This is a genomic window from Sphingobium phenoxybenzoativorans (assembly GCF_001757355.1).
Lineage (GTDB): Bacteria > Pseudomonadota > Alphaproteobacteria > Sphingomonadales > Sphingomonadaceae > Sphingobium > Sphingobium phenoxybenzoativorans.
In genome coordinates this window covers 1-57671 of sequence record NZ_MINO01000018.1, presented here as the reverse complement: position 1 = coordinate 57671, position 57671 = coordinate 1, and the positions used below count along the sequence as shown (strand labels likewise).

Here is a 57671-nt window from a genome sequence, read left to right as displayed (position 1 = left end):
CATGCTGACATCCCGCGGGTCGTAACCATGCATAGCAGGACGGACCGACCTTTTCCGTATCGAATTCATACCCTCGGCCCGATGGCCCACTATGGCACATGGCGGACTATGGAGGAAATTGGTTGAGATATCATTAAGCTATCGAAATCTTTGAAAACATCTCGCATCTGCGGTATAGCTTTTCTTCTGTTCAGATTATGATCTGGATATATAGAGAAAAAAATTTTCATCTCTTGCGATATTACTTTCTTTATATTCTGAGATGAAGAACATTCTTTTATCTGCTTTTTTGTTTATTTATGTGCCGTGCAGCAATTTCTCTCGTCACCTAAACTTTGCTGTGATGTTTGCGGCGGGGCGATAGGGTGCGCTCTAACGAGAGGGGCGTCGTCCAGGGGAGGGGGCGCATGCATCAAGCAACCGTCCATCGGCTTCTCATATTCGCAAAAATCTTTCAGCGACTCGGATTCGCCGATTCGGCCTATCGACGAAAAGAATCGGTTCGTCGCGAGCGAAATTAACTATTATGACACAAGGATTTGCTGGCCATTCTTGCAAATCAAGCCACAATTAGCACGACTCAACGCCGAATCTTACCTGTTCCAGATTGGAACAGTCGCATTCGGGTTGACCCGTTCGAGACTCCTGACTTACCAAAAATGCCCTTTGGCAAAGTCCGGCCGAGCGCCGCCTGCTGACAGCTGCGGATGCGCCAAAGGAACAAAGGAATGGGTCGCTATGGTTTCCAAGCTTGATGACAGCATCACCGCCCGGATTGCGGGAAGGAGCGCGGTCGAAACAGCAGCTTCTACACATGCAATATCCCATACCGCGCGGCAGTCCAGCGGAGAATTCCAGCGATGACCATGGTTCAGACGCCTTTGCGCATCGGCAAGCATGCGCTGAAGCTTGAAGCGCCTCTTACAGCCCCGAAACGTCGGGTCGCTGCGCCTGCAAGAAAGAGCGCGGCGCTGGCGGACACACTGTTTGGCATAGAAGTGCTGAGGCCGCAGGGCTGGGTGCCGCTGACGGTTCGTCTTGGGCGCCGGGTGCGGACATTCGGATCGATGGCGGAAGCGATGGACGCTTGCATCCTGCATTGGCGCAGGACGGGGCACGGCGCACGGCCTTTCCGGATGCTCGACCGCTAAGCGACAGTGATAGCGGAATTATAACTGGCGCTGGTCACCGCCCGGTACTGAATAATGATCAAATAAAAAAGGCCCCGCCGGTTGTTCGGCGGGGCCTTTTTCCTTGTCCTTTCGGACCGAGTTTATTCCATATCCTCGGTCGTGAAGTCCTCGCCCTGGACCGCGCCAAGCGGATCGTCGCCGATCGCCGCTTCCGGGCCTTGGGCCAGTTCCGCCGCATGCTCGGCCGCCGCGCTGGCAGGCGCGATCAGATCAGCCTGGAACGTGCGGAGCTGGGCGCGCATGGCTGCGTCGCGGCTGGAAGCGACGACGCGCAGGCGGTTCATGCCCGCGCCAGTGCCCGCCGGGATCAGGCGGCCGACGATGACATTCTCCTTCAGGCCGACGAGCGTGTCCTTCTTGCCCTGGACCGCCGCCTCGGTGAGGACGCGGGTGGTTTCCTGGAAAGATGCCGCCGAGATGAAGCTGCGGGTCTGCAGCGACGCCTTGGTGATGCCGAGAAGGACCGGCTTGCCCTGCGCCGGCTGCTGGCCGGGCGCGAGCTTCGCGTTGATCTCGTGCATCTCCTCCGCGTCGACCTGTTCGCCGGCAAGCAGCGTGGTCTCGCCGCCATCGGTGATCTCAACCTTCTGCAGCATCTGACGAACGATCGTCTCAATGTGCTTGTCGTTGATCTTCACGCCCTGCAGCCGATAGACTTCCTGGATTTCGCTGACCAGATATTCGGCCAGCGGCTCGATGCCGAGGACTTCCAGAATGTCATGCGGGTCGGGCGATCCGCCGATCAGGTTGTCACCGCGCTTCACGAAGTCGCCTTCCTGAACGTCGATCACCTTGCTCTTGGGGATCAGATACTCGACCGGATCGCTGCCATCCTCAGGCACAATGGCGATCTTGCGCTTCGCCTTATAGTCCTTGAGGAACTGCACGCGGCCGGAGATCTTCGCGATGATCGCGTTGTCCTTCGGCTTGCGGGCCTCGAACAGCTCCGCCACGCGCGGCAGACCGCCCGTGATGTCGCGGGTCTTGGCCGCTTCGCGGCTGACACGGGCCAGGACGTCGCCGGCCTGCACCTGCTGACCGTCCTCGACCGAGAGCGTGGCGCCGATGGCGAGCATGTAGCGCGCCGCTTCGCCGCTGCTGTCGTCGAGCAGGGTGAGGCGGGGGCGCAGATCCTCCTTGGTGCGCGCTGCGCCGCGATGCTCGGTAACGACGCGCTGGGCGATACCCGTCGCTTCGTCCGTCTGCTCCGCCAGCGTCTTGCCGTCGATCAGGTCGACATATTTCACGATACCCGGCTTTTCCGTGATCACTGGCATGGTGAACGGATCCCACTCAGCGATGCGATCGCCCAGCTTCACCTTGGCGTTGTTTTCGAACAGGATCGTCGCGCCATAGGGCAGACGATGGACCGCTCGCTCGCGGCCTTCCTGATCGATGATCGCCAGTTCACCGTTGCGGGCAAGCGACAGGCGGCGGCCACGGCTGTCCGTGATCGTCGGCATGTCGCGCAGTTCCAGCGTACCGTCCGCAACCGCTTCCAGGTTCGACGTTTCGTTGAGCTGCGCCGCGCCGCCGATGTGGAAGGTGCGCATGGTGAGCTGCGTACCCGGCTCACCGATCGACTGCGCGGCGATGACGCCGACAGCCTCACCGATGTTCACCGGCGTACCGCGGGCAAGGTCACGGCCGTAGCACTTGCCGCAGACGCCCATCTTGCTCTCGCAGATCAGCGGGCTGCGGATCTTGACGGCCTGCGTGCCGATACCCTCGATCTTGGTGATCAGGGCTTCGTCAAGCAGCGTGCCTTCAGGAATGGCGACGCTGTTATCCTTCGGATCGATGATATCCTCTGCCGTGGTGCGGCCCAGAATACGCTCACCGAGCGACGCGATAACGGAACCGCCCTGAACGATCGCCTTCATCTCCAGAGCGCGGTCAGTGCCGCAATCTTCCTCGACGATGGTGCAGTCCTGCGACACGTCGACCAGACGGCGGGTCAGATATCCTGAGTTTGCCGTCTTGAGCGCGGTGTCGGCCAGACCCTTACGGGCGCCGTGGGTGGAGTTGAAATATTCAAGAACGGTCAGACCTTCCTTGAAGTTCGAGATGATCGGCGTTTCGATGATCTCGCCCGACGGCTTGGCCATAAGGCCGCGCATACCGGCAAGCTGCTTCATCTGAGCCTGCGAACCACGAGCGCCCGAATGCGCCATCATGTAGATGGAGTTGATCGGGGCCATGCGGCCAGTCTGCGGATCCTTGGGCTGAGCGCGGATTTCGTCCATCATGGCGTTTGCGACCTGGTCGCCGCAACGGCTCCAGGCGTCGATCACCTTGTTATACTTTTCCTGCTGCGTGATCAGGCCGTCCTGATACTGCTGCTCGTAATCCGCGACCATCGCCTTGGTCTCGTCGACGGTGGCTTCCTTCGAGTCCGGGATCACCATGTCGTCCTTGCCGAACGAAATGCCGGCCTGGAACGCGTGGCGGAAGCCCAGCGCCATGATGGCGTCGGCGAACAGCACCGTGTCCTTCTGACCGGTGTGGCGATACACCTCGTCGATCACGTCGCCCACATCCTTCTTGGTGAGGAGGCGGTTGACGGTGTCGAAGGGCACCTTGTGGCTTTGCGGCAGGCATTCACCGATCAGCATGCGGCCCGGCGTGGTTTCGAACCGCTTCATGTAACGATTACCGTTCTCGTCGGTCTGCGGCACACGGCTGATGATCTTCGAATGCAGTGTCACCGACTTGGTGAACAGCGCCTGATGCACTTCCTGCAGATCGGCCAGCATCATGCCTTCGCCTGGTTCGCCTTCGCGCTCCATCGACAGGTAATAGATGCCCAGGACCATGTCCTGCGAAGGCACAATGATCGGCTTGCCGTTAGCGGGCGACAGGATGTTGTTGGTCGACATCATCAGGACGCGCGCTTCCAACTGGGCCTCAAGGCTCAGCGGAACGTGCACGGCCATCTGGTCGCCATCAAAGTCGGCGTTGAAGGCCGAGCAGACTAGCGGGTGAAGCTGGATCGCCTTGCCCTCGATCAGAACCGGCTCGAACGCCTGGATGCCAAGACGGTGAAGCGTCGGCGCGCGGTTCAGGAGAACCGGATGCTCACGGATCACCTCGTCCAGGATGTCCCAGACTTCCTTGCGCTCCTTCTCAACCCACTTCTTCGCCTGCTTCAGGGTCATGGACAGACCCTTGGCGTCGAGACGGGCGTAGATGAACGGCTTGAACAGTTCGAGCGCCATCTTCTTGGGCAGGCCGCACTGATGCAGCTTGAGTTCCGGACCGGTCACGATGACCGAACGGCCCGAATAGTCGACGCGCTTGCCGAGCAGGTTCTGACGGAAGCGGCCCTGCTTGCCCTTCAGCATGTCAGACAGCGACTTCAGCGGACGTTTGTTGGCGCCCGTGATTATGCGGCCGCGGCGGCCATTGTCGAACAGGGCGTCGACAGCCTCCTGCAGCATGCGCTTTTCGTTGCGGACGATGATGTCCGGCGCGCGCAGCTCCATCAGGCGCTTCAGGCGGTTGTTGCGGTTGATGACGCGGCGATACAGGTCGTTAAGGTCCGAAGTCGCGAAACGGCCGCCATCCAGCGGCACCAGCGGGCGCAGTTCTGGCGGAATGACCGGAACGACGTCCAGGATCATCCACTCCGGGCGATTGCCGGAGTCGATGAAGCTCTCGACGACCTTAAGCCGCTTGATGATCTTCTTGGGCTTCAGCTCGGACTTGGTTTCGGCCAGATCCTTGAGCAGGATTTCTTTCTCGCCTTCCAGGTCGAGGTCCATCAGCATCTGCTTGACGGCTTCTGCGCCGATGGCGGCCGAGAACGCATCCTCGCCATACTCGTCCTGCGCGTCGATCAGTTCGTCTTCATTGAGAAGCTGATACTTCTCTAGCGGGGTCAGGCCCGGCTCGATGACGATATAGCTCTCGAAATAGAGGACGCGCTCAAGCTGCTTGAGCTGCATGTCGAGCAGCAGGCCGATGCGTGAGGGCAGGGACTTCAGGAACCAGATATGCGCGACGGGCGCGGCCAGTTCGATATGGCCCATGCGCTCACGGCGGACCTTTGACACCGTGACTTCGACACCGCATTTTTCGCAGACGATGCCCTTATATTTCATTCGCTTATACTTGCCGCACAGGCATTCATAATCCTTGATCGGACCAAAGATGCGCGCGCAGAACAGACCGTCACGTTCTGGCTTGAACGTGCGGTAGTTGATCGTCTCGGGCTTCTTGATCTCGCCGAAGGACCAGGACCGGATGCGCTCTGGCGAGGCAAGGCCGATCTGAATCTGGTCGAAGGTTTCCGGCTTGGCGACCGGGTTGGCGAAGTTGGTCAGTTCGTTCATGTTTCAATCCCCATTGAGGGCAAATCTTCGGGCGGAGCGGTTGGAAGGGACGCCGCCTCTGCAGGGCAGCGTCCCAATTCCGGTTATTCCGCAGCCTCTGGCAGTTCGTCCGGTCCGCTCATGTCTTCCAGCGCAGCCAGTTCGACGTTCAGACCCAGCGAGCGCATTTCCTTCACGAGCACGTTGAAGCTCTCCGGGATGCCGGCCTCGAACGTGTCGTCGCCCTTGACGATGGCTTCGTAGACCTTGGTGCGGCCGACTACGTCGTCCGACTTCACCGTCAGCATTTCCTGCAGCGTGTAGGCGGCACCGTAAGCCTGGAGCGCCCAGACCTCCATTTCACCAAAGCGCTGGCCACCGAACTGCGCCTTACCGCCCAGCGGTTGCTGGGTGACGAGCGAGTAGGGGCCGATGGAACGGGCGTGGATCTTGTCGTCGACAAGGTGGTGGAGCTTCAACATGTAGATGATGCCCACGGTCACCTTGCGGTCGAACTTGTCGCCCGTGCGTCCGTCATACAGGTCCGACTGGCCGGACGAGTGGAGACCCGCCAGTTCCAGCATCGCCGACACGTCGCCTTCACGCGCGCCGTCAAATACCGGCGTACCCATCGGAACGCCGCTGGTCAGATTTTCGGCCAGTTCAACGATCTGCTTGGCATCGCGCGCCTCGATCTCCGCCACATAATGGTCGCCATAGACCGTCTTGAGGCGATCCTTGACCGCTTCCGGCATCGCGCCACCGGCGCCGTCCGGATTGGCCTCACGCCAATCTTCGAGCGCATGCTTGATCTGCTGGCCAAGGCCGCGCGCGGCCCAGCCCAGATGCGTCTCGAAGATCTGCCCGACGTTCATGCGCGACGGCACGCCCAGCGGGTTCAGCACGATGTCGACATGGGTGCCATCCTCAAGGAACGGCATGTCCTCGATCGGCAGGATGCGCGAGATGACGCCCTTGTTGCCGTGACGGCCAGCCATCTTGTCGCCCGGCTGCAGCTTGCGCTTCACCGCGACGAAAACCTTGACCATCTTGAGCACGCCCGGAGGCAGCTCGTCGCCGCGCTGCAGCTTGTCGACGCGATCCTCGAACTTCTCGACGATGGACTTCACCGCCTCGTCATACTGCGCCTTGACGGCTTCGATCGCCGACTGGCGGCTGTCATCCGCAACCGCGAACTTCCACCATTCGTAACGCTCGACTTCCTCAAGCAGGGCCTCGTCGATCTCGACACCCTTCTTGACGCCCTTGGGGGCAGCAGTGGCCGTCTGGCCAAGCAGCATGTCCTTCAGGCGGTTGAAGGTCGCACGGTTCAGAATGCCGCGCTCATCCTCACGGTCCTTCGCGAGACGGTCGATTTCCTCGCGCTCGATCGCCATCGCGCGCTCGTCCTTGTCGATGCCGTGGCGGTTGAACACGCGGACCTCGACAACCGTACCGGCCACGCCCGGCGGCAGGCGGAGCGAGGTGTCGCGCACGTCGCTGGCCTTTTCGCCGAAGATGGCGCGGAGCAGCTTTTCTTCCGGCGTCATCGGGCTTTCGCCCTTCGGCGTGATCTTGCCGACCAGGATGTCGCCCGGCTCAACCTCTGCGCCGATATAGACGATGCCCGCCTCGTCGAGGTTGCGCAGGGCCTCCTCGCCGACGTTCGGGATGTCGCGGGTGATGTCTTCCGGCCCAAGCTTGGTATCGCGGGCCATGACCTCAAACTCCTCGATATGGATCGAGGTGAAGACGTCATCCTTCACGATCCGCTCGGAGATCAGGATGGAGTCCTCATAGTTGTAGCCGTTCCAGGGCATGAACGCGACGAGCGTGTTGCGGCCCAGCGCCAGCTCGCCGAACTCGGTCGACGGGCCGTCGGCGATGACGTCGCCTGCGTTGACCAGTTCACCGACCTTCACCAGCGGACGCTGGTTGATGCAGGTGTCCTGGTTCGACCGCTGGAACTTCATCAGCGTGTAGATGTCGACGCCCGACTTGCCGGGTTCGACGTCGCCGGTGGCGCGGATAACGATACGGGTCGCGTCGACCTGATCGACGATGCCCGAACGCTTGGCCGAAATGGCGGCGCCGGAATCGCGTGCAACCGTCTCCTCCATGCCGGTGCCGACGAACGGCGCCTCGGCCCGGACAAGCGGAACCGCCTGACGCTGCATGTTCGATCCCATGAGCGCGCGGTTGGCGTCGTCATTCTCCAGGAAGGGAATGAGCGATGCAGCAACCGACACGAGCTGCTTGGGACTGACGTCCATCAGCGTGATGTGGTCCTTCGGCGCCATCAGGAATTCGCCGGCCTCACGCGCGGATATCAGGTCCTCGACGAAGCTGTTGTCCGCATTGAGTTCCGCGTTCGCCTGCGCGATCGTGTGCTTGGCTTCTTCCATAGCCGACAGGTAGACGACCTCGCTAGTCACCTTGCCGTCGATCACCTTGCGATACGGCGTTTCGATGAAGCCGTACTTGTTCACCCGGCTGAAGCTGGCGAGCGAGTTGATCAGACCGATGTTCGGACCTTCCGGCGTTTCAATCGGGCAGATGCGGCCATAATGGGTCGGGTGAACGTCGCGGACTTCGAAACCGGCGCGCTCGCGGGTCAGACCGCCCGGCCCAAGGGCCGAAACACGGCGCTTGTGGGTGACTTCCGAGAGCGGGTTGGTCTGGTCCATGAACTGCGAAAGCTGCGAGGAGCCGAAGAATTCACGCACGGCGGCCACGGCGGGCTTCGCGTTGATCAGATCGTTCGGCATCACGGTCGACACGTCGACCGACGACATGCGCTCCTTCACGGCGCGCTCCATGCGGAGCAAGCCGACGCGATACTGGTTCTCCAGAAGCTCGCCGACCGAACGGACGCGGCGGTTGCCGAGATTGTCGATGTCGTCGATTTCGCCCTTGCCGTCCTTCAGGTTCACCAGCTCCTTGACGACGGCAAGGATGTCCTCGCGGCGCAGGGTGGTGACCGTATCCTCGGCATCAAGGTCGAGGCGCATGTTGAGCTTTACGCGGCCCACGGCCGACAGATCGTAGCGCTCCGGATCGAAGAACAGGCCGTCGAACAGCGCTTCGGCGGTTTCGCGCGTCGGCGGTTCGCCAGGGCGCATGACGCGATAGATGTCCGACAGGGCCTGGTCGCGATCCTCGGCCTTGTCGGCCTTCAGCGTGTTGCGGATCCAGGGGCCGGTGGTGACATGATCGATGTCGAGCAGTTCGAGGCGATCGATGCCAGCCTTGTCCAGCTTTTCCAGATTTTCGGGAGAAACCTCGTCGCCAGCCTCGATATAGATCTCGCCAGTCTTTTCGTTGATGAGGTCGTAAGCCGAGTAACGGCCGAAAATTTCCTCGGTCGGGATCAGCAATGTCTCGAGGCCGTCCTTGCCCGCCTTATTGGCGGCGCGGGGCGAAATCTTCTGACCCGCCGGGAACACGACTTCGCCGGACTTGGCGTCAACAATGTCGAATGCCGGCTTCTGGCCGCGCCATGCCTCGACGGCGAACGGGATCTGCCAGCCGCCTTCGCCACGCAGGAAAGTGACCTTGTTGTAGAAATAGCCAAGGATGTCCTCGGCATTCAGGCCAAGCGCGAACAGCAGCGCAGTGACCGGCAGCTTGCGCTTGCGGTCGATGCGGACGTTCACAATGTCCTTGGCGTCAAATTCGAAGTCCAGCCAGGAACCGCGATAGGGAATAACGCGGGCGGCAAAGAGATATTTGCCCGACGAGTGGGTCTTGCCACGGTCATGGTCGAACAGGACGCCCGGCGACCGGTGCATCTGCGACACGATGACGCGCTCGGTGCCGTTGATGATGAAGGTGCCGTTGCCGGTCATGAGCGGCATGTCGCCCATGTAGACGTCCTGCTCCTTGATATCGAGCACGGAGCGGCTGTCGGTGTCCTGATCCACCTCGAACACGATGAGGCGCAGGGTTACGCGCATCGGCGCGGCGTAGGTGATGCCACGCTGGCGGCATTCCTCGGTATCGTATTTCGGGTCTTCCAGCTCGTAATGAACGAAGTCCATTTCGGCGGTGCCGGCGAAATCGCGGATCGGGAACACCGACCGGAGCGTCTTTTCCAGGCCGGATACATAGCCGATGGAAGGGTCGGAACGAAGGAACTGCTCGTAGGATTCGCGCTGCACTTCAATCAGGTTCGGCATCTGAACCACTTCGTGGATGTCGCCGAAGACCTTGCGGATGCGCTTTTTTGCGGTCTGGGGGAGAGCTGCCTTGGTCGCCATGTATTTTCCTGTCGCTTTGGTCGCAATTTTTTTCGCATCGCAGCGAAATTTCAGCCTGATTCGTTAGCCTTAGCCACGAAAAAAAGTGCGGGTCGGGACTGTCCGAACCGCACTGCCAGCGTCTTGTAGAACCTCCACTTGCACCCCATTCGTCTCGGTTCGTGCGCAAATCGAACCTTGGCCCGGGTGAGGGGAGGGTGACCGTTTCCGTACCATTATGGCACAGGGCCGATCGACCTTCGGAAGCGCATATAGGGATATTGTTGGACTTTGAAAAGCCCCCCGAAGGAGGTTTTCCGTCAGTTCCGCAAAATGCCAACGGCGACAGGCCCAAGCAGAAAGACCATGACGATGATGGACGCAGCGATCAACCAGTGGCGCATTGCCGGGCTGGATATTTCCGGGATCTTGTCGTCCGGTTTCAGGCGCACGGGCTGAATCCCATCAGCCTTTCAGGGCGTCCGTAACCCGGCGAACCTCCTGCGCCTTGCCGCGCGGGAGGATGAGGATGTCGGCACCGGAGACGACGACGATCAAATCCTCGACATCGACCAGCGCAACGCGCGGCCCATCCGTATGCACAAGGCATCGCGAGGCGCCGAGGGCAAGTACGTCACCACGAACCGTGTTGCCTGCCGCATCGGGCGCGGAAATGGCGTGAAGCGAGTCCCAGCTACCGACGTCCGACCATCCCATCGCCACCGGTACGCAGGCGACCTTCTCCGCCCGTTCCATGATGGCATAGTCAATGGAATCGGAAGGGCTGGCCGCAAAGGCCTCCGCATCAGGGAACAGGCGGCTGCCCTCCCGCACGGCGCCATCGACGGAAGCCTGAATGGCGGTGAGCATGTCGGGCTGGAATTGCGCCAGCGCCGCCAGAAACGCGTCGGCCCGGAACAGGAAGATGCCTGCATTCCAGGCATAGCCGCCCTCGGCAAGCATGGCTGCGGCGCGATCGGCATTGGGCTTTTCGACGAAGCTTGCGACCTTGTTGACGCCGGCGGCGAGGGCGTCGCCCATGCGGATATAGCCATAGCCGGTCTCCGGGGCGTCGGGTTCTATACCGAATGTCACCAGCCAGCCATCGGACACCAGGGGCAGAGCCTTGGCAATGGCTGCGTGGAAGGCAGGAAGATCAGTGATCACATGGTCGCTTGGCATGACGAGCAGCGCGGCGGCGGGATCATTGGCGGCGATGGCGGCGAGCGCGATGGCGGGCGCCGTGTTACGGCCGAACGGCTCCAGCACGATCAGCCCATCGGGCAGACCGACGGCGGAAAGCTGTTCCTCTATCATGGCCGCATGCGCCGTATTGGCGACGATGATCGGCCGGCCCGACCCGACAATGCCCTCCATGCGGAGAGCCGTGAGCTGCAGCATTGTCTCCTCGCCCGTGAGTGCGAGCAACTGCTTGGGGCGTTCGGGGCGGGACACCGGCCAAAGCCGCGTTCCCGATCCGCCGGACAGAATGACCGGCACGATCGCGGGGGTCGTGGACGGTTGTTCTATCGCTGGCATCGAATCGCTCCTGTACTCATGCTGGTACGACATGACCTGCTATTCTTAAGATTAGACTCACCTTGCCGCGATGATTTGAGATCATCTACATTTCACTGGACGCATCAACGCCGCCAACCCGGAACAACTTAAATCCCGCTGCAGCCGCCTCGGCCGCGGGATAGATGTTGCGGAGGTCGACCAGAACGGGTGCGGTCATGAGGCCGGCGATCTTCTTTAGGTCGAGCGCGCGGAAGATGTCCCACTCGGTCACCAGGACCAGAACGTCCGCGCCCTCGGCCGCGTCATAGGGGTCGGACATCATCTTCACGCGCGGCATCAGCGAAGCGGCAGCCTCCATGCCTTCGGGATCATAGGCGCAGATATCCGCCCCTGAATCCTCGAGCGCCTGGACGATGGCAAGCGACGGCGCGTCGCGCATGTCGTCGGTATTCGGCTTGAAGGTCAGGCCAAGGATGGCGACCTTCTTGCCGCGGGCGTCGCCGCCCAGCGCCTTGATGACCTTACGGCCCATGGCGCGCTTGCGGGTGTCGTTCACCTGCGCCACCGCTTCCACGATGCGGATCGGCGAATCGAAATCCTGGCCGGTCTTGATGAGCGCCAGCGTGTCCTTCGGGAAGCAGGAGCCGCCATAGCCGGGGCCAGCATGCAGGAATTTGGAGCCGATGCGGTTGTCTAGACCGATTCCGCGCGCGACATCCTTCACTTCCGCGCCCACCGCTTCGCAAAGGTCGGCAATCTCGTTGATGAAGGTGATCTTGGTCGCGAGGAAGGCATTGGCGGCATATTTGATCAGCTCTGCCGTCCGGCGGCCAGTGAAGATCAACGGCGCTTCTCCGAGATAGAGCGGGCGGTAGATCTGACGCATGACGGCCGTGGCGCGGGGATCGTCCGTGCCGACGACGATGCGGTCCGGGCGCTTGAAATCGCCGATCGCCGCGCCCTCGCGCAGAAATTCCGGGTTAGACACGGCCGCGACCTCCAGGTCGGGACGCGCCTCGCGCATGATGCGCTCCACTTCGTCGCCCGTGCCGACCGGGACCGTCGATTTGGTCACGATGACTGCCGGACCGTCCAGAGCCTCCGCGATTTCCTTCGCCGCGGCGTAGACATAGGTCAGGTCCGCATGGCCGTCGCCGCGGCGGGAGGGGGTTCCGACGGCGATGAAGATCGCGTCTGCGCCCTTGACGCCTTCGGCTAGGTCGGTTGTGAAATCCAGCCGCTTGGCTGCGACATTGCTGGCCACGAGCGCGTCGAGGCCCGGTTCATAAATCGGCATTTTCCCGCCGCGAATGGCGGCAATCTTGCTCTCATCCTTATCGACGCAGGTCACGGTGTGACCGAAATCGGCAAAGCATGCACCCGATACAAGCCCGACATAGCCGGTGCCAATCATCGTGATTTTCATGAAGCTCCTTAGCGATTCTGCTGATGACCCGCGGCCGCACCTAGCATAGCCGTTCGCACCTGCGAAAGGCGGAGGAGATCATTTCGTCAGCGTTTAGAGGCTGTATACCATTTTTTGCGAAAGGACGTCCCGATGCGCCGGGCGCGCGAAGCGGGGAATCCGGCATGAAAGTGATCATCGTTTTTGGCACGCGGCCCGAAGCCATCAAGCTGTTTCCCGTGATTCACGCGCTAAAGGCGCGGCCGCAAATCGATACACGGGTCTGCGTCACGGCCCAGCATCGCGGGCTGCTTGATCAGGTGCTGGAGATGAGCGGCATCGTGCCGGACATCGACCTGGATATCATGCAAGAGAATCAGACGCTGGACGGGCTGACCGCGCGCCTGATCGTGGAACTGGGCAAAGTTTTTGACAGCGAACAGCCCGACCGGGTGGTTGTCCATGGCGATACGCTGACGACCATGGTCGCCAGCCTGGCCGCCTATTACCGCAAGATTCCCGTCGCTCATGTCGAGGCCGGACTGCGCAGCGGCGACATCCACCATCCCTGGCCGGAGGAAGTGAACCGGCGGGTGGTCGCCTGTATCGCAGACATGAACTTCGCGCCCACCCAGGGCGCCGCAGACGCCTTGCTGGCGGAGGGGCGCGACCCGGCGGGCATATATGTGACCGGAAATACGGTTATCGACGCCTTGCTCGCCACCAAGCGGCGCATAGATGCTGAACCCTCCCTTGCCGCAGGGCTGGCGCCGCTCGCCGCCCGCTTTTCGGGCAAGCGCATCATCGCCGTGACCAGCCACAGGCGGGAAAATTTCGGCGGCGGCATGGAGAATATCGCCAAGGCGGTGAAAGACATCGCAGCGCGCCCGGACGTCGCCATAATCTTCCCCGTGCATCCCAACCCGAATGTGCGGGCGGTGATGGATGTCGAACTTGCCGGCCTCGATAATGTCGCGATGATCGATCCGCTCGACTACCCCCATTTCGTCAAATTGCTCGACATGTGCGAGATCGCGTTGACCGACAGCGGCGGCGTGCAGGAAGAGGCTCCATCCCTGGGCAAGCCTGTGCTGGTGATGCGCGAGACCACAGAGCGGCCGGAAGGCGTGGCCGCCGGAACCGCCAGGCTGGTGGGGACTGACCGGGGCAAAATCGTGGCTGAGTTGTTCCGGCTGCTCGACGATGCGGATGCCTATGCCGAGATGTCCCGCGCTCATAATCCTTTTGGCGATGGCAAAGGCAGCGACCGGATCGCCGAGATCATGGCCGGGGCGGTTAAAGGCTGAAAAAACTCAGCGTTTGGCGAATGTCGTGCCGCCAGCGAGCACCCGCTCCGCGGCTGGCTCCTTCGCATGGGCGGGACCGGTCAGGAAACCCGCGCCATACCACAGGCCGATGGCGCCCGCCGCGCCAACGATGCCATCAATCGCATAATGCCAGTTCAGATAGACTGACCCCAGCCAGATCAGCGCTGCAAACGCGCTCATGCACAGGCCGAACACGCGATTGAAGCGATAGCCGACCAGCGCGAACAGCACCGCCATCGCATTGTGAATGGACGGGATGGCGGAGATGCCGCCGCCGATGCTGAGATCGGGGTCGTTGAAGCGGTCGAGGAGCATGTCGCGCACCTCGATCGTGAACAGGAAATCCGCAGCGCGCGCCGCCCGGTCGGCGACCAGCGCGTCATTAACCGCCTCGAACGGGCCATTGCCGATGGGACCGACCAAAACGCCGTAGAAGCATGGTCCTGCTGCGGGCAACAGATAGGCCAGGATCGATCCGAGGCCGATCCATGTCATGGTGAAGGCCGTCATATACTGCATGCGCGTGCGCGCGTCCGTGCAGAGCGCCACAATGCCGACGCCCACCGACATGGGCAGGAACCAGGCGTGGTACACGCCATCAAGGAAATAGGTGAGCAGCGGCGAACCGATACTCTTGTGAAGCCATAAGCCCAGATCCACGCCGAATATGCTGCGGTCTATCGCGGCGAGGGCGGGATCAAAATGGAAACCGGCATGGGGCAGAATGCGCTGCTTGAACGCGCTGAAGCTCGACATGACGATCGCAAAAAGAAGGACTGGCCATAGCAATGTGACAAACCGGTCCGACCGCCACCGGTCCTGCAGCGCGCCGAGCATGCCCGGCCCGCGCGCGTTGAGCAGGGCAAAACCGAGCAGCGACAGAGCGCTCAGCGGGATGGTCAAAAGCAGGAATGTGCCGATCAGCCGCAGAAATTCCCATGTGGGCACCGCTGGCTGCGCAACAACAAACAGGGCAAAGGCGAGGGCGATGATCAGATTGAGCCTGACGATGGCGTGTTCGCGCTTCGATACGCGCTCAAACAAGGTCATGGTTTCATTGGTCCACCGCGGCTTCTGGCCGACACCTATGAAAAATATGGGCGAAGCGCAAAGGTGAAATGGTTGCGAATAGGCAACGGTTGCGATGCTCGCCGGTCCGCGCAATTCGCTCTTGCCAGCGCCCTCCAATCTTTCCAAAGCGGCGGCGGAACGTCCGCAGCGGAACCGTCCGCGCTACAGAAAGTCCTCCTTTGGAAAATATATTGGCGGGCGTTACGCTGTTCATCACCGAGCATCGCGCATGGGCGGGCCCGCTGATAGGCCTGATCATATTCGCGGAGTCGCTGGCCATTATCGGCCTGTTTTTCCCTGCGACGCCCATCATGTTCGCTATCGGCGGCATGTTGGGTGCGGGCACGCTGGAGCCGGTTCCCGTCCTGATCTGCGGGCTGCTGGGCGCGGTGGCGGGCGATGCGCTGTCATATGCGATTGGCAGGCATATCGGCCCGTCCATTTATTACCGCGCGCCCTTCAACCGGCACCGGGGGATGTTCGCCAAGGCGCGGCTGTTTTTCCAGCGTTATGGCTTCGCCGCCATATTCTTCGGCCGGTTCATGGGGCCGTTCCGCACCACTGTCCCATTGGTATCGGGCGTGGCTTTCATGGAGGCGCGCACCTTTCAGGCCGCGAACATCCTGTCCGCGCTGCTCTGGGTGCCGGCGAGTTTTGCGCCGGGCTATCTGGTCGTGAGAGGAGTGGGCGCGGCTGCGTTGATGAGCCAATCCGATCTGATTGCGATTGGCGGAGTTATAGCCCTGTTGTCGATCATGATGACGGTTGCCGGGTCCATTTTCATCGCTCGCAGGCGGTCGAACCGGCGGCAGAAATAGCTGGCTACAGCGGATAGCTCCAGATTGGTTGTTTAAATCGCTCGACTATCGGTACGGGATTATGCAGACGGCGACGTGTTCCGGATACAAGAGGGCTGGAACAGTTCACCGGGAATGAATAGTCATCGCCATCCGATTCTTCAGTTGCCCTCCAAACAGGGAGTGGCAGTTGCACGTTCGGGGCATGAAGTGGGCCTGGGGACCGAGATTTTGTCTGTATTGCGCACGGTTCTGGGGTTGCCATTATGGGCTATTCAGATTGTTTCGGGTGCGAAATCTTTTGCAGATAATCCAGTCATCGGGTCGAAACGTCTAAACCGGCTTGGTCTACATGTAGGAAGAGTGCGCATCGCGCACCAACTGGCCCGATGGCGCAGGTCGAGGTTGGGCCGTCATGTTCCCGCGGCGTATCGCGCAGAGTTTGCTGCAAATGGCTTCATAAGAATTGATAATTATCTTCCTGGCGATGAGTTCGCGGCTTTGAGGGATGCTGTCCTGTCAACGCGTGCCCCGGCGCGCGAAATGTTGCAGGGCGATACAATAACAAGGCGGATTGCGATCGATCCTGAATATCTGGAGAGTGTGCCGCAGTTGCGGGCGTTGACGTCGGCCAGTCGCTGGCGGAGCCTGGTTCGCTATGTTGCCAGCTCAGCATCCGAACCTTTATATTACATCCAGACGATATTGACGCATCGGGCCAAAGCCGACCCTGACCCCCAAACCACATTCCATGCCGATACCTTTCATCCCACGATGAAGGCCTGGTATTTTCTTGAGGATGTGGCGGAGGATGCGGGGGCTTTCCGCTATGTGCCGGGGTCTCATAAATTGACGGCTGAGCGACTTGCCTGGGAACAGGCGCGCAGCATCGCTGCTCCGGAGGGTGTTGATCGCCTGTCTGCCAGAGGGTCCATGCGCATACTGGAATCGGAATTGGCCGGGCTTAAATTGCCGGAGCCAAAGACCCTGGGGGTCAAGGCGAACACTCTGGTTATTGCCGATACTTTCGGCTTTCATGCGCGTGGCCATGCATCAAAACCGACACGAAGAGTCGAGATCTGGGCGTACAGCCGGCGCAATCCTTTTTACCCCTGGACAGGGTTTGATCCTCTTTCCTCACGGGGCATAGCGGAGAGGCGCATTCCTTGGATATGGGCTGCGAAGGACCAGTTTCCAAAAATATTCGGTGCCCCCTGGCACGATGCAGGATCGAAAGTGCCGGGAAGTGAATGAAGAATATTTTACTCCGGAGTTAAAGCGTGCGAGCTGTCCGGTAAATAGAAAATATAGTTAACGACATACTCGACAAATTGCGCTTCAAGCTTGTAAAGGTTTTCTAGAGACCGTCGAGTTTCTTCAGGGTTCACAGTAGCAGTGGTTTTTCAATATGCTAATGACTAATATTTCCCAGACAAAAGATCATGGTTTGGCGGTAATTCGCCAGGAGGCTGAAGGGCTGCTTCAGTTGGCGGATCAGCTGGATGATGATTTTAGCCGTGCGGTTTCGAAAATTGTCAGTACGCAGGGACGTGTCATCGTCTCCGGGATGGGTAAGTCCGGGCATATTGGCCGAAAGATAGCGGCGACCCTGTCAGCTACGGGTTCGCCAGCATTCTTTGTGCATCCTGCGGAGGCGTCGCATGGAGATCTCGGCCTCCTGAAGCCGACCGATACCATGCTGATCCTGTCAAACTCTGGCGCAACATCGGAACTTCGGCCCCTTATTGCCTATGTGAAGAACCTCAACGCCCCGATGATCGGAATTGCCTCCGACGCAGATTCCCTTTTGATGCGGGAAGCGGACTTCCGAATTCTTCTGCCGAAAATTCCAGAGGCTTGCCCCGAACTTATAGCGCCAACCACTTCTACCACGATGATGCTGGCGGTTGGTGATGCCTTGGCCATCGCTGCCATGCGTGAGCGTGGCATATCTAGGACGGAATTGATGCAGTGGCATCCCGGGGGGTCGATTGGGTGGAGACTGCTACCGGTTGATTCCATGCTTCGCAAAACCGGAACGCTGCCGCTGGTCACGCCCACCACAGGTATGCGTGATGTCGTTCTGGAGATGACCTCGACGGGGAAAGGAGTTGCGGGCGTCGTGGATGGTGAAGGCAATCTGGTCGGGATCATTACGGATGGCGATTTGCGCCGTTCATTCGATAAGATGCTGATCGCCACCGCTGGCGAGATTATGACCGCTTCTCCCAAAACCGTGGCAAGCGGTACAAGAATAGAGGAAACACTTGCCTTGATGTCCGAGGCGAAAATAACGGTGGTATTCGTGATGCGGGCGGATGATCCGCGTAAACCGGCCGGAGTTATCCATATCCATGACATAGCTTCGATTTGATCGCTGGGCTGCTGACAATATGCGCGAGCAAAATTTCGCCGGTGTGGCGATCGTCATTCCGGCGCGGTACAAGTCGTCGCGTTATCCAGGGAAACCGCTTGCCGAAATCAAGGGCGTAACGGGTGTTGCGAAGCCATTGATCCAACGCAGCTTTGAGGCTGCGAGTGGTATAGCACCCGGATTGCCGGTCTATGTGGCGACCGATGACGACCGTATCGCAGAGGCGGCAACAGTCTTCGGCGGTCGGGTGATCATGACACCGGAGTCATGTGCGAACGGCACCGAGCGTGTCGCAGCCGCGATTGCCGATATTCCGGCTGAACATGATGTTGTCATAAATTTTCAGGGAGACGCATTGCTGACGCCGCCTGAACTGGTCAGGGCGTTGATTGAGCATATGACGGCAAATCCTAGATGTCAGGTTGCTACAGTGGCAGTCCGCTGTTCTCCCAGTGCTTATCAGCATCTTTTGACCGATCAGGCCGCGGGACGGAGTGGCGGCACCACAGTCGTTGTTAATGCGCAGAGCGAAGCCCTTTATTTCTCGAAGCGGGTCATTCCGCATATCCTGCCTGGGAGCGACGCGGAAAATAAGCCGCCGATCCTGATGCATTTGGGGCTTTACGCATATCGGCGGCCGGCTCTGGAACGTTATGTAAATTCGCCCTCCACGTTGCTTGAAGAACTGGAAGGGCTGGAGCAGCTGCGCTTTCTCCATGCGGGCATCCCCGTCGCGGTGGTGCAATGCGATCCGCCAAGCTGGGATGCGATAGAGTTGAACAATCCCAGCGATCTGGAACCGATCGAGACCATTCTAGCGGCCCGGAAAATAAAATAAGCCTCCGCTATGCTTGGAGAGGGAAATTCAATAGAACCGCGCTGGAGGCTGTTATCTGGAAGCTGGCGTAATGGCGACTGAAACGCTGAATTTCCAAGCTTCAGGACAGGGTATCGCGCCAATTTTACGCGCGCCGCCATTTCCCGGCGCAGCCAATGCGGTAGTGAGCCGGCTATCCCCAGATGCCGGTTCGCAAGAATGTGCCGACATCGACATCCGAGACAGCATGGACGCCCTGCGTGAGGCGCGGGTTGGCGGTACTTTCTGGGGGGCTCACCCCCAACTGGAGATCCCGAATCCCTTCATTGTGCGGCCAGCTACGACCGATCAGGCGGTCAAGATGTTGGAGCGGATGGAGCGTGACGGTCATCTGCATAGGCTGGTGTTATGGCTGCCTCCGCATTTGGCAGCGTGGGCAAGCGAAGTGGCTTCACCGGCTGTTGTCCTCACAGAATGCTGTGATCCATGGCACTTGTTTGCGCAGGCCGGGCAAATGTTGTTCGATCCCGCAGATGAAAATCTGTTGCTGGCGCGTATCGCCGGGGTCCGGGCATCCACCTTTTCGGGTGATGGAGATTCAATCAATCAAGAGCGCTTAGCTGAATTCTTCAGGACGGCCGTGCGTCGTAGAGTCGCGGATATCGATTATATCGATCCGTTTACCGGAGCGCCCAGCGATTTTCTGTCTACAATAGAATTACTCAAATTCTGGCGGGGCTTGATCGATTCCAATCGGTCGATCGGCGCTGCTGCCGGGTTTGCGCACTGGAAAAAAACCGTGGTCGAACCTCTGTTATGGGGAGGCTCGGAACCCGTTCGTTTCATGGGGGGCAGCGAGTCGGCGACGAAGTCCATTCCGCGGGGCAAGTCGATCGCCATCTGGAAATCGAGGGTTTCGAAGCGCTTCCTCGATGAGGTTGAGCAGCAGGGCTGTGATTTACATGAAGTGGAGGACGGGTTCATCCGGTCTGCCGGGCTGGGTGCAGACTGCGTGCCGCCTCTTTCCATTGTGGTGGACAAGGTCGGAGTGCATTTTGATCCGGCACAGCCAAGTGATCTGGAAAATCTGTTGCAGGCCGGAAACTTTCCGCCAGCGATTCTGGACAGGGCGGAGGCTTTGCGCCGGCAGATCGTCGAATCCGGTGTCAGCAAATATGGCGCTGGTGGTCAATCGATAGCCCGGCCGGCGGGTGAACGGCGGCATGTTCTGGTAACGGGGCAAGTCGAGGATGATCGCTCGGTCATATGCGGCGGCGGGGAGGTGGCTGGCAATCTTGACCTGTTGAAGCGTGCCCGTGCGCAGGAACCCGATGCCTATATCATTTACAAGCCCCATCCCGATGTAGAGGCAGGGCATCGCAAGGGGTATGTGGCCGATGAACAGATATTGTCGTTCGCGGACGATATCGTTCGAGACGCCTCCATCTCAGCGCTGCTGGACATGGTCGATGGCGTTCACGTCATCACCTCCCTGGCCGGATTTGAAGCTCTGATCCGGGGCAAAGATGTCGTGACGCATGGCATGCCCTTCTATGCTGGCTGGGGACTTACGACCGATCTGGGCGTTATTCCCACACGGAGAACGGCTCACCGCAACGTCGTCGAGTTAGTGGCGGCGGTGTTGTTGCTATATCCGCGATATCTGGACCCTATAACTTCGTTGCCATGCCCACCAGAAGTGCTTGTGAAAAGGTTGGCAGCCGGAGTACGCAAGGAAAATTGGGCAATCGTCTCGTTAAGACGTTTGCAAGGAAGCGCGAGGCAGAAACTGTCCAAAATGGGAATAACTATATGAAGCCCGGCCTGCTCCGCCAGCGTAATTTCCTTTTTCTTCAGGGTCCTGCAGGACCTGTTTTCTGGATGTTAGGGCAAGAATTACTTGCGCTGGGCTGTGGTGTGCACCGCATTAATCTGAACGGGGGGGACAAGAAGGATTGGCCTGGTGAGGCGATTGACTATCGCGGACTGCCCTCACGCTGGTCCTTGTTCATCGATCGCTATCTGCGAGATAATGAGATTACGGACCTGATCCTTTTCGGCGACTGCCGACCGATGCATATCACGGCACGGGGAATGGCAAAGCTTCGTGGCCTCAACATCCATGTTCTTGAGGAAGGCTATATACGTCCTGACTGGATGACGTTCGAGCCGGATGGTGTGAACGGTCATTCCACACTTTCCCGCGATGCTCGCTGGTTCATGACTCAGGCGCGTAGCCTTCCGCCATTGCCCAAGCTGCCACCCGTTACAGCGAGTTTTCAGAGGCGTGCCAGGGATGGGCTGCATTATTATACCAATGTTGCTCTGGGGCGTTTCCGCTTCCTGACCTATAAGTCCCATCGGCCGGAATCGCCGATCGTCGAGGGGGTTGGCTGGCTTAAGCGTTTTGCCTTGCAGAGACGCCGCGCGCGACAAACGGCAGCTTCATTGGCCCAGATTCAAGGCAAACCCTATTTTATCCTGCCGTTGCAACTGAGCGCGGATTATCAGATTCGCATCCATTCCCCTTTCGACACGATGCAGGCGGCGGCGGAATATATCATGGTCAGCTTTGCGCGCTATGCGCCCAAGGATGCTTTTCTCGTCGTCAAGGAGCATCCACTCGACAGCAGCTTCTTCAACTGGCGCGGTTTCGTGCTAGCCAAGGCGCGTGCATTAGGCATGTCAGAACGGATTTTGCATGTCGACGTGTGCGATCTGGCGGAACTTTCTTCAAAATCGCGAGGCATGGTATGTGTGAACAGCACATCGGGAACCCTGGCGCTGGCGTCGGGAACGCCGGTTTTGGTATTGGGTGACGCTATCTACAATGTCCCCGGCATTACGCACGAAGGCCATATCGACCGATTCTGGATAGCGCCCCAACGGCCCAACGCGGACGTTTATGACGCGTTCAAGCGGGTGCTTTATGCCCGTTGCCTGATACGCGGAGGAGTGGCCAGCCAGTCAGCGGTTGATGCTCTGGTGGATGGCGTCATTGACCGGCTTTTCCACGATCCACTGCATTCGCTGCGAAAGGTTGAGTTACAGGAAGTCGCCTAAAGCTCTCGGCGTTATTTTCATAAGCGACTTAGCCAGTTGTCAACTTTGGCAAAATGCTGATTCCAGGTTGGCATTGCATATCCCGTCATTCGGGAAAGCTGGGCCGATCGTTCGGCGCTGCTTGGTCGCGAATATTGCTCGATGATCGATTGCCATCCCATCATGTCATCGGGTGCAAGATATTCGGGGATATCGCCGGCAAGTTCATGAAATACGGCAAGATTGCTAGCGATTACGGGTGTGCCTACACCGAGTGCCTCAACGAGGGGCATTCCGTAACCTTCTGCGAATGAAGGGAAGAGCAGTGCCCTCGCATCTCGCAGATAATGCGCGAGTTCAGTATCGGTGCATCGGGGGAGTTCGATAACGTGACCGCGTAGCGCCTCATCGGAATCGAGCAGGGCGCATGCCGCATCATTTTCCCATCCGCGCTGGCCTATCACAACAAGGCTTGGCGTAGACGGGCCATGCTTGGCTATCAATGTCCGCCACAGCTTCAGCAGGATTAAGTGGTTCTTGCGGCCTTCAATGGTACCTAATGTAACGAAGAACGGTTTGGCTGCTTCCGGCGGCTTCTTGTCAGAAGCCGATAAAGGAGTCGCGCCCAGCCAGGCGTTGAGCATGGGGGGCAGTGGCAATCCGCGATGCAGGGCGTAATTGGCTATCTCATCCAGCGTCGCCTGCGAATTCCCTATAATTCCCGCGCCGGACCGCAGCATCGTATCAACGCGTTTCTCATGCTTTTTCGCGCTACCGGGGCGGCAATATTCGGGGTGCGTGATCGGGATCAGGTCGTGGATCATGAAGATGGGGCGGACGTCCGTTTTTGCTACCCATTCCATCAGGGCCGGCTGATCCAATCCTGAATGGCCAATGTTGAGGTAAAGTCGGCCGTTGCCGGATTGTGGTTGGATCAAATACGGGAAATGCCGAGCGGCGAGCTTGGCCAGTTCGATGCGAAGATTTCGTGTTTCCGTCAGCAATAGTGTGAAAAGTTCAGCGGACGTTTTTGGAGGCAAAATGCGACGTGCCGCTTTCCACTGCACAACTGCTTGGGCACACTCAGCGTAATGTTCAGCGTAGGCGAGGCACACTCTGTCGATACCTGTAGGCAGGCGCCCTCGCGAAGCGCGCCATATCAGTCGGCTCAGGTCAAGCAGGATGTCGGGTCGGGCAACTGCTCCCGATATCGTAAACATGGAGATAATAGAATTCCTGCTGTAGCGATGGGCCCATAAGTTTAACCCAACATCAGAGAGCGGTGTTTTTTGCCGTTGCAGCGCGGGCGATGCAAGATAATTCCCTGGGTATGGTCGGCTTGTTCTGATGCGCCAGGCGTACTACCGCTAGAAAGCCATCATTTAACGTGCATCTCCCGCTGAGCAGTATATTAGGGTTAACGGAACGGTTTAAGACGACGCATATCGTCTTTGTTCCGGTTGTCGGGGCATATGTTTGAGCGGTTGAGGCGGGCTTAATGGCTAGTTGAATCATTGGCCTGGTTGACGGGCCATCGCGCGCTATGTGCCAGTATGAGGCCGAGCAATCGAATTAAGATGTCAGTATACTTGGTTGTCTTCCGGTTATATTTTATCACAATCAAATCCTGACATTATAATATGAAGTGTAGGAATAGCATGATTTCGACGATCATTGGTAAAATAAAGAATCTGAGCAAACTTTTTATTGCTATCGTGATCGTCCCAACATTTCTGGCAATGTTGTATTTCGGTCTTTTTGCTTCGGATGTTTACATTTCGGAGTCGCAGTTTGTTGTCCGCAGCCCGGATAAGCCATCATCGACGGGATTGGGCATTTTGCTGAAAAGTGCCGGATTCACTAATGCTGGTGATGAGATATTTGCAACCCAAGCCTACGCGGCCTCTAGGGATGCACTTGCGGACTTAAATAAAAATGGGCTTGTGAGCCGCGCCTACAGCAGGGATGATATATCGATATTCGATCGTTTTGATCCATTTGGAGTGGATCATTCCTTTGAATCTCTCTTCAAATATTATGTTGGTAAAGTTTTGGTCGAGCATGAAACAACGTCGTCGATAACGACGATGACTGTGCGTGCATATTCGGCTCGTGATGCTTACGACATCAATAAGCTCTTGCTCGAACGGTCCGAAGCGATGGTCAATCGTCTTAACCAGCGCGGCCGCGCCGATCTGATTCAGTATGCAAATACCGAGGTGGGCAACGCAAAGAAGCGATCTGAGGTTGCCTCGGTCGCCTTGGCCGATTTTCGTAGCCGGGAAGGCGTGGTCGATCCGGAAAAGCAGGCAGCGGTTCAGCTACAGATGATTTCGAAGATTCAGGACGAACTGATCACCACCCGTGCGGAACTGTCTCAGTTTCTTCATTTTACTCCTCAAAATCCCCAGATTCCGGTTTTGCAGGCGCGTATCGGCAGCTTGCAACACGAAATTGACAAGGAGCTTGGCAAGGTTGTCGGGGATCGAAAGTCTTTGACAGCCAGTGCTGGGCAATATCAGCGGCTTTTGCTCGAGAGCCAATTTGCTGACAAGCAACTTGCTTCTGCAATGGCATCATTAGAGGAGGCTAACAATGAAGCCCGCAGAAAGCAGGCCTATGTAGAACGAGTGGTTCAGCCAAATTATCCCGACGAGCCGCTAGAACCGCGAAGGATGAGGGGTGTATTGGGCACGTTTGCTTTAGGGCTCGTGTTGTGGGGAATCCTGAAGATGCTGTTTGCGGGTATCAAAGAACATGGAGAGTGAATCTCGCGGTCTGGCGGAATGGCGAAATCTCTCGAGAAGTTGGCGAGTGCAGCAGCGGGTGATTGGTGCCTTGCTGATGCGGGAAGTTATCACGCGGTACGGGCGTAATAATATCGGATTCCTTTGGCTGTTCGTTGAACCTATGCTGTTCACTCTGGCAATCACCGCGCTATGGACAGCAACTCGATCGGTCCATGGATCTGACATCCCTATCGTTGCCTTTGCTCTGACCGGCTATTCGTCAGTGCTGGTTTGGCGTAACATGCCTGGACGGTGTATTAAGGCGTTGCGACCGAACGCTTCGTTACTCTTCCATCGGCAAGTCAAGATTATCGACGTCTATTTGGCGCGTATCTTGATGGAGAATATCGCGGCTTCGACGAGCTTTGTTGTTTTGGGCGTATTGTTCTGGACGATCGACTGGCTTTTGCCTCCTGAAGATGCGCTTCAGGTGCTGGGCGGCTGGCTTCTGCTGGGGTGGTTCGGGGCATCCTTGGCTATGTTTCTAGGCGCGCTATCGGAGTCATTCGATGTGGTCGAGAAGCTGTGGGCACCATTTTCCTATCTGATTTTCCCTTTATCTGGGGCGGCGTTCATTGCCGATGCTCTGCCTGAGCGCATGCGGGAAATAGTTCTCTATCTACCCATGCTGAACGCCATCGAATATTTGCGTGAAGGGTATTTCGGATCAAAAATGCATGCGCATTACGATATGGGCTATTTACTCCTATTTAACATCATCCTGACGTTTCTTGCAATTAATCAAGCCCGCCAGGTGGGAGATCCTGTTAGCGAGGAATGACGACCCCTAACGCTGGGCATGGATAATTTTTGCAACGATGATCGTAGAGGGGAGTGTGCGATTTGCACATGATGTTGTGGAATGTTAGATTTGCGGTACGACATAGCCAGACAGGATGCGATTTAGATGATTGATTGGCAACGGCTTGATACTAGTCTCGCCGAATATCGAGAGCAGTTTAGCACCAGTAAGCCATTCCGTTATGTGGTGATGGAAAATTTTCTTGAACCGGAGTTCACAAAGTTGATCGAAGGGGGATTTGAAATCGCTCTTTCTCACAAGGATCATACGACGACCAAATCTCACCGGAATGTTCTGAAAAAAACGGGAACTCCAAATCTAAATGTGATGACTGCTGAGCAGGTCGAATTTTTTAATCAGATTAACTCCGAGCGCTTCATAGCCTATCTTTCGGCACTCACTGATATTATGCCGGTACTGGCTGATCATGAACTGAAGGGAGGCGGTTTGCACAGTTCGGTTGCCGGAGGTTTTCTCAATATCCATACGGATTTTAATTTCCATCCCAAGGACGATACCCATCGGCGGCTCAATCTCATTTTCTACGTTAATAGTGAGTGGAAGGATGAGTGGGAGGGTGGCTTAGAACTATGGAATAATGATGTAAGCGCTTGTGAAGCAAAAATATTCCCGAAATTTAATCGTGCGGTATTATTCGAGACTAGTGAAATTTCTTTTCACGGACATCCAATACCTCTGGCTTGTCCCGAGGGAGTTTCTCGAAAAAGCATTGCTGTCTATTATTACAGCAAATGGCCTGAAGGCTTGGAAAGACGAGAAAAAACCAATTATATACTCACTCCATCGCAAAAAGATGTTCTAAGACAGCGTGTTAGAGAGGCTATCGACGCTGGCGCTGAGAATTTTGAAGCGGCATCAGCATTAATTCCGGATTTTCAACCGGCGCACGTCAAGCGCATTTTTGCGGAAGTAAAGAATGGCAGCCGTTGACGAATGTGAGGGCGCAGAGGTCGCTTTGCTCACTTTTGGTTCGAGAACTAATGCCAATCGTACTGAGCCATCCTACGCATTTATGAATACTATTTTGCGCATGAAACGGATGCGGAATGTGCCATGTTCTGTTTATTATTTCAAGGCGAAGAAGAATGACTGGTATTTTGGAGGAGTAGAGGGGCAAGATGATTTTGATTCATCTGTGCAATATATTCAATCGATATCCAAGAAGTTCCGGAAGACGATTTTCCTTGGAAACTCCATGGGTGGATATGCGGCGCTGATATTTGGACTACTCTCAGAAGGGTCTTCTATCTTAGCCTTTAGTGCTCAAACGCGCTTCGACGCACAATTTTGTGACGAAATTCGCGAAAAACGCTGGCAAGACGAGTATGCGGCCATGCGAGAGGCAAGAGACGTAAAATCTATGGCTGTTCTGGAGTATATGAAAAACAATCCAGAAGCAGACGTTAATTTATTTACAGGAGCGAAAAACTCTCAGGATTTGGCTTACTGCAGTGAGATTGCACATTATCCTAACGTCAGGCTCTTTCGTTTCGAAGAGAGTGATCATGACCTTGTTCATGATCTCCGTTCTTCTGGCAAGCTGGAAGAGATTATTTACGATCATGTTGACGGTAAACTGTCTTCTTAGCACAAAAAATACTTAGTTCCTGTAGTAAAGATCATCCTTCATACGGCAGATTACACGTAAGAAATCCCTTTCATATATTTTTTGCGCGCAGGACAGCCGAGAATTCTTTTCCGTGATCCTGGATTTGATCGATCAAAAAGCGCTTTTCTAGATGCTCAGTCCAAAAAGCTTCGCCCTCGACGATAAGGTGGGCATTCCGCCCGTCGGCCAGGAATTTGGCGGCGGGTCGGGTGGAAATTACAGCGAACAGCACGGATTTGGTCAAATCTCTTAGATGATCGAGCACATCGTCTAAGCATACTGGCTCGATATGTTCCAGAACGTCGGTACAAACGACCATGTCCGCAGGCTCTGGAAGCGCAGATTTTTCTGGAATGGCTGGATCATATTCGCTGATGTCTCGATTAAGCGCTTTTCCGAGAGCGCCCTGGCCACATCCATAATCCAGGATCGTTGTCGGCTCGAAGCAATCAATAAGCTCGGAAACCTTGGCGGTCCACTTGTCGCCTTTCCGGCCATAGGAACCGCCAGCGTGCAAACTAGAGTTTAGAGTGCGATACTCGTCGGAGATCAGCATTTTAATTCTCCATTGTCAGTTGGAACTGCAATTCCCGATATCTCTTCCCTGATCAACCCGAATAATGCGCTTGACGCTTCCTTCAGCACGGCTGGCCATGGACGGCCTTTTTGCCGGACGACGGCGAGATTTGGATAGAAAGGGGTGGATGAGCCTTCCGTAGGCCAGGTGAGATGGTTCATGTCATCCACGGCAACTGCACATGGTATGCCTAGCATACCGGCCATGTGGGCGGTGGTATTGCTGATTGTGAATACGCCCGCAGTTCTTGCAACCTGGCGAGAAAAATCATCTATATTTGTCATTTGATCGATAGGCATAGACGGTGCGATCTCGCGGCCAATCCGCTTTGACAGTTCCGCAATCCCCGCGGAATCTTCATCATATTGCAGGGATACAAGCCTTGCGTCCGTATGCGCGAACACTTCAGACCATTCGGTAATCGTCGGTTGCGGCTTTCGCGTGCTTTTGGAGAACCAGGATATACCAATACAGTGATCGTCCACCCAAGGCGTGGGACCGGGTGCTGGTATCAATGGTGTAAAGCTGTGTCTAATTTCTCCAGCAGTCCGTCCGAAATATTCCGCCATACGTTCATAGGAGGCTTCATAGTCGGCATCCATCCATGCTTCCAGAGTGGCAAGGTCGACCACACGGAGAGACGGAAAGCTGCGGCGAAATAAGGAGACTAGCCTATTTTCGGTAGCGATTGTAACATCGACACCGCTTTCTGATGCTCTATTCGCAAACCGCGCCATGCGCAGCTCAGCTCCCAGATGACGGAGCTTACGCCTGACAACCAGGCGCTTGCCTTTCAACGGCTGTCCTGTCCACAGCGGTAGCTTGGAAGGCCGGAGCAAATCTGTTCCATCGGCCAGCAGTTTCCAAGCAGCATCATAGATGCATCGGCGTTCATACTCGCCGCCCAATTCGATCATCCGTGAACCGTTCGCTGACGATACTGAAAGCTCGACAGCGGCAGCAAGATCCGTTTCCGACAGTTCAGATAGATCAGCCATGGAACTCCATTAAGTTGGTAAGCGCTCTCCTCAACCCATAAGATTGCGTTCTTTCAACTCCGCATTCGCCTTGTCCAGATAATCCTGCGGTATGGGCTGACTGGCAACCCACTCGCAAAATCTCTTCAGACCTGCTTCCAGCGATATTGCCGGCGTGAAGAGGAGGTTTTTCTCGAGATTTCCTATATCGGCATAGTTGTGCCGGATGTCGCCTACACGATATTGCGCGGTGACATGTGGCTCGATCGGTGAATCCATCGATTGGCAAAGCAAACGCGCGACCTCCATTATTGGCGTCGGGTTGCCCATTCCCACGTTCATGGTGCCGCTTACGAAACTCTCCTGCTCGGCGCTGCGCAATACCGCTTTCGCCACATCCTCGACATGAACGAAATCTCTCGTTTCGGCTCCATCCTCGAAAATGGGAAGTGGCAAGCCAAGCCTGATGCGGGTGGAGAAAATTGACAGGATGCCTGTGTAAGGGTTGTTGAGGGACTGTCCTTCGCCAAACACGTTCTGGAAACGCAAAATCGCATATCCCATGCCCAGCGCAGTACAGCCGACTTTGACGAGGTCTTCTTGCGCAAGTTTGCTGGCCGCGTAAATTGAAGCAGGGGCCAGTCCATCATCCTCTCGCGTGGCGGTCGCCGAAACAGGGCCGTTGCATACCGGGCAAACAGGCTCCCAGACATGGGCAGCCAATTGCTTGGGCGACCGGGGGGACGGGAACCGGCGAGCTCCCTCCGTATCGCAATTGTGACATAAATAGGCGCCTTCGCCATATACGGAACGGCTGGACGCCAGTATGACTTTGCTTACGCCATGGGGCTGGTTCGCCAGGATATCGAAAAGCAGGGCCGTGCCCTGAACATTGACATCGTAATAATGCTGGATCTGATACATGGACTGGCCAGTACCGGTTTCTGCGGCAAGATGGACGATAGTGTCGATGCCCTCAAGGCATGCCTCGATATTGTCGCGAGAGGTAATATCGCCTCTGACGAACTCCACTCCTTCTGGGGCATGGAAAACTGCATCTGCTCCATGAATCTGTGGCGACAGATTGTCGAGGATCCTAACAGAATGCCCCGCTTCTCTCGCAAAGTTGGTCAGATGAGAGCCAATAAAACCGGCACCGCCGGTGATCAGCAGATTTTTCTTCATACCTTAGTAACCTTGGTAGGATTGTTATTATGGTGACAGGCGAAATTTCAGCTTTTGTCTGGGTCCAAAGCTGTTTCATCGCATTCCACTTCGACCAGATGCCCCGCACGCGCCAAATAATCGTCGGCATCCTTGGTTTGGTTTCTTTGAACCGTCTGTTGGGGGGATACCGCGCCTGCGGCATGCTTCATAAATAGACCCATTACATGCGCCACCCCGTCTTCGAGCACATTTCGAAGGTCTGGGGCGTAATATCCACCGCGATTATATGCTCCAGTGATAATCTCGAAAGAAGGGAAATAATGCACATGGGTAAAACGTTTCCGTAAAGACTCTGCGGACACGCGGAGCACGGATTTAGAATAAGTAGTAGCCGACAGGACGTGGCTGCCTAATTCGGCAGTCGCCATTAGAGGAACAGGCGATACCGTAAGAATGATTTGGGCGGAGCGATTGATCTTTTTTAACGCCTCAATGAATTCCGACATATCAGAGATGACATCTTCGACGGTCTGGTTGTAGAATTCATGCTGGGACGGATTAAACTTGCCGCCTTCTACGCCTGGGCAGATGGGAAATACCGCGCCGTCTGTCTTTGATCTCCAACATTCGGTTAGCCCGAGCGTGAAGACGAAGACGTCCATTGTTTCAAACATCGATCGTACTGCGGCGAGATGCTGGCTACGATCCGCTCTCATTTCCGCTTCGGAAACAAAGCCTCCAGGTTGGGTTGTAGGACGGAAAGGGTCCAGAACCACATCCGGCGCTTCAATCCAAACATCTTCCCGTGGTTCAAATAGCCCGTATGCACGCTTGAACAACTGCAATAATTGGCGTGCAGTGTAGATATTGCCGTATCGAGCCGAAAACAGTCCGTAATTGTTTATCTCTTTGATAGCTTCAGGAAGTACGGGATGCCCCTTCTCCGCAACATAGTATGAGAATCCGGATTTTTTGAGATATCGCGCTATATGTTGCGCAAAACAACTTCCGGCGGTCGCGACTTTTGTCTTTGGCTTAATTTTGACATCAAAGACCCCAACCGGATCGACATCCCGAATATCTGGCGCTGCTACAGCTCTTCGCCAGAAGGCTTTGTCGGGTAAGGTTTTATATGGATGATCAACCATCGCTAATTTACTCTCTTGCCGGACTTTGTCTGCACGACAGTCTCAATGGTTTGTAAGATCAGCTCGCCATAGTCCGAATTGGCATGCGTAGCATCATTGGCGTAATACGCCGGATCAAGAAAGCCCGTGTGGGTTAGTGCAAGCGAGGGCGGGGAAACTATTTCAACATCCCATTCCGAACAAAGTTGTTTGAGAACATCTGCTTGTAATGCCCAAATCTTATAGCGCAGGTCGGGAGGGGAAACGCCGAGCGAGACGATATCAAGGTCAGAAAAATGGGTTTCGTGATGACGTTTGATATGATCGTTATTTTCTTTGGGTGGTGGTGGAATGATATGAAAAACGCGCGCTGGGGTTGCCGATTTTAGCTCTTTAATCAGGGCGCCGTCCCGACCGCTAACACCGGATTGCAGAAAGGAGCGGACAGCGCGCGAAGGTATTATTTGTTCCCCTCTGGAAATTATGGTGGCTTCCTCAGCGGGTCCATAAACCTTGAAAGGTTTGGGGTGTTGAACGGTGCTTAGGACGGCGTGTTGATTGCCGCCGATTAGGGATATTACCGCATCATCTTTGGTGAGCGTTCCGATGAGCTTAATGGCTTCCTCAAAATCAATATCGCCAACAATCTTGTCATTTTTGATCTTTGAAAGTCTGAATGCTTCAATCCCCGAATCTTTCCGAGCCATGCGACGTAGCTTTATCGCCCTTTTTACAGCATCGACATGGCTGTCGCCAAACATAACAATTCGGGGCTGACTCATCTGGATACTCCATGCCGTAGCAATCTTGAGTTTGGCGTCATCAAATCCGCCCTCATCCGGTGATTAGGACGGGAAGAGATTTCACAAGATCATCAACCGCCTTAATTTGGGTAAGGTAGGATTCCAGAGCGTTGAGCGGCAAAGCGCAGGGGCCGTCGCACTTGGCCTTGTCAGGGTCAGGATGCGCTTCGAGAAACAGTCCGGCAATGCCCAGTGCGATCCCACTTCGCGACAGTGCTGCTGCCTGGGCGCGGCGCCCGTCAGCACTGTCGCTGCGTCCTCCGGGCTTCTGGAGCGCATGGGTAGCATCGAAAACCACCGGCGCCATGTTCTTCATCAGGTCCATGCCCAGCATGTCGACCACCAGATTGTTATAGCCAAAAGAGCTGCCTCGTTCACACAAGATGACTCGGTCGTTCCCGCATTCCTCAAACTTGGTGATGATATGCCGCATCTCTTCCGGCGCCAGAAATTGAGGCTTCTTGACATTCACCACGGCGTTGGTTTTGGCTATGGCTGAAACCAAATCGGTTTGTCTGGCTAGAAATGCCGGTAATTGAATTATGTCAGCGATCTCCGCGGCTGGAGCCGCCTGGTAAGGCTCATGGACATCGGTCAATATGGGCACGCCGTATTGGGATTTCACTTCACTCAAGATTTTCAGGCCCTCAGCAAGGCCAGGGCCTCGGAAGGAATGGATCGAGGAACGGTTGGCCTTGTCAAACGACGCCTTGAAAACATAGGGGATGTTCAGTTTGCGGGTAATTTCCACATACTGGCCTGCCACATCCAAGACGAGATCGCGGTCCTCAATCACATTCATTCCGCCGATCAATACGAAGGGGCGGTCGTTGGCAAACACGATATCCTTGCTTACCGAGACTGGTTTGGACACTATTTATTCCTTTTGTTGAACCTGTTCAGGGCCGCTTGGAAGCTGCAATACGGGCTTGATGTATTATGCCCAAAACTTGTTCCCGAAGAGCATCGACGCTGTAATGTTCTGCAATCTTCTGCTGGGCTCTGGCTACCTGGGCGAACCGTTCATCCGCATCATTGGCAAGGAGGGTCAATGCTTCAAGCCAATCTTCATCCGTCTGCGCCAGAACGCCGCAGCCGTCGCTGCAACAATCATCATATACAGTGCCTGCGCTTGCGATCACCGCAATGCCGGAGGCGCTATACTCCACCCATTTGGTGTTTGCCTTCACGAGATTGAACTCGGTATGCGCCAGTGGGCAAATGCCAATATCCCAGTTCCGCGCGGCGAAAAGCTTCAAGAATTCGGCATAATCCCGGACGGGGGGAATGGTAACGATCCGGTCACCGAACTCGTCCAGGACGGCTGGCTTGGGTATTGACCCGAAAAGCTCGAACTGCACGTGGCGATTCCTGCGCAAAAATTCTACGAGGGCAGGAAGAACCAACTCAAGATCATGAGCGTGATCAAAGCCCATGTACCCAACCGTTCGGGTAGGACGGTTTTCTGACGAATTGAGGATCGAAGAAGAGCAATAGATTTGCCCTGTAACCAGATTGCTATGCTCCAAACGACTGGAAAATCTCTCCCGCAGGTTTTTTGTGGAACAATACACAATATCTGCGCCGTTCATGGATGTGAGCACAGATTCCAAGCGCTTGGGATCATTATGAAATTTATATTTCTCTTCACCCAATTCGCGAGGGATTTTTAAGAGATCATCATCGACGTGATAGATTACAGGAACCCCATTGTCTGACGCCCAATCTAGGATGGCCTTGTAATGCGGTCCACTGTAGCGGCAGAAAATGACAATGCTCGGATCAAAACGATCAAGCGAATCGCTGACCCAGGCATCCATGTCGACCGCGGGTTCGGCGGCGCGTTTCTCGCGCATCATTTGCTCTGTCAGGTATTCCGTCGCGAATGCCCCGCTTTCCACAAGGGAGGTGAGGGGCTTGACGAAGCTTAATTGTAGCGTCGGTATGTAGGCATTAGCGACGAAAAAGACACGTTCCTGCCTCTCTGTAGATGGCTTCTGCCGCACAGCCTGCGGCAAGCGCCTTGCTGTCTGAAAGAGTTTGGCAAATCGGGAATATACTTCAGCCGGATCTATCGGCATCTGCTGCCGCTCTAGAAACCGCTTCTGCAAGTCGCGAAAATGGTCCGGCCGTGAAATGGCTTCCCGGCTGAACTCCATCCACTCGCCAGCGGATGATATTTCAGTCAGGCCGTCATAAGCGGCAGAATCCATTACGCCTTCGCCATCTTTCCATACGGCGGTGGGAATGTCCGCGAGCAGCATGTCGATCAGGACGGATGACGGAGCAGATATTCCATAACCGAACTGCCGTAGGTCAAGCTTATACATTGGCGCGTTATTGATCGTGGCATTAGCGGGAAGCGCGACATTATTCTTTAGCATATATTGGCCACCGGGATGAGGCCGCAAAGTGACTGTTCGCTGCTCTTTCGCCAGTTGTTTGCAAAAATCCTCAAAAGTATCGACGAACTGCGTTTTGAAATCTCCTGCGATATTCAGGCGCACAGAATGCAGGTTTTCACAGATCAGACCGGGTGCATCATCCGCTTTTGAAATATGGCCGGTCGGGGTCTGCAGCACGGCGGTCGGCCCGGTGACATGTAATTTATTCCTTTGAGATGGCGACATTGCGGTCAGGCCAGGGCCATCGTACCATGCGCATACGATATCCGCCCCGAAGGAGATCGTCGTGCCATAGGCGCGAATATGATCGTCACTATGTCTGAAGCCGACGCATTCGAAACCGTGCTGCAGCGTAACCCGCAAAAATTCCGCAGGTGCATAGCGCAGGACGTTATGCGTGATTGCATGAGCGGACAGATCTGACTCACTGGCGGCAAAGATCAGCCCAGACTTGCCCGTCAAAGTCTTGAAAGCCGTCAACTCATCTTGGAAAATGATTTGGGAAGCACCGGTCTCGCCACAAAGCTGATCAATTTCCGCTTGCCAAATTCCATATATATCGCGGCCGCCGAAACGCGCTGAGATCAATAGGGTGGTTGCAAATCGGAAATCTCGTGTCGCCATTACGATCAACGGCCGCAAGATATTAAGATCTTGAAGCAAGTTGATGACAAAAACTGCGCTTTTTGGCTCGCTCATTGCTCGCGCGCTTCCAAGAAAGCTTCGGTGGATATTATGTCGAAAGGGAGGGGGGACATTTCTGAAACAAACGTCCGTACTTCACCAAATGCTGTTTCGATTTGTTTTATCATGTTGATCATGGTCGGTTGATATCGTGCCATCTGGATGGGGAGCGGCATATGATCGACGGGCAAGTCGGTTCTGCGCTGTGATGCGATCGGCAATTCCCGATAGGTTTGCCCGTCGACACTTTTCTGCGGTCCCAGTTGAACGCGCATCGCAGCGCTCAGCGCGGATACAGCACTTTCTCCAACCAGTAACTGCACCTCGTGCCCCACTCCGACATAGCGAAATCTAGCATCGAAATTGAGGCGGTCTTTGCAGAAAGGGCTGGCTATGGATAAACTGCCTGCACGCTGAGCGAATTTATGAATATTGCCCCTTGCTGACGTGCCATGTAGGAGTGCGGCCCTCTTGGCTTTCGAATTTGAATATCGGCTCTGCAAACTTTCGAGAAATTCGCAGAGAGCGCTGGCTTCAGTTTCTTTCGATGCCAATGACATCATCCGATCAGAATAAACTTCCAAATTTTCTGGCCTGCATCGCATCCGGAAATCCGCGAGGTCTGACAAAAAATCCTGCGCATCAGAGTAAATTAGTGGATCGAGCCGACCATAAAGCGGAAATCCCGGAGATATGACCTGACAGCCCGAGGTTAGAGCTGATACGGCGCGATTAAGAGATTTGGCTGCGCTAAAATTCTGGGCGTTCACGGGCAAAAAACAGGCGAAGCTCTCGTTAAGCATCGCCTGTTCCTTATCCTCGCTCCATTCATCGAGTTCGAAAGGAAGCGGCAATTGTCGCAGGAGGGTCAGACCATCTGCAGTCAATGCGCGCAAATTGGTCAAAATATTGAGCTTAACTGAAAATGATAAACTGTTGATAGTCGCCAACGCTCCAGAAAATGCGATCAGGTCCGTCAGACCAACCCGGAAATGTGGGTTGTCTCCAACGCCAAACCATCCAATGCGCAATTCCCCCGCTTCTTTGGCATATGCCGACTTTCGTTTCAGAATCCAATCAAGCTGATCTAACCGCAAATCATCAGCCGGGTCGTTCATGATATGAAGGGGGATGGACGCCCGGCAGTGACGGGCGATTTCCGCCATGCCCGGCGTTGAACAGAGCACGAAATCGACCATGCCCATAAGTGAACTTAGCCACGCCACAAAGCGTCCAAAACGGCTGTCCGACAGTTGGCTGAAATAATCGTCGAACAAATCTATTCCAACACGCTTGCCGCGATTAGTAAGTGCAAAAGCGCATAGCATTGCTTGTGCGTCGTTACATTTGCTCATGATGAAAACGTCATGATCGGCTTGTAGTGGATCAAATTGGCCGATCGTTTCCAGGGTAAGGGTGTGTCCACGCTGCCGCAAGGCATCGTTCATCCGCCCGTACCGGATCCTCGCGCCCGCTTGGGCGCGATATTCCTCCGAGGGAATAAGGATACAGATTTTCATCCGCGCAGCATCCTGATGCGCATGCCAAATGCCGAGGAAGTAGTTTCGATAGTGTCTGCGTTCAGACCTACGCACTGGTTATTGGAGATAGTTGCCGTCACGAGCGAAGTGATGAGATGATGCCCTTTGTCATCTGAAGGCGGAAGCGAAATGCGGGGACTTGCCGGAGTGATCGGATTTACGGTTAGCGTATCCAATCGATTGGCTTTGGCCATCCAGACGGCACTACCTGGATCGACAACAGGATATATGCTTCGTGGGAGCCACGTAATTGTGTCGAGTGGGCGAACGGCCTCTTCAAGACCGAAATCCTGATAGCCGACATATCCACTGAAGACGACAGAAGTGTTCCAATTTGCCTTGCCTTCGCTACTTTGAATTAATGAGCATGTTGCGGATATGACATGCTCATTCTCCAGCATAGCGCCCAGCGTGGCTATCGTCCGGGTATCGTGAAACAGAACTGGTTGGCCAATGTAAATGACGGCCTCTGTGCTTAAATCTGACCACTTTGCGGGGGTCGATGTGCCTGTTTGCCAGCGCCCCTTGAAAAATTCGTCGCAAGCGGATGAGACTGTTTCGGATACCGGCACGCTGTCGCCAGAGATTATGAAGATCGACAGCCGGTCGCTTCCTGTTTGGAGATGAAGCGTTTCCAGCACAGCGGGCAATTCGGGGGCAAGGGCCGTTTCGCTGCCAATTATCACCAAGGCATCGTGAGGAACTGCACCTATTGCAAGGGGCGAAATCTCGCGAGCTAGCGGCGAAATGATTTCGGCTTGGCTCAACTCTCTCCTGCCCAGCATCCGTACGGCTGCTGGGAAACTCGGAATGGGTGACCGGTTGTTCGCGCTGTCCGGCCGGGCTCTGGATACATAGCTGGGAAAGGAAAATTTAACGCTCGGTGTCTGCTTATCTTGAGCCTCGACAGCCACTCCCGGCAAACTTATGACGGCTTTGGAGGATGCGGCGTCGCGGCCTGTGCAAATGAATGCAGCGGCGGCGTGGTTACCCGAGGACATTGAAGGCCCCACTGTGCGGTCATTTGGGGCTGTCAGTGAACGTATCGAAGGAATTGAGTCGGCAGAAATCTGCAAAACCAAAGGTGCATTTGCCCGTATTGCGGTATTTCCCGCCATGCATGGCGATAACGCTTGTCTGAGATATTCCCGGGCTGCCGATGTCTGTGTCAAATCCGATGGGCCGACTTGCAACGCAATATTCAGGCATTGGCCAAGCCATTTCTGGGTAGCCGGCTGAAATATGGCTTCAGTTCCATCTGCTTCGCGCAGATCGACCCGCACACCATGCAGCAACGGCTGAATATCTCCCGCTAACAGCCTCGCAAATTCTACCGCCATCGGAGCAGATCGTTCGAGAATATTTATAGGTTCGAGTGATCCAGGGTTGTGCTCATCGTGGATCGCCAGCAGTTCGGGGTAATGAAGTCCTCCCCGGCACAGCGATGGGAACGGAAGAAGAGAGATTGATCGAAACCTGCCATCTGCCGTGGTTTCCAAAAACAATACTGGCAGGAATGGATTAAGCAGATTTGCATCGAGACAATCCAGATCGCTCGACAAAAGGCCTTCACCAACCAGTTTGTAGCCCCCGTTGTTTGAAATCTGGAAGCCGCGCATCACAGTCGATGCGCTCTTGTCCGATACTTTCCATCTTGAGCGGATGGAAAAATCGTCGCTGAACCAGGCATCGATAAGGTGTGGTGCTTCCATCGAACAGAGCGTTAAATTCTCCGCGGCCTGTTCGCCGAAGAGGGCGAGGGCATTCGCCTCGACTATATCGCCTGAGCAATTACGGAAAAGGCTGATAACCTCTTGTATTTGCCTTACTGTAATTGGGTCTGTGCCGTTTTCGATGGCCCCAATCGGTGTGGAGGCTAGGAAAATATTAGATTGCGTCAGGTCATGCTCCACCTCAGCCCAACGAAGCCACGGCCTGATATTTCGACTGGACCCCTCACCCCGGAAACATGAATGTGCCAACCCGAAATTTTGGGAGATATTGGTTTTTTTGGGAGATGAGATGCGAATTATTGGGCCGCGGCCCTCTGCCATGCCATGTTCTATGAAATGTAACAAAGGGTTGATGTTTGCTCCCGCCACATCCGAATTATTCTTCAGATAGTCGTTGGTACTGAAACTCGCGCTAGGGTCGCGACCTTCTCTCCAGCCGTAATTTAGATAGTGCAGGGCCGGATCTACCCCCTGTTTTCCGACATCGGCATATTTGGTCAGATACCAGTCTTTATCGAAAAGATCGCTCTGCCGTATGGTATTGAGTTGCGTTTCCTGTCGCTTTGCAGCCAGTCTTTTTACGGATGCCTGCTTTGGGGATACGCCGGCGATGATACGGCCTGCAATCTTGCGGATACGCCAATTAAAGCTTCGCTGTATCTGTCTGCGGGCACGATCAAGCTCATCCTGCACGGCCGCGGCATTTTTATTGAGTTGCGCCTGCCTGATTTTTATATCGTCATATTTCGACGCCAACGCCCGATGGCGATCTTTAAGCGCCTCTAGGTCATTTTTTTTGTTTTCATTGTCTTTGGTCAGGCGTTTTTGCTTTGTTTCGCCATCAGCGAGCTTTTCCTGAAGGCGTTCCGTCGATTTCTTGAATTCGGCAATGCGCGCGTTCGCGATTTCAAGTTTCGCTGAGGCCGCCGCCGCTTCAGACGCTTTTGCAAGAGCCTTGCTAAGTTCTCCACGAATGGTCTGAACTTGCTTCAGCGTTTCTTCATGGGATGTTGTCAATTTTACAAGCGCTGTAGCTTGCACCTTGGCCTGTCGCTGTAAATCCGAAAGATTTTCCAGCGAGGCGCGCGCACGTTTTAGTTCACCTTGCGCTGCGCTCGCTTGATCTTTTAAACCGACAGCACGTTTCCGCTCGATCCGAGCCCCTGAAACCAACGGCGAAAGTGACGGCGCGACGAGATTCAGCGACGCTCTTATCGCATCTAGCGCAGAAAAATCCTCAGGCGCCAACGAATTGCCACGACCCGCGCGATGAAGGATCTCATATGCAGGATATACCAGCGGAAATTTCTTCATCTCTGCGAGTGCCGTATCATATTCGACACGATGATGCTGGAGGTTTGGCGAAAGAAATTCGTCGATCTCCCGAACATCTGCCTCGTCTGCTCTCAATGTGAGATCGAGCTCATGGCATATACGCTGCAGCGTTGGGCGCCAGTCATCGAGTAGCGTGTGATAGTCTAAAAATGCACGCTTGTTTGCCCGGGTACTGAACTCCGCATCAAGATAATAGCGCAGCCAAAGCAAATAGCTGAATTCCAGATCAAATTCATTTCGACTTCGTAATGATCGAGCGACCTCAACAGGATTGCGCACTGTAAAAACATTCACCGTCCGCTGCGCTGTGTCCTGCAGCAGATCGAGCCAGAAGTCTGCCAACCGGCAAATGCGGGGATCTTTGATAAGAACGTTTTCCGCGCCGGCAAACTCTTCATAAAGTTCTCTCCGAGCCTTCGGCTTGAACGCCGAAAAAACTTCGTGTCGCATTGGATCTGGAGGAAGATCATTGATACTAGACCAGTTCTGCTCGAACTGATCTAGCATGGCATTATTTAACGCATTGATTTTTGGTGATTCCCAGAATCCTTTTTCGTTTTTCTCATTCGCTGGCAAGAGATGCGCGGGAAGTCCTACCCCATGCAAACTAAGGACGCGCGTAAGGGCTGACGTTCCTGATCTATGCATGCCGAAAACGACGATGGCGGTATTGAAGGTGTTGGCGGTCACTTACCTAACTCGTGCACTATTAACACCTTGTTCTACGCCGTAACGGGTCAAAGCAGCCTATAGAGCGATCGGGGAAAGCGATGCAAGGATGCTCTCTGGTAACGTCGCGCATGGACCTCTCCCGTAAAAATTCCGCACTTTGTAGAGGGTGTTTTGACGTGACCGTCAGTATATAACGCGTGCCTCAGTTGTGGCTCACGCTATGGCGACAAAGCATTGCGCCATCAGAGATAGCCAGCGTTCATTCAATCTTGGTTCAATATCCTTGTCGACGTTTGCGAAATCCATCACCCAGTTCGGAGTTTTGCTGGTTCCGGCTTGTATGATGGTCGGCGAAAGTGTTCGCCCTGACGGGTTTTGGGTTGCCAGCTTCGCATAACCTGCCCATGACGTCGGCCATAGGTACGCAAATGGTTAACGGTCGCGGCGGCATGTAGCGTGTCAAAGGCGTGCCAAGTTGGATTTTCCGATACGGGTGAATGATGATAGAATTGCAAAACATTTCGAAAATCTACCCGATTAATGGCGGCGTCAGAACGATTTTCAGCAATGTGAATCTCAAAATTTCAAAGGGTGAGCGCATAGGTGTGCTTGGGCGTAATGGTGCCGGCAAATCTACTCTGGTACGTCTTATAGGCGGAGCGGAAAAGCCCAGCGGAGGAACAATTCGTCGCAGCATGAGTGTATCATGGCCGCTTGCTTTCTCAGGCGGTTTTCAGCCCAGATTGACCGGCGCCGATAATCTGCGCTTCATATGCCGGATCTATAATGTCGATTATAGTGAGCGCCTTTCATATGTTCAGGATTTTTCGGAGCTGGGTGTCTACCTTAACGAGCCTGTGGCGAACTATTCTTCAGGCATGCGTGCCCGGCTTGCTTTCGCCATATCGATGACAATCGATTTCGATTGCTACCTGATCGATGAGGTGACGGCCGTTGGCGATGCATCGTTCCGAGAAAAATGTAAGGTCGAGCTTTTTCAGAAACGACGGGATAGAGCTATGGTGATCGTTTCTCACAGCGAGGGCTATATAAAGGAGAACTGCAATCGCTTTCTGCTGCTTCGAGACAAAAATCTTATTGAATTTGCGTCGTATCGCGAGGCCTATCATCACCATAAGGCTATGATGATGATGCCGCCTCCACCTGGCGAATGATTGTCACGCAATAATTCAGGATGGCGTCGACATTTATATTGCTTGGCTTTGCGTGTCAGGATCACGCTAGGGCGGTGATAATTTTTAAGAAGTTTCACTATTGAGAATGCGGGATTGATCCATTCCATAGCATGAATGAAGTGAGTTTCCCGAGCGTAATTAGATCAAGGAGCTGTTTGATGGTTTCTCAGACTGGAAACCCCAAGATTTTTGTCGGTTATGACAGCCGCGAAGATATTGCTTGGCAGGTTTGCAGATTCTCTCTTTTGCAGCACGCTAGTCAGGCTCTGAATGTCATTCCAGTCCGTCAACAGGCTGTTCGGGAATTGGGTCTTTACACTCGCCCCTTCGACCCCATGTCGTCTACGGAATTCTCGCTGACCCGCTTTCTGGCGCCCTATTTGGCTGCGCAGGAAGGGTGGATCGTATTTTGCGATTGTGACTTTCTCTACACCGCTGATATTCGCGAGGTATTTGAAGGTCTTGATCCGTCCAAAGCAGTTTATGTCGTCAAACACGATTACCAGCCTGCGCATGAAGTGAAAATGGATGGTAAACAGCAGACTTCCTATCCCAGGAAGAACTGGTCGTCGTTCATGGTGATCAATTGCAGTCATCCTGACGTCAAAGAGTTGACCCCGGACGTCGTCAACAGCGCTAGTCCTGCCTTTCTTCACCGTTTTGAGTGGATTAAGGACGATGAAGATATTGGCGAGCTGCCCCTGGATTGGAATTTTCTGGAAGGGGAATATTCACCCCCGGCACTTGTTCCCAAGGTAATTCACTACACGAACGGCGGCCCTTGGTTCGATGAGTGCACGGATGTGGACTTTGCAGACCTATGGCTGCTCAAGAGAGATGAGTATCTGCGTTCGATTGGACCACTGGAGCCGGTGGCCCGGGAAAATACGGCGGCTTAGGCTGTTATCTAACGGTCTAGAAGGCGCGTCGCTTTCGGACCTTGTGTCGGACATAATCGACGGTGAATTTGGCTAGGATCCACGTTGCACGGATCCACCCCATTTCCGCACCGTGTCTGAAAGTCGCTTTCGCTATCAGGCCATAATCCACGAAGATGCTACTCCGGTCGTCCAGTGTTCGATAGGTATCCCAAAAGGCGTTGGCGCCCATGACTTCGATCATATTGAACGCTCCGTGAAATCCGAACGTCGGATTGGATGGACTCGAACGCTCGAAAGAGAAGCTTTCTGCAATCTCGGCGGGCGCGAAGCGCAGGTCGTATTTATCTTCCAGCAAGGCGCGGTTGTCCCGGCAGATGGCAACATCTTCAGGGTGACGGAACATAAATTCCGGATCACGGCAAGCGTCCAGCAGGCGTTTGCTCCGAAGAGAAAAGCCGCCATTGCCGACGCATGCGCCATCGGGGAATTGCGGCCAGGTTGCCCCAATATAGTCATAACGCAAAAATTCCGGCGTCCACAGTTCGGGATGACATATGAATCCATCCCACTGAACCACAAGAACAAATTCTGTATCGATGTAATCAGGTAAATAATTGACGATGAAATTCGAATATTCTGATCCCGATTTCATCTCTGGTATGTATATAACTTCGAGGAATTCTGGAATTTCAGTCAATATTTTATCTGTAAAAAGGATACATCTAGAAAAATTAAATGATGATATACAGAGATTTATTGAAAATATAGTTTGAATAACATTTACAGATGACGCTGCACATATTGTGATTTTACAAGTGTTTATATCATTTTTCATGTCAAATATTTATTACGAATTTCTCAGAAAGCGGGCTGAGATTTTTGTTGTGATAAGGATCCGAGAACGCATCCGTTCCCCACTTTATTTTCAGGGACTGCAACTCCTTTTCAAAGCGACCGCGATTTTTCTTCAACATATCACTACCTCTGCTTACAGATTCATGATGGACTAGTGTCGCGCGGGGCTCGTAAACGGATTTCCAGCCTTGGGCCCATAGTTTCATGCAAAGATCGACATCATTGAAGGCGACCGGGAATATCTCTTCGTCAAAACCAGCGACCGCGTGAAATTTTGAACGTTCTACGATCATGCAAGCCGCCGTTACCGCCAGCATGAACTGAGGCAGATTGTGGCGACCGAAATAGCCGGTGCTTTCATTGGGGGTGTATCGATGCGCATGCCCTGCGGCGCCTCCTAGACCAATGGTGACGCCTGCATGTTGTATAGTTCCGTCGGGATATAGCAGTCGTGCTCCAACTGCACCGACTTCCGGCCTTTGTGCTTGACTCATCAGTGTGGAGAGCCAGTGGATATCTGTTATTTCTATGTCATTGTTGAGAAAGCATAGATATTCTCCAGATGCCACTGAAGCGGCGTGATTGTTAATTGCGGAAAAATTGAATTTACCGATCCAATCCAACACGTGAAATCCAGAATCTTTCAATTTTTGTAAATATGAAATGCAATCTTCTTCATCACTGTCATTATTTACGATAATTATTTCTTTATTTCTGTAGCAACTTTCTTCAATTCCGGATACACATTTTTCTAAAAGATGCCTTTTGTTCCTGGTAGGAATTATTATGCTTACACGTGGCTCTTCATGCTCGACCGATGATAATAGTGCAGGAGTACCTGTAAAAATATCAAGGGCGCGGCTGGCTCGGTGATGGAGTATGTGTGATATATGGATTGGTTCGACAGAATGTGCAGTTACGCTTTGTTCTATTGCGGACTGGATGAGAGCTGGCGCTGCTTCCTTTCCGTCCAGTATTGCTGCATTTGTATGATCGATCCGAATGATGCATGAATAGCTCAAATAATCCTGATACTCGAAAAGTTCGGCATTCCAGTCTGGTTTGAAATAGGGGGACACCCGTTTGCCGTTCTCGTCTGTGCTGTCATCGTCGCCATATATTATTCTGGCGTTTGGGCTGATATGCGATCGATAAATCTCCAGACTTTCTTTGCCGAGTTTGTCACCGGCTTCAATGATACATAGCCACGCAAATCCGTTGGTAGGCAAGAAAGCTTTCAGTTCTGTCCAGTCCGTTATGATAGCGTGTGCCATGCTTCCACCATTTGGCGGCAGGCTGGTCGCACTGTGAACAAGAATTGATGCGTGCTTACCGGCTGCATCGAGAGATTGAATGCTGGTTTCGATATCTTTTGTAGACGAATTCGCATTCGCAACAACGACCACGATAATCTTGTCATTGGCGCGGGGGGTAACCGCGGGCCGATAAGAAAATTGCTCACGCGTCGCGATCCACAGGTTATAAGCTTGGCGTGAGGTTCCCGAGAGGGCTGATATTGTATTTCGGGATCGGACTTTTAGCCCGCGAATTCGCCAAGCGATTGCTCGTACGAACAGCATCGGGTTTTGTCGAAAGGCATGACAAAATACTGCGGAGCGAAGGATTAGCGGGCGCCAATTGAGCCCTGAGGAACGCATTTTCATCGTGGTAGCTGGCGGACCCAATGGTGTGGATAAGGACTGGCGAGGGCGGCGGTCTGCAAAAATTGCCCAGCGACAGGTTCTCCTGATAGCTCTCATTTATACCCGATCGCGTGGTGAGGCCAAGGCATAATCACAGCTCTAGGGCAAGATGTTTAGAGCAATGGAAAGGATAATTGACGGAGCGGCGGCATCCGTGACGTTAGTGTTGATCACACAACCCAATGGTGCCAGAAGCATCGCGCGGAACGTGGTTAATGTCATTCAGTCTAGGCGATTCAATGCTGATTTGTGTAAGTGGTGTCCGGGCTCGCGGGCTCCGTGCTTTGGTCGCTGTAGTCTTGAGCGGCGTTTGTCTTCAAGGCCTTTCGGGGTGCGCCATGATGACGGCGGCGGGGCCATCTTCCCGTGCGGTAAACAGTGCTGAAGCCTATGGGCAGGTTGCCGGTACGGATATAAAAATTGTCGATGTCAATGATGCCGTGGCACATCGTCTCATGGCGAAGAACCGGTCGGCGACTTTTTCCGAAATTTTTGGGGATGGTATTCCGGTTGGGCAGCAGGTTGGTCGTGGCGACGTGCTCGAAGTCGCGATATGGGAAGCTCCGCCGGCTGCGCTGTTTGGGTCCATGGGAGGGGATTTGCGCCTTTCTGAGAGCTCTGCATCGGTGGCTCGCGGAACGTCCTTGCCAGAGCAGATGGTGGATACGGATGGAAGGATATCCATTCCGTTTGTCGGCAGCATCGTTGCAGCCGGCCGAACCCCGCAGGAGATTCAAAAGGCTATTGAGGCGCGCTTGGCCGGTAAGGCTCATGAACCGCAGGTCGTCGTTAGAGTCATCCGCAACGTCGCGGCTAATGTGACTATTGTCGGTGACGTTGCGACCAGCACACTTCTTCCCCTCACATCGAAGGGCGAACGGCTGCTTGACGCGATCGCGGGGGCAGGTGGCGTGAAGCAACCTGTCGGCAAGACTACCGTACAGCTTACGCGAAACTCCAAGGTTCAATCCATGTCGCTCGAAGCGGTCATACGTGATCCGCGACAGAATATCCGTCTCCAGTCGGAAGACGTAATCACCCTTCTTTTTCAGCCATACAGTTTTACAGCGTTGGGCGCCACGGGAGGCGTAAATTCGGAGGTTCCGTTTGAAGGAACAGGAATATCTCTCGCTCAGGCGCTGGGCCGCGTTGGTGGTCTTCAGGATACCCGTGCTGATGCAAAGGGTGTGTTCATTTTTCGCCTGGAGGATTTGGCTACGTTGGACCTGCCTGACCCCTCGAAGGTTAAGACAACGGCTGATGGGAAAGTTCCTGTGATCTATCGTGTCGATCTGAAGAACCCGGCCACGCTATTCACTGCTCAAAGCTTCCCAATAAACAACGGCGATGTGGTCTACATTTCCAACGCGCCGCTCGCAGATCTTCAAAAATTCGTGAATATCGTTGCTTCTTTGATTTATCCGGTCCTGTCGGTTCAGAATACTCTGAATAACAATTGAGTGCGATTTTCCCCAGCCGGGACGTCTCCTTTTAAAGGAAGTTGGGCGCATTCGACGGCGTGAGTCTAGCCGTGCGTGATCAGGCTTTGAAAAGTTAGCCTATGGGTCTACGTTTCGGCAAATAACGCTGCTTAAGGAGCGGGTTGCGTTATGCTTTCGTCGGAACAACTGCTTTTTTTTGCGCGAAATGGCTATTTGCAAGTAAGCGGATTTGTTCACGCAGATGTCTGCGCAGACTTGGTGGCGTGTACGACGCGATTATTTCCAATCGGCTGGAGGCACAATGATCCTTCGACATGGACAGGCAAGGCAAAGGATTCCTGTCATGATGCAGGGCTGTTACATCGCGGAGGCGCACTGAAATTTCAACCTGATGTTCTGCCGGACTTGCCTGCCATCAGGGCGTCGTTCGATTCGCAGGCGATTGGCGGCGTGATAGCCCGGGCGTTAATCGGGCATGATCTGGCACCGGTGAAGGTCAGAGGACTTTACCCGATTTTCCCACTCCCTGCGGATGTTCCCATTAGAAAATTTAAGGAAGGCCATATAGAGGCGCATCCGTCGCAGTTGATTTCTCTTTGTTATCTTAATGATGTTGACCCAGGTGAGGGCGCGCTGCTTGTCTGGCCTGGCAGCCATCGGGACATTTATCCTGCAATGGGTTCGAAACTGGATCATGTGGCGACACCAGAATATGAGCGCCTCTTCTGGCGCTGGACAGAACGCGAGCCTATTGAATTGCCTGGGAGGAGAGGTGACATAATCATCATCCATCACCGGCTGCTCCACGCTCCGGGCATAAACCGCGGCAATCGCATTCGTTATGCCTTTTTATATGATCACCGTCGGATTGATTTCAAAATTTTATGTAAGCAACCGCCGTCCGACAATCTGTGGGAAGATTGGCCTGCAATTGCCGCGCTGTCCGGTCAGGGTCAGGACGCGAGATCGGATTTTGATCTCGCTAAGCAGAGCTCAAGGCTCAATATGCGCAATCTAGGCGTCGGGCGTCTGAGGACACCAAGTGTACGGATGGAACCCAGCATGAAGCGTAAGAGTGACGCTTCAGCTCTGGAACGTATGCGCCAAGCTGGAGATTGCTGGCTCTTGCTCTCGGATATGCCGTCGCCGCGGGAAGATAAGCGCCTGTTCCCCAGGGGTTCGAACTTGGCAGCGTTAGGGGTGAAGGTTCGGGTAAATGGCCGTCATATAGCGTCGTTAAGCGAGCATGACATCATTGTCCCCATACAGCCTAGGGGGGGTAAACTGGTTGTCGATATCGGAGGCGTTAATTCGAAGCTTTGGTTGCGCCTTATCGAAACCCGCCTGCCTTTTTCCGATAGCATGGTTATGCTGGAACGAGAATTGGAGCCAGGCGATGAAAATAGGCTCATGATCACCAGAGAAAATGGCTCCGAATGCGCTTGCGAACTACGCGCTACAGTGCCGTCAAAATTCTCTGCCTGGTTCTCTCGATTCAGCGCGCTTGCAAGATTATGATCCAGACATTGACCGCATCAGTTTTACTGCTGGGCTTTCAGTGACTGGCCGGCGTTTGTGAGAGAGGGGGAGGCGGTCATCGATCCCCGTGATGCCCCGTTTGGCGCACGGGGTGATGGCATATCGGATGACAGTTCTGCCCTTCGCGACGCGCTGGCAACGGGTAGGCTTGTCTGGCTTCAGAAGGGTGTGATTTTTGCTTACGGCGCGCAACTGAGGCCACCTAGTCATGGCGGGTTCGTAGGAGGTGGAACTCTCCTAATGCTGACATCTGCCGGAAAATTCGATCAAGCTGAATATAGTGGAGAATTCGCGGGTAACCAGGTTGGAATATATATCGAAGGCAAAAAAAAGGTTCGCCTTGAGGCTCGCCACCTGATGCAGCGTAGCGATGGTATTCGTGTATGTAGCCCGGTTGCGGTCCGCGCGTCCCATGACGTGACAATTATTGGTATTGCCGAAAATTTCAGTGAAGCGGAATTTCCACTCCTGAGCTGGGACTCAAATGTGAATGGCTCTGTCCAATGGAGCGCACGCAATTGTACGCCGGATAGCGATATCCTTCCCTGGATGCAGCTAACCGGCTTCGGCGTAGATTGTAACAGGGTGGAACAGGCCAATTCCATTGGCCTGATATTTGATGTGAAGGTCAAGAAGCTACGCCTCGGGCCAAGAGCTCGGGCCAGATACGGAGAGCAGAGCGACGGAGTGAACATTCAAAGCCAGGGCTTTTCCGGAGCAAAGGGGAGGGTGGTCGCCGATACGGTTGGCGAAGCGTTCGACTGCTTTGGCGATAACACAGAAGTTCGGGTGTTCGCCAAGCGATGCTATGCGTATGGCGTCAAGCTCATCCATGGCGCCTCTTTCAATTATATTGTTGCCACTATCCACGATACGGCAGGACATGGAGTGGTCTTTGGAGGATCAAATTCATCAAAGAAATCAGTTTCTTACAATGTTGTGCGCGCCAAGGTGGCTGGGGTGGGGGCGCTTGGAGGATTTGCCCACGCCTCCGCCATAGGCACGGACGGAACAAGCGCCCTGTATAGGCCTGAGCATAATCGCACCTATGTCCGAACGACAAATGGTGGCCACCTAATGCAATATGCGGTGTTCGAAGAGAGCGGATCGAACAACATTTATGAAGTGGATGGCGACGGTTTCGCAATATCGATGGGGGAAATCACCAGCACTGCTGGAAAAGGAAATTTAATATTTAGGAAAAATAATTCGAGATTAAATGCCTGTGTGGACGTTGAATACGTTATATCTTCAGGAGAAATAATAATATTCAAAAAGCAATTGTCTCGGAAAAGTGTGGATTATAATTCAGAATCTGGAATATTTATTGCTAATAAATCCGGAAAATATTTTATATTTTGTAGAATAAATTTGATTAAATCGAAAAGTAGTGAATTTATATCATTTTATATAATGAAAAATAATGTAGAAATATCTAAATATGATGCAGAAATTGATGAATATTGTTGTAGTTATTTATGGGTAGAGGGAGGGGCTACATTTGATTGTCGAGAGGGTGACTCCATAAGTGTCAAATTTTATACGCAAAATGCTGAAAATTATACAATAGTTCCGGGTCCTGATTTCTCATTTCTATATATCGAGCAAGAGTAAGGGCGGTCATAGTAGGCAATGAAATAGTAGGCTGCTGGAATCGGGATAGTCTGCGGTCACTCCACAAAAAGCCCGGCTATCTAAAAGTCGGGCTAAGGCTACGGAATATTCATGCTTTTCGTCCAAGTGGATGACGTCGTTGCCGGACGCGGCGATGCCAACTGCTTAGAGGTTCTCTTCCTATGCCCGCAGACGTCTCATTGAAGGTTTCCGTCATCGGCCTTGGCTATATCGGCCTGCCGACCGCCGCGCTGATCGCCCGATCGGGGATGAACGTGCTGGGAATCGACAATAATGCGCGGGTTGTTGAGACCGTCAACAGCGGACGAGTGCATATCGAGGAAGTGGATCTGGACGGACTGGTGCAGGGCGTCGTTGCCCGGGGCAACCTGCGCGCTGCGACACAGGTAGAGGCCAGCGACGTTTTCGTCATCGCGGTGCCGACGCCAGTTGCCGAAAATCGCGCGCCGGACATCAGCTATGTTCTGGAAGCCGCCCGCGCCGTTTCGACGGTGCTGAAGGCTGGCGATACAGTCATTCTCGAATCGACATCCCCTGTCGGGACGACCGAAGCAATGCGCGACCTGTTCGCGCAGCTCCGGCCGGACCTGCGTATGCCGCGCGACGGCGCTGCCAGCCCCAATGCGGCGGACATCGCCATCGCCTATTGTCCGGAACGGGTGCTGCCCGGCCGTATCCTGGTCGAACTGATCGACAACGATCGCTGTATTGGCGGCATAACGCCGCGTTGCGCGCGAAAGGCGCTGAGTTTCTACCGTCAGTTTGTGCGTGGACAGTGTGTCACCACCACTTCGCGATCGGCGGAGATGGTAAAGCTGATCGAAAACAGCTTCCGGGACGTCAACATCGCCTTCGCGAACGAATTGTCCGTGATCGCGGAGGGCATGGGCATCGATGTATGGGAAGTCATCCGGCTCGCCAACCGGCATCCGCGCGTCAATATTCTCCAGCCTGGTCCGGGTGTGGGCGGCCATTGTATCGCGGTTGACCCCTGGTTCATTGTCCACTCGGACCCGGAAAATGCGCGCATGATCCGTATGGCGCGTGAGGTGAATGACGGGAAAACCGACTATGTCGTCTCTCATGCCTCTGACGTGATCGATGAACTGCCGGGTGCAACAATTGCCTGCCTGGGACTGGCCTTTAAGGCGAACATTGACGATTTTCGCGAAAGCCCGGCCATCAAGGTCGCTCATCGCCTGGCAAAGCGCTATGGCCGCCGAGTAAAGCTGGTCGAACCCCATATCAGGGACATTCCCGCCGAATTTATTGGCACGGGCGCAGAATTGATCGATTTGGATGACGCGCTTGAAAGCTGCGATATCCTGATCGTTCTTGTCGATCACGACATCTTCAAATCGGTGCCTGTGGCCGAGCGTCTTAACAAGATTGTCTATGACACGCGCGGCATCTGGCCGGATCAGCCAAAGGCATCCGCGCCTGCTCCTATCCGCGCCGTGAGCTGATCTCCGAGCGAACGAAACGGTTTAGCTGTCGCGTCTTAGCGCTACGGTCTTGAGATATACGCCATAGGCGCTCTTGCCCAAGGCAACGGCGAGCCGATCGAGTTGCTCTGCATCGATAAAGCCCTGTTCGAATGCAATTTCTTCCGGGCAGGCGATCTTGAAACCTTGTCGCTTCTCCAGTGTCCGGACAAATTCGGCGGCTTCTATCAAGCTGTCGGGAGTGCCAGTGTCCAGCCACGCATAGCCGCGGCCCATCATTTCGACCGACAGTTGCCCCATTTCCAGATAGGTGCGATTTACGTCCGTGATTTCCAGTTCACCGCGCGGTGAAGGCTTCAAGTTCCGGGCGATATCGACCACCTGATTGTCGTAGAAATACAAACCAGTGACCGCCCAATTAGAGCGCGGCGCAACCGGCTTTTCTTCTATCGTTAAGGCCCGCATTCCTGAATCGAACTCTACCACACCATATCGCTCTGGATCGGTAACGTGGTAGGCGAATACCGTCGCGCCATTGGCCCGTTCGAGTGATCGTGTGAAAAGCTCGGTGGCGCCATGACCGTAGAAGATATTATCGCCCAGAATCAGGGCAGAATTAGAGGCGCCGACAAAATTCGCGCCGATTATATACGCCTGCGCCAACCCGTCCGGGCTGGGTTGTACGGCATATTGAATATCCATGCCCCATTGCGAGCCGTCACCCAAAAGCGCTTCGAAACTGGGCAAGTCTCTGGGAGTGGAAATGATCAGTACCTCGCGGATGCCAGCCAGCATCAGCGTTGTCAGCGGATAATAGATCATCGGCTTGTCGTAGACCGGCATCAGTTGCTTGGATGTGACAAGCGTCATGGGGTGCAGCCGCGTACCCGAACCGCCGGCGAGAATAATGCCTTTCACGAGCTGCTAAACCTCTGCCGTTTGCGGAACCGTTGCGGTCAATTCTGTAATGATCTCAGACACGGCACTTTCCCAGGGGCGCGGGTTGATGCCATAGTCCGCCGAAATTTTTTGCGTAGCCAGGCGGGAATTTGCCGGCCGTCTTGCTGGCGTGGGGTATTCAGTGGTTGTGATCGCCAGGACGTCTGCGTCCGGGCCTCCGCGAGCCTTGCTCATCGCGAAGATTTCCCGGGCGAGTCCGCACCAGCTCACTTCACCCGCATTGACGAAATGATAGATGCCTGCCGGAGCATGTTCGTCCGCAATCATCCGCAATGTGATTGTCTTGAGCGCCTGGGCAATGTCGCTCGCGGCCGTCGGGCAGCCGACCTGGTCATCGACTACGCGGAGCTGTGGATTGGCCGTTGCAACGCGCAACATCGTCTTGAGGAAGTTTCCCCGATGGGCGCTTAACACCCAGGCCGTTCGCATGACTACCGAACGAGAATTGCCGGCGCGGACCGCAATTTCTCCAGCGAGTTTTGATGCTCCATAAATACCAAGAGGGGCGACCGAATCCGTTTCATCATATGGACCAGTCTTGTCACCAGCAAATACATAGTCGGTCGAAACATGAACCAGCGGTATGCCTGCTTTGCGGGTTGCCTCAGCAAGATTGGCCGGCCCCTGCGCGTTGGATAGAAATGCTGCGGCGCTATCATCTTCCGCTTTGTCAACGGCTGTATAAGCAGCGGGATTGATCACGGCGGCGAAAGTGCGTTGGCTGAAATAGGATGTGACACTCGCAGTCGAACTGATGTCCAGCTCTGTGCGATCAGGCAGGTGCAGGGTTACGTCCTGTCCCCAATCCTGGCGCGCAAGTTCATGACCGACCTGCCCGGTACCGCCCGTAATCAGAATGTCCAGCATCAACTTGCCTTTGCGAGGCCGAGCCGGCCAGTGTTGTAGCGCCCGGCGAGGATAGCGCCCCACCAGTCGCGATTTTCGAGATACCACGCCACTGTCTTGGCAATCCCGTGCTCGAATGTCTCTTCGGGCTTCCATCCCAATTCGGTAGCGATCTTCGTTGCATCGATCGCGTAGCGATGATCATGTCCGGGCCGGTCTGCCACGAAACTGATCTGCGTCGCATAGGATATGCCGTCTTTACGTGGCAATTGCTCATCAAGTGCCGCACATATGGCGTTCACGACGTCAATATTACGCCGTTCGGAATTGCCGCCGACATTATAGGTCTGCCCTGGCTCGCCGGTTTCGAACACCGTGCGCAGGGCGCGCGCGTGATCCTCGACGAACAGCCAATCGCGAACATTGCTGCCATCGCCGTAAACGGGAAGCGGTTCATCGTTGAGCGCCCGGATAATGATGAGCGGGATCAGCTTTTCCGGGAAGTGATAGGGGCCATAATTGTTCGAACAGTTGGTAACCAGAACGGGCAGGCCATAGGTATGACCCCACGCACGCACGAGATGATCGGAGGAAGCCTTTGAAGCGGAATAGGGCGAACGTGGATCGTATGCGGTTTCCTCGGTAAAATAACCCTCTTCACCAAGCGAGCCGAATACTTCGTCCGTTGAGATATGATGGAAACGGAACATATCCTGCTTGTCTGCAGGGAGGCCTCGCCAATATCCCAGTGCCTGATTCAGCAGGGTGAATGTGCCGACCACATTGGTCTGAATGAATTCGCCAGGCCCATCTATGGACCGGTCGACGTGGCTCTCCGCGGCCAGATGCGCAACTATGTCCGGCTGAAATTCTTTCAGCAGTGTCGCAACCAGTTCTCCGTCGCAGATGTCCCCCTGAACGAAGCGATATCGTGGAGATTGGTCCACGGAAGCCAGTGACGTCAAAACGCCCGCATAGGTCAATTTGTCGAGGTTAAGCACCTCGTGATCCGTGTCATTGATGATATGACGGATCAATGCCGATCCAATAAATCCGGCCCCTCCAGTCACCAAAATACGCACATTAGTCTCCGTCTATGGCTCTCCGCTTTATAGCGGCAGCAGGGGCTGACCATCGTAGGTAAAGGGGCTGTCGAAATCCGCAAGCGCCGGAAGCACCATATCCTTTGGTGATAGCGTTGGCCCACCCTCAGGGAGCGGCCAGTTGATCCCGATCGTCGGGCAGTTCCACAAGACGCCACCGTCGCAATCCGGTGCATATATGTCGGATACTTTATAGACGACTTCGGCATCGGGTTCGAGTGTGACAAAGGCATGGCCAAATCCGACGGGCACGAAAAGCTGATGCCCGTTATCTGCCGTCAATTCGGCCGCCACGTGCTGGCCATAGGTGGGCGATCCTTTGCGCAGATCAACGGCATAATCCATGATCCTGCCGCGCACGCACCGCACCAGCTTGTCCTGCGCGTGGGGCGGTGCTTGGAAGTGGATGCCGCGAACGGTGCCCGCCGGTCTGGAGTAACTGTGGTTATCTTGCACAAAGCGACATCTTACGCCTTTTTCAGCCCAACCTTTTTCACTGTAGGTTTCGGAGAACCAGCCTCGGTCATCGCCAAATCGGCGTGGTGTGATGAGTTTTATAGGGGAAGGTGTGCTGTTTGATTCCATGGTCGCCTCCATGGAAAAATCTTGCGTCGAGAGCAAGCTCGCTGAGAGATGTCATTCTGGAAATTCTTAGTCTGAAATTGTGGATTGACCGCTTGTTCAACGCAGTCAGCGGTTCGACAGTCCTTTATAGACCGCCCCATTCAGGCTCGTTGGCTCGGGATCTCTCGCCAAAAATCGGCGTATCTGAGGCGCCTCATGTTCCCAATGATTCTTGTGATGCTTGTAAAAATTCAGACCTCTTTTTCATCAGGTAGATCGATCGTCCGTGAGGAATGATTTGCGTGTTTTGTGACTTTTCGAGAGCAGTTTACGCTAAACAAATTTACACAAAAATCAGCTTTGCAATGGGCGATTCGCGCCGCGAAATCTGTCGTATGTAATTTGAATTTTTGATGCTGCCACAAAGGCTAAAGAGTCTCGCTACAGTCTCGTTAATCGGAGAGACTCGCTCTTAAAAATATTGCAATATAATAATGCTTTAGAGTATCCCGCGAGATAAGCCTTCAATCTTGTGGTCCCACCCCCGATCTCCAAATCGCCTCTAAGCGTTGATAAATGAGCTTTTGTGAGATCTCGAATTTTTTGAACCCGAACTCCCACGATTAGCTCATGTGCTGAGCATTTGGTCGAAGGCTCAAAATCAGTGTCAAATTGTCGAGTGTGTCGCAGCTTAAAGTGCGATGGTTCTATACGTCAATTATGTAAGGTGACATGCTGCCGGCGGCTACCGGACGATGCTGCTCTGACCGTCATGGCTCGATCACCTGGCAGCCTCTTCCAGCGTTGCGATCCTTTCTCTGCACACAGCATGCACCACGCGCCCCAGTTCCTCGACCTGGGTACCAAGCCAGCTGAGCTCCTCCTCACTGACGCGGTAATGTTTGGAGTAGCGGGCCTTCACATAAGCGTCCTTCAGTTTCTCGAACATCGCCCGCTCCTTGCGATTGTCCGAGGGCCAGACATGGACCAGCCGCCGATCAATCCGCTCCGCCTGCGTCCGCAGAAAGGCGAGATTGTGCACATGAGGTGTTTATGCCGAGCGTCATACTATGCCGAGTTGGTGCAGTATTGCGCCGTTTTCCAGGGCTTTTGAGATAATCGGCTCGGCATAGTTTCCTCCTCACGCACACCATGTGCGCGGAGGAATGACGATGATCGCCGATGGATATTTGAACAGCAGCCGGATCTTGCGCGGTCTAAAGCGTGGCCCGTTCGGCGAACATATTCACCTCTATGTCGCGTGGCTTCAGCGATGCGGTTTCAGCCTTAACGTCAGTCATCGATATTTAAGCCTCAGGCGCCACGGGCTGCGATCTCGCCGATATTCGGGAAGATCTCGTCACTCAGTATCTCGCTGAGCGTTTACCTTCATGCGCACCTCGCGCTCAAGGAAGCGGCGCTGGCCAGGATCGAGCCGTATAATGGACAGAAGGTCGGTCGCTTTAAACCGCAGGACCAGCTCCTCGCATTTCTGGACGCGCTTTAGCCTGAACAAGCCAATGCCCGGCTTGGCGGGCGGACTCGCCTCTGTTATCTTGCCGACGCGCTGCGCAAAAGGCGGCGCCGGGACTGGTAATCCCGCCAGTGAAGCAACTCGGACACCCTTGGTCTCCGGGGTGCAGTCGCGCATGTCCAGACCTTCGGGTTAAAGGCGGCGGCGCATGTCACTGGCATGTTACCAGCTCCGGCGGCTCCCGCGCCTAGCGTGCGGGAGTTCGGGCCGTTCCGCATGGCCCATACCTCTCGCGCCACGCATTGATGCGGACCGGAGGTACATATGAACAGCCTTGTCCCGACACCGTCGCGCCAGACCTTACGCACTGGACCGGTTATTTCGGCACCCGACATCGGCAACGCCGTACTCGTCAGGCTTCGGAAAGCCCATCGCGCCGAGCCCACGCAACTCCTGCGGACACGCGAAGGGCGTAATCTCAGCCGTGCCCGCTATCGACGCGCGGAAGAGTTCATGTCTTCCCTCGCGCCGGAAGCGCCGCAGGATTGGCATAATTTTCTCTATCATGCTGGCATCGTCGCCCAGCTTGCCCTGTCGTCCCATCTCCTGGATGTAGGCTTTTCAGACGTCTGGTGCGCTCGCCATATCGGCCTGAACGTCGCTCGATCCCTTGCTTATGCCAACGCCACTGGCTTTGATTACGCAGGTGCCGAGATAAAGCGGTTAGCGGATGTCCTCTCACCCTACAGCAAATGGAACCGCCGCTCGCTCGCTGACGACCCTCAACCCAATGATGCTGGTTTTACGACAGAGGAGGTTCGTATCCTGCTGCGCGCCATGCTCGGCCATGTTCGCAATGTGACCGGACACGACCCATTATGATCCTGGAATAGGCCGGAAACTATGCCGAGCCGATTAGCTCAAAAGCGCCGGAAAACGGCGCTATACTGCGCCAACTCGGCATAGTATGACGCTCGGCATAAAGCCCCTTATGCCGCGCGCGGCATAACGGAGTATAGAAGGTGCAGACGAGGAGCACGCAGTGATAGAGCCGCTCAGCCACCTGATGCATCAGAAAGGCTGCATCTTTTAGGCGTCCATTTTCCTGACTAAAGCGTGCTGTTTCGAGCAGCCCCGCACCGCTCGGCATCCACTCTTCAAAATATTCTTTGGCCATAGCGAGGGCCTGATCGGGTGTCTTGGGCTTTGGGGTGTGGAGCTCACTGTCATTGGCCTGATAGAGGGCGATGCCGTCACGGGCCACGTCCATGAAAAAGTACCGCCCATGCGCCAGACCGTCATTCACCTCCTGCAGACTGTGCACGATGAAGTTCACTGGCGTGCGCAGCGTGCCCGTGATCGCCCGCTCCCGGTTCAGACGCTCCTCGGCCCGCGCCCAATAGGCAACCCGGTCCGTCAGCTCCTTGCCGCTCACAATGATCAGCAGATCAAAGTCCGACTGATAGCCCTTGGCGGTATGCGGCTCATCCACCCAGCCGCCTCGCGCATAGGAGCCGTACAAAATGATCTTGCCGATACGTCCCAGCCGCTTGCGGCCGGTCGCCCCCGCCAGCGCATCGCCAAACTCCTCGAACAGGATCTGCACAACACGCTCAAGCTCACGCACCTTGGCCGGGGGAAGATGATCAAGATCGGTTCGCATGCGACTTATCCCTTAGACCGATCA

Annotated in this window: 43 protein-coding genes and 1 pseudogene (1 of these 44 running past the window's edge); 19 read left to right on the top strand and 25 right to left on the bottom strand. The window is 54.8% G+C overall.

The window, feature by feature from the left end; all coding sequences use genetic code 11:
* Nucleotides 1-3 carry the start of a WecB/TagA/CpsF family glycosyltransferase gene (locus BHQ40_RS11290; RefSeq protein ID WP_171905835.1) on the bottom strand. Its footprint begins 1863 nt before the window's first position, so 3 of the gene's 1866 nt are visible here — the first part of the coding sequence; its start codon is at nt 1-3; its stop codon lies off the left edge, out of view.
* Between the two features lie 857 nt (nt 4-860).
* On the opposite strand from BHQ40_RS11290, the gene BHQ40_RS11285 reads away from it, so the two are divergent.
* A complete protein-coding gene (locus tag BHQ40_RS11285) occupies nt 861-1151 on the top strand; it encodes a hypothetical protein (RefSeq protein WP_070155956.1) in 291 nt (96 codons plus the stop codon).
* A 122-nt stretch (nt 1152-1273) separates the two neighbouring features.
* Here the strand turns inward: BHQ40_RS11285 and rpoC are convergent, their stop codons facing one another.
* The 4 genes from rpoC to BHQ40_RS11265 all read right to left on the bottom strand — a co-directional run bounded on the left by rpoC (nt 1274) and on the right by BHQ40_RS11265 (nt 12691).
* A complete protein-coding gene (gene rpoC / locus BHQ40_RS11280; RefSeq protein WP_070155954.1) occupies nt 1274-5527 on the bottom strand; it encodes a DNA-directed RNA polymerase subunit beta' in 4254 nt (1417 codons plus the stop codon).
* Between the two features lie 83 nt (nt 5528-5610).
* Nucleotides 5611-9765 (bottom strand): DNA-directed RNA polymerase subunit beta, encoded by a 4155-nt coding sequence (rpoB, locus tag BHQ40_RS11275; RefSeq protein ID WP_070155953.1) that lies wholly within the window; start codon nt 9763-9765, stop codon nt 5611-5613.
* A gap of 444 nt (nt 9766-10209) precedes the next feature.
* The gene (locus BHQ40_RS11270) at nt 10210-11283 is read right to left on the bottom strand and encodes a mannose-1-phosphate guanylyltransferase/mannose-6-phosphate isomerase (RefSeq protein ID WP_171905834.1); all 1074 of its coding nucleotides are present in this window, start codon (nt 11281-11283) and stop codon (nt 10210-10212) included.
* An 85-nt stretch (nt 11284-11368) separates the two neighbouring features.
* Entirely contained in the window at nt 11369-12691 is a 1323-nt protein-coding gene (locus tag BHQ40_RS11265) for a UDP-glucose dehydrogenase family protein (RefSeq protein WP_070155951.1), read from the bottom strand.
* A gap of 164 nt (nt 12692-12855) precedes the next feature.
* On the opposite strand from BHQ40_RS11265, the gene wecB reads away from it, so the two are divergent.
* The gene (gene wecB, locus BHQ40_RS11260; RefSeq protein ID WP_070155949.1) at nt 12856-13977 is read left to right on the top strand and encodes a non-hydrolyzing UDP-N-acetylglucosamine 2-epimerase; all 1122 of its coding nucleotides are present in this window, start codon (nt 12856-12858) and stop codon (nt 13975-13977) included.
* Nucleotides 13978-13983: 6 nt separating this feature from the next.
* Here the strand turns inward: wecB and BHQ40_RS11255 are convergent, their stop codons facing one another.
* Nucleotides 13984-15048: a phosphatase PAP2 family protein gene (locus BHQ40_RS11255; protein ID WP_139139280.1), complete on the bottom strand. Its 1065-nt coding sequence runs from the start codon at nt 15046-15048 to the stop codon at nt 13984-13986.
* A gap of 212 nt (nt 15049-15260) precedes the next feature.
* Here BHQ40_RS11255 and BHQ40_RS11250 point away from each other — a divergent pair, with 212 nt between their 5' ends.
* The 6 genes from BHQ40_RS11250 (at nt 15261) to BHQ40_RS11225 (ending at nt 22120) form a co-directional block, all read left to right on the top strand.
* Nucleotides 15261-15887 (top strand): DedA family protein, encoded by a 627-nt coding sequence (locus tag BHQ40_RS11250; protein ID WP_253183332.1) that lies wholly within the window; start codon nt 15261-15263, stop codon nt 15885-15887.
* Nucleotides 15888-16001: 114 nt separating this feature from the next.
* Nucleotides 16002-17120 carry a phytanoyl-CoA dioxygenase family protein gene (locus tag BHQ40_RS11245; protein ID WP_083276865.1) on the top strand — a complete coding sequence of 373 codons (1119 nt, stop codon included), beginning with the start codon at nt 16002-16004 and terminating at the stop codon, nt 17118-17120.
* 160 nt (nt 17121-17280) lie between these two features.
* Nucleotides 17281-18240 (top strand): KpsF/GutQ family sugar-phosphate isomerase, encoded by a 960-nt coding sequence (locus BHQ40_RS11240; RefSeq protein WP_253183331.1) that lies wholly within the window; start codon nt 17281-17283, stop codon nt 18238-18240.
* A gap of 19 nt (nt 18241-18259) precedes the next feature.
* Nucleotides 18260-19078, top strand: a complete 819-nt coding sequence (locus BHQ40_RS11235; RefSeq protein ID WP_070155942.1) for a 3-deoxy-manno-octulosonate cytidylyltransferase family protein — start codon at nt 18260-18262, stop codon at nt 19076-19078.
* A 70-nt stretch (nt 19079-19148) separates the two neighbouring features.
* Nucleotides 19149-20873: a capsular polysaccharide export protein, LipB/KpsS family gene (locus tag BHQ40_RS11230; protein ID WP_070155937.1), complete on the top strand. Its 1725-nt coding sequence runs from the start codon at nt 19149-19151 to the stop codon at nt 20871-20873.
* Complete coding sequence (locus BHQ40_RS11225) at nt 20870-22120, top strand: capsule polysaccharide biogenesis protein (protein WP_070155935.1); 1251 nt, start codon at nt 20870-20872, stop codon at nt 22118-22120. The genes BHQ40_RS11230 and BHQ40_RS11225 overlap by 4 nt, the downstream gene beginning before the upstream one ends.
* Nucleotides 22121-22137: 17 nt before the next feature.
* Here BHQ40_RS11225 and BHQ40_RS11220 read toward each other — a convergent pair whose 3' ends face one another.
* Complete coding sequence (locus BHQ40_RS11220; RefSeq protein ID WP_070155933.1) at nt 22138-23319, bottom strand: glycosyltransferase family 4 protein; 1182 nt, start codon at nt 23317-23319, stop codon at nt 22138-22140.
* 438 nt (nt 23320-23757) lie between these two features.
* On the opposite strand from BHQ40_RS11220, the gene BHQ40_RS11215 reads away from it, so the two are divergent.
* The 4 genes from BHQ40_RS11215 to BHQ40_RS11190 all read left to right on the top strand — a co-directional run bounded on the left by BHQ40_RS11215 (nt 23758) and on the right by BHQ40_RS11190 (nt 27299).
* Nucleotides 23758-24867: a KpsE/RkpR family capsule polysaccharide export protein gene (locus BHQ40_RS11215; RefSeq protein ID WP_070155931.1), complete on the top strand. Its 1110-nt coding sequence runs from the start codon at nt 23758-23760 to the stop codon at nt 24865-24867.
* Complete coding sequence (locus tag BHQ40_RS11210; protein WP_070155929.1) at nt 24857-25669, top strand: ABC transporter permease; 813 nt, start codon at nt 24857-24859, stop codon at nt 25667-25669. The genes BHQ40_RS11215 and BHQ40_RS11210 overlap by 11 nt, the downstream gene beginning before the upstream one ends.
* A 126-nt stretch (nt 25670-25795) precedes the next feature.
* The gene (locus BHQ40_RS25080; RefSeq protein WP_083276864.1) at nt 25796-26641 is read left to right on the top strand and encodes a 2OG-Fe(II) oxygenase; all 846 of its coding nucleotides are present in this window, start codon (nt 25796-25798) and stop codon (nt 26639-26641) included.
* Nucleotides 26628-27299, top strand: coding sequence for a hypothetical protein (locus tag BHQ40_RS11190; protein WP_070155921.1), 672 nt, complete (start codon nt 26628-26630; stop codon nt 27297-27299). Before BHQ40_RS25080 ends, BHQ40_RS11190 begins: the two co-directional genes overlap by 14 nt.
* A 70-nt stretch (nt 27300-27369) precedes the next feature.
* Here the strand turns inward: BHQ40_RS11190 and BHQ40_RS11185 are convergent, their stop codons facing one another.
* The 9 genes from BHQ40_RS11185 to BHQ40_RS25075 form a co-directional block, all read right to left on the bottom strand.
* Nucleotides 27370-27876, bottom strand: coding sequence for a class I SAM-dependent methyltransferase (locus BHQ40_RS11185; RefSeq protein WP_083276863.1), 507 nt, complete (start codon nt 27874-27876; stop codon nt 27370-27372).
* Nucleotides 27870-28895 (bottom strand): hypothetical protein, encoded by a 1026-nt coding sequence (locus tag BHQ40_RS25695; RefSeq protein ID WP_139139278.1) that lies wholly within the window; start codon nt 28893-28895, stop codon nt 27870-27872. Before BHQ40_RS25695 ends, BHQ40_RS11185 begins: the two co-directional genes overlap by 7 nt.
* Before the next feature lie 30 nt (nt 28896-28925).
* Nucleotides 28926-30059, bottom strand: a complete 1134-nt coding sequence (locus BHQ40_RS11180; protein WP_070155919.1) for an NAD-dependent epimerase/dehydratase family protein — start codon at nt 30057-30059, stop codon at nt 28926-28928.
* Between the two features lie 47 nt (nt 30060-30106).
* A complete protein-coding gene (locus tag BHQ40_RS11175) occupies nt 30107-31189 on the bottom strand; it encodes a GSCFA domain-containing protein (protein ID WP_070155916.1) in 1083 nt (360 codons plus the stop codon).
* A gap of 2 nt (nt 31190-31191) precedes the next feature.
* Complete coding sequence (locus BHQ40_RS11170; RefSeq protein WP_070155913.1) at nt 31192-31950, bottom strand: hypothetical protein; 759 nt, start codon at nt 31948-31950, stop codon at nt 31192-31194.
* A 52-nt stretch (nt 31951-32002) separates the two neighbouring features.
* Entirely contained in the window at nt 32003-32845 is an 843-nt protein-coding gene (gene kdsA / locus BHQ40_RS11165) for a 3-deoxy-8-phosphooctulonate synthase (protein ID WP_070155910.1), read from the bottom strand.
* A gap of 25 nt (nt 32846-32870) precedes the next feature.
* Nucleotides 32871-35075: a glycosyltransferase family protein gene (locus BHQ40_RS11160; RefSeq protein WP_070155907.1), complete on the bottom strand. Its 2205-nt coding sequence runs from the start codon at nt 35073-35075 to the stop codon at nt 32871-32873.
* Nucleotides 35072-36508 carry a hypothetical protein gene (locus tag BHQ40_RS11155; protein WP_139139277.1) on the bottom strand — a complete coding sequence of 479 codons (1437 nt, stop codon included), beginning with the start codon at nt 36506-36508 and terminating at the stop codon, nt 35072-35074. The genes BHQ40_RS11160 and BHQ40_RS11155 overlap by 4 nt, the downstream gene beginning before the upstream one ends.
* Before the next feature lie 68 nt (nt 36509-36576).
* Nucleotides 36577-40359, bottom strand: a complete 3783-nt coding sequence (locus BHQ40_RS25075; RefSeq protein ID WP_083276861.1) for a sulfotransferase — start codon at nt 40357-40359, stop codon at nt 36577-36579.
* 479 nt (nt 40360-40838) lie between these two features.
* On the opposite strand from BHQ40_RS25075, the gene BHQ40_RS11135 reads away from it, so the two are divergent.
* Complete coding sequence (locus BHQ40_RS11135; protein ID WP_354321137.1) at nt 40839-41516, top strand: ABC transporter ATP-binding protein; 678 nt, start codon at nt 40839-40841, stop codon at nt 41514-41516.
* Between the two features lie 179 nt (nt 41517-41695).
* Complete coding sequence (locus tag BHQ40_RS11130) at nt 41696-42436, top strand: glycosyltransferase (RefSeq protein ID WP_070155893.1); 741 nt, start codon at nt 41696-41698, stop codon at nt 42434-42436.
* A gap of 16 nt (nt 42437-42452) precedes the next feature.
* Here the strand turns inward: BHQ40_RS11130 and BHQ40_RS11125 are convergent, their stop codons facing one another.
* Complete coding sequence (locus BHQ40_RS11125) at nt 42453-43115, bottom strand: DUF5672 family protein (RefSeq protein ID WP_139139276.1); 663 nt, start codon at nt 43113-43115, stop codon at nt 42453-42455.
* 139 nt (nt 43116-43254) lie between these two features.
* Nucleotides 43255-44679: a glycosyltransferase family 2 protein gene (locus BHQ40_RS11120; RefSeq protein WP_171905833.1), complete on the bottom strand. Its 1425-nt coding sequence runs from the start codon at nt 44677-44679 to the stop codon at nt 43255-43257.
* A gap of 635 nt (nt 44680-45314) precedes the next feature.
* Between BHQ40_RS11120 and BHQ40_RS11115 the strand changes: the two genes are divergently transcribed.
* The 4 genes from BHQ40_RS11115 (at nt 45315) to wecC (ending at nt 51058) form a co-directional block, all read left to right on the top strand.
* On the top strand, nt 45315-46436 hold the full coding sequence (locus tag BHQ40_RS11115; protein ID WP_253183330.1) for a polysaccharide biosynthesis/export family protein: 1122 nt from the start codon (nt 45315-45317) through the stop codon (nt 46434-46436).
* 150 nt (nt 46437-46586) lie between these two features.
* Complete coding sequence (locus BHQ40_RS25070) at nt 46587-47936, top strand: phytanoyl-CoA dioxygenase family protein (RefSeq protein WP_083276858.1); 1350 nt, start codon at nt 46587-46589, stop codon at nt 47934-47936.
* Nucleotides 47937-48197: 261 nt separating this feature from the next.
* Entirely contained in the window at nt 48198-49571 is a 1374-nt protein-coding gene (locus BHQ40_RS25690) for a hypothetical protein (RefSeq protein WP_139139275.1), read from the top strand.
* A gap of 182 nt (nt 49572-49753) precedes the next feature.
* Entirely contained in the window at nt 49754-51058 is a 1305-nt protein-coding gene (gene wecC / locus BHQ40_RS11105; protein ID WP_070155882.1) for a UDP-N-acetyl-D-mannosamine dehydrogenase, read from the top strand.
* A 21-nt stretch (nt 51059-51079) separates the two neighbouring features.
* On the opposite strand, the gene rfbA is transcribed toward wecC, so the two are convergent.
* The 6 genes and pseudogenes from rfbA to BHQ40_RS26175 all read right to left on the bottom strand — a co-directional run bounded on the left by rfbA (nt 51080) and on the right by BHQ40_RS26175 (nt 56161).
* Entirely contained in the window at nt 51080-51955 is an 876-nt protein-coding gene (gene rfbA / locus BHQ40_RS11100; RefSeq protein WP_070155879.1) for a glucose-1-phosphate thymidylyltransferase RfbA, read from the bottom strand.
* Between the two features lie 6 nt (nt 51956-51961).
* Entirely contained in the window at nt 51962-52864 is a 903-nt protein-coding gene (gene rfbD / locus BHQ40_RS11095) for a dTDP-4-dehydrorhamnose reductase (protein WP_070155877.1), read from the bottom strand.
* The gene (gene rfbB, locus BHQ40_RS11090; RefSeq protein WP_070155876.1) at nt 52864-53925 is read right to left on the bottom strand and encodes a dTDP-glucose 4,6-dehydratase; all 1062 of its coding nucleotides are present in this window, start codon (nt 53923-53925) and stop codon (nt 52864-52866) included. The genes rfbD and rfbB overlap by 1 nt, the downstream gene beginning before the upstream one ends.
* A gap of 27 nt (nt 53926-53952) precedes the next feature.
* A complete protein-coding gene (gene rfbC / locus BHQ40_RS11085; protein WP_253183329.1) occupies nt 53953-54543 on the bottom strand; it encodes a dTDP-4-dehydrorhamnose 3,5-epimerase in 591 nt (196 codons plus the stop codon).
* Between the two features lie 748 nt (nt 54544-55291).
* Nucleotides 55292-55561: pseudogene (locus BHQ40_RS11080) on the bottom strand (HEPN domain-containing protein); the annotation flags it as partial.
* A 309-nt stretch (nt 55562-55870) separates the two neighbouring features.
* On the bottom strand, nt 55871-56161 hold the full coding sequence (locus BHQ40_RS26175; protein WP_070155871.1) for a hypothetical protein: 291 nt from the start codon (nt 56159-56161) through the stop codon (nt 55871-55873).
* A gap of 147 nt (nt 56162-56308) precedes the next feature.
* Here BHQ40_RS26175 and BHQ40_RS11070 point away from each other — a divergent pair, with 147 nt between their 5' ends.
* Nucleotides 56309-56866, top strand: a complete 558-nt coding sequence (locus BHQ40_RS11070) for a hypothetical protein (protein WP_139139274.1) — start codon at nt 56309-56311, stop codon at nt 56864-56866.
* Between the two features lie 19 nt (nt 56867-56885).
* On the opposite strand, the gene BHQ40_RS11065 is transcribed toward BHQ40_RS11070, so the two are convergent.
* The gene (locus BHQ40_RS11065) at nt 56886-57647 is read right to left on the bottom strand and encodes a nucleotidyltransferase domain-containing protein (protein ID WP_253183328.1); all 762 of its coding nucleotides are present in this window, start codon (nt 57645-57647) and stop codon (nt 56886-56888) included.
* Nucleotides 57648-57671 lie beyond the last annotated feature (24 nt).

Bases quoted from the DNA above. Each gene is read 5' to 3' on its own strand.
- BHQ40_RS11285 (WP_070155956.1), top strand. From the start codon at position 861: ATGACCATGGTTCAGACGCCTTTGCGCATCGGCAAGCATGCGCTGAAG.
- rpoC (WP_070155954.1), bottom strand. From the start codon at position 5,527: ATGAACGAACTGACCAACTTCGCCAACCCGGTCGCCAAGCCGGAAACC.
- rpoB (WP_070155953.1), bottom strand. From the start codon at position 9,765: ATGGCGACCAAGGCAGCTCTCCCCCAGACCGCAAAAAAGCGCATCCGC.
- BHQ40_RS11270 (WP_171905834.1), bottom strand. From the start codon at position 11,283: ATGCCAGCGATAGAACAACCGTCCACGACCCCCGCGATCGTGCCGGTC.
- BHQ40_RS11265 (WP_070155951.1), bottom strand. From the start codon at position 12,691: ATGAAAATCACGATGATTGGCACCGGCTATGTCGGGCTTGTATCGGGT.
- wecB (WP_070155949.1), top strand. From the start codon at position 12,856: ATGAAAGTGATCATCGTTTTTGGCACGCGGCCCGAAGCCATCAAGCTG.
- BHQ40_RS11255 (WP_139139280.1), bottom strand. From the start codon at position 15,048: ATGACCTTGTTTGAGCGCGTATCGAAGCGCGAACACGCCATCGTCAGG.
- BHQ40_RS11245 (WP_083276865.1), top strand. From the start codon at position 16,002: ATGAATAGTCATCGCCATCCGATTCTTCAGTTGCCCTCCAAACAGGGA.
- BHQ40_RS11240 (WP_253183331.1), top strand. From the start codon at position 17,281: ATGACTAATATTTCCCAGACAAAAGATCATGGTTTGGCGGTAATTCGC.
- BHQ40_RS11235 (WP_070155942.1), top strand. From the start codon at position 18,260: ATGCGCGAGCAAAATTTCGCCGGTGTGGCGATCGTCATTCCGGCGCGG.
- BHQ40_RS11230 (WP_070155937.1), top strand. From the start codon at position 19,149: ATGGCGACTGAAACGCTGAATTTCCAAGCTTCAGGACAGGGTATCGCG.
- BHQ40_RS11225 (WP_070155935.1), top strand. From the start codon at position 20,870: ATGAAGCCCGGCCTGCTCCGCCAGCGTAATTTCCTTTTTCTTCAGGGT.
- BHQ40_RS11220 (WP_070155933.1), bottom strand. From the start codon at position 23,319: ATGTTTACGATATCGGGAGCAGTTGCCCGACCCGACATCCTGCTTGAC.
- BHQ40_RS11215 (WP_070155931.1), top strand. From the start codon at position 23,758: ATGATTTCGACGATCATTGGTAAAATAAAGAATCTGAGCAAACTTTTT.
- BHQ40_RS11210 (WP_070155929.1), top strand. From the start codon at position 24,857: ATGGAGAGTGAATCTCGCGGTCTGGCGGAATGGCGAAATCTCTCGAGA.
- BHQ40_RS25080 (WP_083276864.1), top strand. From the start codon at position 25,796: ATGATTGATTGGCAACGGCTTGATACTAGTCTCGCCGAATATCGAGAG.
- BHQ40_RS11190 (WP_070155921.1), top strand. From the start codon at position 26,628: ATGGCAGCCGTTGACGAATGTGAGGGCGCAGAGGTCGCTTTGCTCACT.
- BHQ40_RS11185 (WP_083276863.1), bottom strand. From the start codon at position 27,876: ATGCTGATCTCCGACGAGTATCGCACTCTAAACTCTAGTTTGCACGCT.
- BHQ40_RS25695 (WP_139139278.1), bottom strand. From the start codon at position 28,895: ATGGCTGATCTATCTGAACTGTCGGAAACGGATCTTGCTGCCGCTGTC.
- BHQ40_RS11180 (WP_070155919.1), bottom strand. From the start codon at position 30,059: ATGAAGAAAAATCTGCTGATCACCGGCGGTGCCGGTTTTATTGGCTCT.
- BHQ40_RS11175 (WP_070155916.1), bottom strand. From the start codon at position 31,189: ATGGTTGATCATCCATATAAAACCTTACCCGACAAAGCCTTCTGGCGA.
- BHQ40_RS11170 (WP_070155913.1), bottom strand. From the start codon at position 31,950: ATGAGTCAGCCCCGAATTGTTATGTTTGGCGACAGCCATGTCGATGCT.
- BHQ40_RS11160 (WP_070155907.1), bottom strand. From the start codon at position 35,075: ATGAGCGAGCCAAAAAGCGCAGTTTTTGTCATCAACTTGCTTCAAGAT.
- BHQ40_RS11155 (WP_139139277.1), bottom strand. From the start codon at position 36,508: ATGAACGATGCCTTGCGGCAGCGTGGACACACCCTTACCCTGGAAACG.
- BHQ40_RS11135 (WP_354321137.1), top strand. From the start codon at position 40,839: ATGATGATAGAATTGCAAAACATTTCGAAAATCTACCCGATTAATGGC.
- BHQ40_RS11130 (WP_070155893.1), top strand. From the start codon at position 41,696: ATGGTTTCTCAGACTGGAAACCCCAAGATTTTTGTCGGTTATGACAGC.
- BHQ40_RS11115 (WP_253183330.1), top strand. From the start codon at position 45,315: ATGATGACGGCGGCGGGGCCATCTTCCCGTGCGGTAAACAGTGCTGAA.
- BHQ40_RS25070 (WP_083276858.1), top strand. From the start codon at position 46,587: ATGCTTTCGTCGGAACAACTGCTTTTTTTTGCGCGAAATGGCTATTTG.
- BHQ40_RS25690 (WP_139139275.1), top strand. From the start codon at position 48,198: ATGCTGACATCTGCCGGAAAATTCGATCAAGCTGAATATAGTGGAGAA.
- wecC (WP_070155882.1), top strand. From the start codon at position 49,754: ATGCCCGCAGACGTCTCATTGAAGGTTTCCGTCATCGGCCTTGGCTAT.
- rfbD (WP_070155877.1), bottom strand. From the start codon at position 52,864: ATGCTGGACATTCTGATTACGGGCGGTACCGGGCAGGTCGGTCATGAA.
- rfbC (WP_253183329.1), bottom strand. From the start codon at position 54,543: ATGGAGGCGACCATGGAATCAAACAGCACACCTTCCCCTATAAAACTC.
- BHQ40_RS26175 (WP_070155871.1), bottom strand. From the start codon at position 56,161: ATGCGCGACTGCACCCCGGAGACCAAGGGTGTCCGAGTTGCTTCACTG.
- BHQ40_RS11070 (WP_139139274.1), top strand. From the start codon at position 56,309: ATGAACAGCCTTGTCCCGACACCGTCGCGCCAGACCTTACGCACTGGA.
- BHQ40_RS11065 (WP_253183328.1), bottom strand. From the start codon at position 57,647: ATGCGAACCGATCTTGATCATCTTCCCCCGGCCAAGGTGCGTGAGCTT.